This is a genomic window from Parafrankia sp. EUN1f, from assembly GCF_000177675.1.
Lineage (GTDB): Bacteria > Actinomycetota > Actinomycetes > Frankiales > Frankiaceae > Parafrankia.
In genome coordinates, this window is sequence record NZ_ADGX01000052.1 from 1 (window position 1) to 57,671 (window position 57,671).

The window sequence follows — 57,671 nt, forward strand, 5'->3', positions numbered from 1 at the left end:
GGCCGCTCGAGGCCGGGGGCCGCGCGGCGCGCCGCGGGCCGGGCTGCCCGAGGGCTCGCGACCGCGGTGGACGATGGGCATCGTCGTCGACGACAGCCCCACCTTCGCTGGGCTCTGGGGCGACGCGGTGGCGGGGCTTGTCCAGGTGCTACGGCGGCAACCCGCCTTCGGCGGCAACGTCATCACCCATCGCATCGCCCCTGACGGATGGTGGTCCGGCCGCCTCCGTAGACCACCGTCCCGGCTGGAGGGCCGAGGCCGGTGTGGGGTTGTCTGGCTGCTCACGGACGGGCTGGGCGAGGCGTGGCGTTCGGGCCGGGCGGCGTGGGTGCTCGCGGGGTGGGCCCGCTCGATGCCGGTGGTGGTGGTCGACGTTCTCGCGCCGAGCGTCTGGGAGCAGACCGATCTCGGCGTGGAGCGGATCCGGCTTCAGGGCGCCGGGTGGCGCCAGGCGGGGCGGGTGCTGTCCTGGGAGCACCTCGGCATACCGCTGCAGCACGACGCGTCGGACGACGGCTTGACCGGCGAGGCGGACCGCCAGCCGGACCTGTCCTCCGGGCCCGGCCCGATCGCTGGGACGCCCCCCACGGCGGTGACGCCGCTGCCGGTCATCGCCCTCGACCCCGAGTGGGTGTATCACTGGGCGCGGTATGTCAGTGCCGACGGTCCGACGTGGCGCGAGATGCCGGCCCTGCTTGCCTCATCCGATCGAGGCTTCGCCCGCCGCCGGCCCCGCCGGGTCGGTGCGGCGGGGCTGGCACTGTTCGCCGCGCGGGCGTCCCCGCGAGCCCAGCGGGTGGCGGGGCTGCTGGCGGCTGTCTCCGGCTACGAGCCCCCCCTCGATGGTCTGGGTCTGCGCACCATCGCCGGGATCGCGGGGGCCGACCGGCGAGACCTGTCCGAGCTTTTCGCGTTCGGCCTGCTCTCCGCCTCGACCGGCCCGGGACCGACGGTGTTTCAGGTGCCGGAGGACGTTCACTGGACGCTTTGTGAGCGGGTGAGCCGAGGGGAGGTCGTCCGGGCCGTCCGGGCGGTCGAGGCGACCACGGGGCGCCCCTTCCGAGCCGGCCTGTCACCGGATGGGACGCTTACTGATGATCCGGGGTCTTTCCTGCCCGCGGCGAATAGTCGGAGCTCGGTCGATGACGCGTCGGCCGATTCCGCCTCGGGCTCGCGGGAGCCGGCGTACGCGTCGATCCCGGGCGCCGACCCGACACCACGACCGCACAACACTGAGAGTGACTTCTCTGATACCATGAGTAGTATCGCTGGGTCAGGCCGACCAACGTCCAGCGCCGACGAGAGTTCGATGGACGCAAGCGGCGTCGAGACGAGCTCGCAAAGAGGAGGCGCCGCTGTGGCTCTCGGCACCGCCGGTCTGCTGCCGGTGCCCGCCGCCGGCCGCCTGCCGCGGATCTGGGGAACCGTGCCACCCCAGAATCCCCATTTCACCGGTCGGGAAGATCTTCTCGCCGAGCTGCATGCCAGGCTTGTCGAAGGGGCCACCACGGTACTTCCCGAGGCCCTGCACGGAACGGGGGGCGTCGGGAAGACCCAGCTGGTGACCGAGTACATCTATCGGCATCTGGGGGACTTCGACGTCATCTGGTGGATACCGGCGGAGCAGTCGGTCCAGATCGGAATAGCCCTCGCCGAGCTCGGGGAACAACTGAAGATCGATCTCGATGTCGAGCGGAGCATAGCCGTTCGACAGGTTGTCGAGGCGCTGCGGATCGGCGAGCCCTACGGACGGTGGCTCCTCGTCTTCGACAATGCGGACGACCCGGCGATCCGTACCGATTACTTTCCGGCAAGCCCTACCGGGCGCGTACTGGTCACCTCGCGGAACCCCGGGTGGGGAAATGTCAGCCATCCCCTTGAGGTGACCGTCTTCCGGCGGGAGGAGAGCATCAAGCTGCTCCGGAGCCGGGGCGGCCCGCTGGACGATGACAGCGCGGACCAGGTGGCCGATGTGCTCGGGGATCTGCCGCTCGCGGTGGAGCAGGCCGCCGCCTGGCGGGCCGACACCGGCATGTCGGCCCAGGAGTACCTGCGGCTGCTGGAGGAGCATCGGGGGGACCTGTTGGGCACTCCACCGGCGGACTATCCGGTTCCGGTGACAGCGGCCTGGAACATCTCCCTCGACCGGCTCGCCGTGAACAACCCTGCTGCCCTGGAGCTCCTGCAGGTGTGCGCCTTCTTCGCGCCGGAGCCGATTCCGCGGCAGATTCTGTCCCGCGCCCACAACGAGAAGATCTCACCGGCGCTCGACGAGGTGCTCCGCGACCCGGTGAAACTCAGCCGGGCGATCCGCGATATCAACCGTTTCTCGCTCACGAAGATAAACTACCGCGACAACTCGATAGACATGCACCGCCTGATCCAGCAGTCCCTGCTCGACCGGATGACGCCCGAGCAACGGCAGACGATGCGCCACGGTGCCCACGTCCTGCTCGCGGCAAGCGACCCGAACGCACCGCGGGATCCCGACTTCTGGAAGACCTACGCCGACCTCTATCCCCACATCCGGGCCTCCCGGGCCGAGAAGTCGGCGGACCCGCGGGTTCGCAAGCTCCTGCTTAACGAATGTGACTACCTCTGGGCGTGGGGGGACCAGGAGGTGAGCAACGGCTTCGCCCGCGCCGTACGCGCCGAGTGGCACGCCGCCTTCGGAGAGGAGGACTCCTACAGCCTGCAGATGGAGATGCGGTTCGGCTGGGGCCTCATCCTGACCGGCCGCTACGACGAGGCCGCCGAGGTGAACCAGCGGGCACTGGACCTGTGTACCCGGGTCAACGGCCCGGACGACGAGCTGACCATCGAGCTGATGGACAACGTGGGCATCGACCTGCGGTGGCGCGGTGAGTTCGAGGCGGCGCTGGAGCTCGCCCGGGACGCCCACCAGCGGGCACTGCGAACATTCGATCCCGACGACGCGGAGGCGCTCAGCGCCGCCCACGGGGTCGCGATCACACTGCGGCTGCTGGGCCGTTTCGCCGAATCCGCGAAGCTGGACGAGGACGTCTGGCAGCGCTCCGTCCGCCTCTACGGCGAGGACGCCAGAACGCTGAACTACCTCACCGCGCTGACCATCGACCGGCGCGAGCTGGGGGACTACGTCGGCGCCCGGGCCGCGCAGGAGACGATCCACGCCCGCTACCAGCACATGTTCCAGGCGTCGGCGGAGCATCCGGCGCGGCTGCAAGCCGGCCACACGCTGGCGGTCGCCTATCGCAAGGCCGGCGACCACGACAGGGCGCTGGCCCTGTCGAAGGACGTCCGGGAGCGGATCCTCAAGCGGTACGGGGCGGGTCACCCGGCGTCCATCGCGACCGCCCTCACCCACTCGATAGATCTGCGGCACGCCGGGCAGCTCCACGAAGCCCGTGAGCTGTGCGCCGAGGCTCTTCGTGGGCACACCGCGATGATGGGCGCGACACATCCGCACGCGCTGGCCGCGGCGCTCAACCTCGCCGTCATAGAACGGCTGTCCGGCGACGCGTCGGTGGCTCTCGACCGGGATGAACGGACACTGGCCGCGTTCGTGGAGCGGCTCGGGGAGCGCCACCCCTCGACGCTGGCGATCGCGGCGAACCTGGCCAGCGACCTGTACGCGCTGGGCCGGTTCACCGAGGCGCACGACCGGGACCGGGCCACCCTCGACACCGCGACCGCGGTCCTCGGTGAGACGCATCCGTCGACGCTGGCGATCGCGGCGAACCTCGCGCTGGACCTGCGTGCTCGGGATCGCGGGGAGGAGGCGCTGGCGCTGCAGGGGGTGACCGTCGGGCGGCTGGACGCCGTGCTCGGTCGCGATCATCCCGCCACCCGGCAGGTCGTCGCGGGCCTGCGAATGGATCTGGACGTCGACCCTATGCCGGTGTGACCGGGGCGGCGGGAGCCGCGGCCTCCTCGCCGTCGCCGGCGGTCCCCGCCACGGGCAGCAGCCACGCGGCGAGCTCCGCCGGCTCGGCCATCCCGCCCAGGCGGCTCACAGCCTCCGTCATGGCGTGGACGAGCTCGGGCCGCTCACGCAGCACCCGGCCGGCCGGGTCGTCGGCGTCAAGGGTCAGGCCGAGTCCGACCAGGGCTCGGCGATCCGCGTTCGATCGGGCCAGCTGCTCCATGTACAGCCGGCGGGCTTGCGACCGGTCGCCCCGCACGAGGGCGTAGTCCGCCGGGCTCGCGCCGCGATAGTCCGGATCGGCAGCGTCTCGCTCACCTGCCTGAAGGAACGCGGCCGGGGCGGACAGCCACAGCCGGCCGAGGCAGGCCCGGGTGTCGAAGGCCCGTGCGGTCGGGTCGGGCACGAGTCGGGTGCGGACAGCCGGCGCGCCTGCCAGTCCGGTGGGACCTGAGGGTCCGGTGGGACCGAGCGCATCGGCGGACGCGGGAACGCCCGCCGCCCAGGCCTCGGCAAGGCGGCGGACGGCGCCCGCCTCGGGCTCGACGTGGTGCGCACGCCACAGGGCCTGAGTGTCGGCCAGCATGAGCTCGGCGAGGCGCAGCGGCTCCGGCGGAACCGGCTCGGTGACCCATCCCTGGACGCTTGTGACGACCCCGGAAAGGAAACGCCGTCCCAGCGGAGTGAGTGGACCGGTGCGCGCGAAATCGGTCGCGGTGCCCAGCACCGCCCCTCGCCAGAGAGCGAACTCGAACTGCGCGAGCATCGCGTCCGTGCCCGCCGCGGCGCGTCGCCGCGTGCGCCAGAAGTCGGTGACGCCGAACAGCGCGTAGATGCCCTGTAACACGCCCTCCGGCGGGCGCGGGTCGGTCCGCCAGGGGACGTACCGCAGCCCGCCCGGCACCGAGGTGTCGACCAGGTCGGCGAGGTGCATGAGAGCGCCCAGCAGCACGTGCCGGACCTCGTGCGCCAGCGCGGCGGCGGCGTAGACCGGGTCATCGGGCTCGGAGAGTTCGATGCTGCCGAACGCGTCGCTGGAGGAGGCGCTGAAGGGACGGAAACGCCGGGACGCGGCCACCGGGACGACCGTCGAGACCACGGCGCCGACGCCCGCCGCGAGTCGTGGGTGCCCGGTGCGCAGCATCTGCCAGACCTCGGCCAGCCGTTCCTCCCAACGGAGGAGGTCGGCCTCGGGTAGCGGTACCGGCCGGGTGGCCTGCCCGGCGCGCCGGTAGGGGTCGACATCCTCGAGGGTGACACGGACGCCGGACGCGGTGCGGGTCGGCCGCCAGACCGTGTCACGAGCGGGTTCGGCGGCATCGTCCGGTCCGGCGGCTTGTTCCAGCGCGCGCCCGGACAGCGGCCCGCCGCCCGCGCGATGGCCGTGCACCCCGATCCGACCCGCGGAAGCGATCAGCCACGCGGCGTCGGGCTCGCTGCGGACTGTGATGCTTCCCCACGGCTTATCCTGCGGAAGGCGGACGTGGCCGAGTGTGGGAAGGTGCGCCACACCGAGGCGGGTAGGCACAGTGATGGCGGCGACCACACCGGCGCGAACGGCGGCCGCGGCGGCCATCGAGTGCAGGTAGCCGACTTCGACCCACAGCGGAATGTCGTCGTTGAGCCGCCCGCGCAGCCGGCGCAGCAGTCGACCGGCCCACGCCCCGGCAAGGGGCCGGTCGAGCACCGCGTCGACAGCCGCCGGATCGCCGCGTTCCACCTCCACGAGCAGGCTCCACGCCTCGTCCGCCGGACATAGCGGGCCGACCGCTTCCGGCCGTTGTCGGGTGGCGTCGAGAACCGCCCGGAAGGCAAGCCGCCGGAAGCTCACCTCGGCCTCGACGAGCCGGTCGATGACGTCGATCTCGAGCGCCCCCAGGGAAAGCGCGTCGATGTCACGAGCCGACAGTCGGTGGGATTCCTCCCTGAGCCCGGTGCCGGCCAGCCCCTCTGGCATGAGCTGTGTCAGCCCAGGCGCGGGGCCCCCAGCTTGCAGCTACCGCCGCCGCCGTTGCTCCATACGAACGAAGAGGTGTCGATCACGTGGAGTAGTTGCCGGACGCCTGCCCGAAGGGCCTCGTCTGTGCTGTCCCGGAGCTGGTCAAGCCGGATTCCGCGTACGTCAGCCAGCTCCAGCTCGATTGCAGCGTCGACCATGGCGCTCCGATCCCTCCGATGGTTTCCTCCGAGACGCCGGGCGGGGGACGGCGGCTCCTGACGGGAAGAAAAGCTGTGCCGTCAAAGAAATTGTCGCACATCCAGCCGCTCGCACACAGGAAGTGAGCGGAGGAGGGCATCCAGGGCACGGGACGGGGCCTGGTTCTGTCCATCCAGCCGAGTGCTTCGAAAAGGCGGGCTCCTGCGGTTCGAGGAAGAATTATTCCAGGGCGGTGACGCCTGTGCACCACCGAAACCGTCGAGTCGAAGCCCGACTCCCATCCTCCGGTGGCGTCGCCCATGGGCCCCCACCGCCCCCAGCTCCAAGCCGCACTCACCCGGGCATGCGCGGGGAAGTTCGACGTGTCGCTCGTCCACCGCCTCGCCGGGATTTACCGGGACCTGCAATGCGCGCGGGGCTGCCCCTTCGTCGGCGACTCTCCTTGTTCCTTTCACCCCGCATTCCGCGCGGTCAGGTCAGGTGCCTTCACCGGCCCGGAGCCGCAGCACGTCGTCGGTGGCGCTTCCCTTCCCTGCCGGACGCCGACGGTGTACCCGCACGACGCGTGCCGACGGAGGGTGAGGCTGATCGATCGCAATGAATCTGGCGCTGGTCGGCCCGGGCGCTGATCGCGGCGGTGTCGCCCGAGGTGGCATGGGTGCGGCTTCGCCTGGTGCCCGGGCTGCCGGTGGCGGCGGTGGGGGCTGCGAGGACGGCTTCTCCTGGACGCTGTCGGTCGGGGAACTCGCATGCGTGGGCGGTGACACTGGTGCCGGCCCGTCCCGGCGGGGATCCAGCCTGAGATGTCGCAGGTGCGGCTGGTGGGTGATTTCAGGGTGAACTTCAGGTGAAACGGCGCTTTCCTGTAGTCGGGTGGACGATTGCTGGCGGTTCCGCGGAACGACACCCGGCATCATCGGACTCGCCCCCGTGGCGAAGCATGATCCGATACCGGAATCCCATCTGAGCGTGCGCGGGAAGGGTTGGGAGGCGCGATATGAACGGGGCGCGCCGGGCGGTGGGCCTGGTGCTCGCGGCGGTGCTGTTGGCGGGAGTGGTGGTTGCCGTCGTCGTCTCCCGCGCGGGATCGGGAGCGGGCGACGGCGGTCGCGATCTGACCGTGCTCCGGGGGATCGCCGGATCCGAGAAGAAGCCCTTCTTCGACGACCCGGCTGTCGTGGAGGCGTTCCGCGAGGCCGGCTACCGCGTCGAGGTCGACTACGCGGGTTCCCGCGACATCGTGGCCCAGGTCAACAAGGATCCCAAGGCCTACGACTTCGCTTTCCCGTCCGGCGCCCCGCAGGGCGACCAGATCGCCCAGGACACGCGCGGCCGCAGCTACGTGCCGTTCTTCAGCCCGATGGCGATCGGGACCTTCCGGAAGCTCGCCGATCTGCTGGTCGCCAACAAGCTCGCGAAGAAAATCAGCGACAGCTATTACCAGCTCGACATGGCCAAGTATCTGGACCTGGTGGAACAGAACCGCCGGTGGTCGCAGCTGGACGGGAACACGGTGTTCCCGACCGACAAGTCGGTGCTCATCACGTCCACCGACCTGCGCACCTCGAACTCCGCCGCCATGTACCTCGCGCTCCTGTCGTACGTGGCGAACAAGAACGACATCGTCGCCGATCAGACCACGGCGGCGACGATCGCCGGGCAGTTGAAACCGGCCTTCACCAAGCAGGGCTACACCGAAAGCTCCACCGAGGGGCCGTTCGAGGACTACCTGCGCGGCGGCATGGGTGCCCGGCCGATGGTGATGATCTACGAGGCGCAGTTCCTGGCGGCGCAGGCGGCGAAGACGACGGCATCCGGCATGGTGCTGATGTACCCGACGCCGACGGCCTACTCGAAGCACACCCTGGTCGGGCTCAGCGCCGGCGGCCAGGCCCTCGGGGAGCTTCTGACCGGGAACGCCACCCTGCTGAAACTGGCCGCCCGCCACGGCTTCCGTACCGACGACCGGTCCTACGCCAGCGCCTTCGCCCGGGAGAACGGGATCCCGGAGCCGCCGGAACTGGTGGACGTCGTCGACCCGCCGACCTATGAGCTCATGGAGAAAATGATCACCGACATCGCCGGGCGGGCGGGGAGCTGAGGCCGATGAGCATCCGTGTCCGGCTGGGGGCCCTCGTTGTGGCCCTGACGGCCGCCGTCACGCTGCCCGCCTGCTCCGGCGGGGAGCCGCCGCTGGCCGACGGGGCAGGCCCGAAGACCACGCTGACCGTCCTGGCCGGGTCCGAGCTGAAGGACGTCGAGCCGATGCTCGCCGACCTGCGTCACGACACCGGCGTCAAGCTGGACGTCACCTACACCGGGACGCTGGACGGAGCCGACCGGATCTCCCGGCGCCAGGCCGGTACGGACCTGGCCTGGTTCTCCTCGGACCGCTACCTGCGGCTGTTGCCCGGCGGCGCGGACGCGGCCGTCACAAGCACGTCGATCATGCGCTCGCCGGTGGTCCTCGGTGTCCGCCAGTCGGTGGCCCGCAAGCTCGGCTGGTCCGGCAACCCGAACGTGACCTGGAAGGACGTCGCGGCCGCGGCCCGTGCCGGGAAGCTGCGCTACGGCATGACCAACCCGGCGTCGTCCAACTCCGGGTTCTCGGCCCTGGTCGGGGTGGCGGCGGCCCTGGCCGGTACCGCCGATGCCCTGACCTCGGCCGACATCAGGCCGGCGGAGCTGACCGACTTCTTCTCCGGGCAGAGGCTGACCGCTGGCAGCTCCGGCTATCTGAACGACGCCTACGTGGACAGGCAGGACAGCCTGGACGCGATGATCAACTACGAGTCGGTGCTGCTGTCCCTGAACGCCTCGAACCGGCTGCGGGAACCATTGGAGCTGATCTTCCCGAAGGATGGGATCATCACCGCCGACTACCCGCTGCTGCTGCTCGACCCGGCCAGGCGGGACGCCTACCGGCGGGTCGTCGACTGGCTGCGCAGCCCGGCCACACAGCAGCGGCTGCAGGAGCAGACCAGCCGCCGGCCGGCCACCCCCACGGTGCCGCTGGACACCCGGTTCACCGCCGGGGACACCCACGTCGAGCTGCCCTTCCCGGGCACGGCGGCCGTCGCCGACGAGCTGATCCTGGCCTACCTCAACCACTTCCGCGCCCCCACCCACGCGATCTTCGTGCTGGACCTGTCCGGCTCGATGGAGGGTGACCGCATCTCCGACCTGCGGTCGGCCCTGATCGGGCTGACCGGCGCCGACTCGTCGCTGACCGCGCGATTCACCAGCTTCCGGGCCCGGGAGAAGATCACCCTGGTGCCGTTCGACAGCGGCGTCAACCGGATCAGTGACTTCGCCGTCACCGATCCCTCGCCGGACTCGCCTGAGCTGAAGGAGCTCCGGCGGGCAGTCGAGGGGTTCAACGCCGGCGGCGACACCGCGATCTACTCGGCCCTGCGGGCCGCCTACGACCGGGCTGCCGCCGACCTGGCCCGAGACGGGTCGTACTACACCTCCGTGGTCCTGCTGACCGACGGCGAGAACACGACCGGCGCCTCCGCCGACGACTTCCTGGCGCACTACCGTTCGCTGTCGCCGGCGGCCCGGGCAGTGCCGACGTTCACCGTGCTGTTCGGTGACGCCGACCCGGACGCGCTGCGGCAGATCGCCGACGTGACCGGGGGAACGGTCTTCGACGCCGGCTCGACGTCGCTGCCGGACGTGTTCAAGGACATCCGTGGCTACCAGTAGGCGACGCGGCCGCGCCGCCGGGCCCAGCCGCTCGTTCTCCGAACGGGCCCTGGACTACGCCGGCTCGGCCAAGAACCTCGCCGGCTGCGCTGCCGCGGCCGGCGGGCTCGGCCTGTTCTTCGGCGGCGTCGTCGGCGTCCCGGAATGGCCGTTCGTGGTGGCCGCGCTGTACGCGATCGGAGCGCTGGTCGCACCCCCGCCCAGGCGCCCGACGGCCGCTCTGCCGCCGCCGCGCGACCCGCGGACGCTCCGGGCCGACCTGGCCGACCACGACCGGCGCTTTCTCGGCCAGCTGCCACCGGACGTCGAAACGGCCTACCGAAAGGTCACCCAGGACCTGCGGGACCTGCTCGACCGCCCGGCGCTGCTGCAGAGCGGGTCCCCCGACACGTTCGTGGTCGAGCGGATGGTGGTCGACTATCTGCCGACCTCGGTCGAGGCCTACCTGGAGCTGCCCCGGGCGTTCGCCGACAGCCATCTGGTCGACGGCCGGCTCACCGCCAGGGAGCTGCTGCTCGAGCAGCTCAGGCTGCTGGCCACCGCCGCCGAGGACGTCACGACGTCGGCCGCCCGGGACGCGTCCCAGCGGCTGGCCGTCCAGAGCCGCTTCCTGGCCGAACGGTTCGGCCAGACCTCGAGCGATCTGAACCTCGGCGACAGCTGACCAGCGACGCGAGTCAGGCCTGGGATGGTCCGACGCGGGTGAACGCGCTGCGGTAGGCGCTGGGGGTGAGCCCGTTGCGGCGCAGGAGGTGCAGGCGCAGCGACTCGGGGGTTCCCAGGCCGCTCTGCCGGGCGACGGCGGCGATCGGCAGATCCGTCGCCTCGAGGAGCTCACGAGCCCGGTCGATCCGCTGGTGCAGCAACCACTGCAACGGACTCAGACCGGTCTCCTCCCGAAACCGGCGGGTGAGCGTACGGGTACTGGTGTGGGCGTGGGCGGCGAGGCGGTTGAGCGTCAGCGACTCGGCGAGGCGTTCCGATGCCCAGGCACGGGTCTCGGCCAGTGATGTGCCGTTTTCCGGCGGCAGCGGCGTTTCGATGAACTGGGCCTGGCCACCGGGACGGATCGGCGCGACGACCGCGGCTCGGGCGACGGCGTTGGCGACCGCCGCCCCGTAGTCCCGCCGGATCAGGTGAATGCACAGGTCGAGGCCGGCGGCCAGACCGGCGGAGGTCAGGATCGCCCCGTCGTCGACGTACAGGACGTCAGGCCGCAGATCCACGGCTGGGAAGCGGCGACGCATCTCGTCGGAGTACTGCCAGTACGTGGTGGCCGGGCGACCGTCGAGCAGCCCGGCCTGGGCCAGCACGAAGGCACCCGTGCAGATCGAGGCGAGGCGACGGCCGTCGTCGGCGGCCCGCCGTAGCGCGTCCAGTACCTGCTCGCCTGCGTGCGCGCGAGCTCCGGTGCCCGTGACGATCACGGTGTCGGCGCTGTCGATCACGTCGAGGCCCTGGTCCACCACGACACTGGGCCCGGTGTACGCCGGCACGATCCCGGGCTCGGCTGTGCAGATCACGACCTCATAGCCCGGCTGGCCGTCGACCACCGCGGCTGGGAACACCGCCGCCGGAATGGAGAGATCAAGGGTGGTGACCGGCGGGACGGCGACGACGACGATCCGAAGCATGGCCTGATCCTTGGGCTACGTGGCATTCAGGCCACTACCGTATGTTTCTGGTGGGCAGCAAGGTGAGACGGCACCCGCGAACCCGCGCGGGCCCGCCGAGTGGAAGACGAACACCATGCCGCTGCATGTGATCACCGGTGCCGGTGGCACCGGAGCCCCTACCGCCGAACTGCTGGCCCGGCAGGGCGAACGCGTCCGACTGGTCAGCCGGCGCGGGGGTGGACCCGAGCACCCACTGATCGAGCGGATAGCCGCCGACGCGACCGACACCGACGCGCTGAGCCGCCTCGCCGAGGGCGCGACGACGCTGATCAACACCGCGGTGCCACCGTACGACCGGTGGCCGGAGGAGTTCCCACCGCTGGCGACGGCGCTGCTGGACGTGGCTGAACGCGCCGGTGCCGATTACGTGATGATGGGCAACACCTACGGCTACGGCATCGTCAGCGGTCGCTACACCGAAGACCTGCCGATGGCGCCGGTATCCGTCAAGGGCCGGGTACGGGCCCGGATGTGGACCGAGGCCCTCGAAGCACATCGCGCGGGTCGAGTCCGCGTGACCGAGGTCCGGGCCAGTGCGTTTCTGGGCGCGGGGGCCGGTTCGCTGTACAACTTCACGGTGGCGCCCCTTGTCCTGCGCGGCGAGCCGGCAGCCTTCCCCGGCGACCTGGACACCCCGAAAACGTGGTCCTACATCGGGGACGCCGCACGAACCCTGGCCGCCGTGGCCCTCGCCGGCGACGACCGCCCGTGGGGACGGGCCTGGCACGTGCCCTCCACCGCGGCCCTGTCCGTACGGGAGCTGACCACGCGGCTCACAATCGCCGCCGGGGCACCCGCACCTGTACTGACGGCGATCTCCACCGATCAGCTCGCCGCGATCGGAGCCGCGGATCCGATCATGCGTGAAGTGGTCGAGATGACGTACTCCCTGGATCGGCCCGATCTGCTCGACTCCACGCTCACCGAGCAGACGTTCGGCCTCGCCCCGACCCCCCTCGAGACCGTCCTGGCTGAAACCGTCAGTGCCTACGGCATCGGTACCTGACTGGCCCTGACAGCAGGCCTGTCGTGGTCGGTGGCCACGACAGGCCTCAGGTGCGGCGCATCCTCCGGCGGGCCCGTCGCGCTCTCGCCTTGACCTCGAGTGAACTTGATGAAGTGGACTCCGGGTCATGACACTCACCATCGCCCCGCGAGAGTCGTCCGTCGCTGATGCCCAGGAACTCGTGGCACGTGTCGCCGAGCTTGAACGCGCACAGCGAACCGAGGACGTCGAGGCCATGCTCGCTCTCTTCGACGAGAACGCGGTCTGGGTGACCGGCGGCGGCGTCCGCCTGATCGGGTACGACGCCATTGCCGCCTTCACCCGCCAGGTCCTCCCCGGCGCGTTCGCGGGTGACCTGTCGGTGCGTTACGACGTCGAGCACATCAGTTTCATCACGCCAGATGTCGTGCTTACCGGTGTCAACCAGGAATACCTCACGGCCGACGGTCGGCCGCTGTCGCCACCGCAGCTGGGACGTCTGAGCTATGTCTGGCGTCGCCGTGACGGCCAATGGCTTATCACCGTCGGCCAGAACACCACAGCGCCCGCCGATACCGCCGATACCGCCGATACCGTCGGTGCCACCGATGTCGGGGAAACCCGGTCTCCCGCCGAGATCGAATCCCCGCATGCCGATCAGGAGGAGGCTGCTGTCCGGAGCATCATGGCTGACATCGAGCATGGCTTCAACGTCAACGACCCCGAGCTGATGATGCGCCATATCGCGTCCGACGCGCTCGTCGTGAACGCCCTCGGCGCCGTCGGTCCGCTACCACCAACGCCAGGCCACCCGGCGCCGCCGACAATCGTGATCACCTGAAGCTGGTTCGGCTCCTGCCGCCCACCCGCACAATGTGCCCCAGCCCAGCACGGTCAGATTCAGCTGGGCTGGCCGGGCCCTGCGTCGACCGGCGGGATTCCCAGCTCGGCTCGGGCGGAGTCGAGGAAATCGCGCTCCGCCTGCCGGCAGGCCGCGATCAGGATGTCGGGAATCTGCCCGGGATCGTGCCCCGGCCGCGCCTTCGCGACCTGGCGGATGGCGTCGACGACCTCCGCGGCCCGGTCGACGGTCTCCCGGTGGCGGGCGACCAGCCTGATCTCGATCTGCAGCTTGAGCGTCTCCACCTGCGCGGGGCCGCCGTCCGCGTGCCGCCCGCGGGCGACGTTGCCACCCTCGCGGACAACGACCTGATCACTTTGAACGACGGCGCGCCACTCGCGAGCCGAGGAGATGAACCTGGCGTAGATCGACTGGCGGGTGTCCCTTTCGCGGCCGGCTTCCTGCCGCTGCCAGGTGACAGTCTGCGCCCGGTTGGCAAGGATCCCACCGGCGGCCACCCCGACGAGAGTTCCCAACGAGGCGATCAGCGGTTCGACAATCCCGCTCAACACCCCTCCCGTCGAGGATGGTCAGTGCCGGAATTACATCACGGTTGTCGCGTTCATGCCCTCTCATGGGATGGGCCCGATCGTTGTAGGGCCCAGGTGGCCAGGATCGGGACCCTGGCGGAATCTCGCCCACACGCCCCGCGGGCGACGGTGTTCGGACGCGACGCCGGCTGCGGCCGGAGGCCCCGGGGCCGAGCTCATCCAGCGGCGTTCGTGTTGGTCCTGGCCGCCGTCGAGGACATCGGCGACCAGTGCACGAGATTGGGGTTGCCCGCGCCCGGATCTCGGGCGGGCTCCTGTCGGATTCCGGTCCGCGCCGTTGCCTTCGGCCGCCCGATCTGAAAACCTCGAATTCAGCCGTAGTAGAGGGAAGGCTTGCCATGGGGCTCGTACTGATCGGTTTCCTGTTCCTCTTCGTTTTCGTGGCTCTCGTCCTGCGCGGACGAGCGGTCCGGCGGCTGCGGGCCACCCCACAGGACATGCTGAGGGCAGGAGTCGATTCCACATCGGTCGATTCGCATCAGGCCGCTCGGAACGCGTCGGGCCAAACTGCCTGGATGATGGGGCCGTTCTAGTCGCAACGACATTTGACGGCTTGTCTGCGCGATGTTCCTCTACCTGAGGAAGCCGTGCATCCGTGTGCGCCATTGCCAAAGAGCGGCCGAAACGGGATCGCCTGGTTCAGTAATCGTGCACAGATCGTCCAGTACTCCCTGGTGTACTCGCAGTGGCTGCTGGCGGCCCACATATCGGGTGGCCCACGGGGACTGAGCGAATCGAGACAGGCTGTCGGCTCCGAAGGACGCACCGCCGCCGCGGGACGACTTCCCGGTCGGGTGCATGACCTGCTGCGGGAACGCGCGGTGTGGGTGCTGCCGCTGATCCTGGCCTCGGTCGTCGTCTCGGCGATGACCGCGCTGTACCTCGCGTCGGCGGTCGACCCGCTGGGCCATGTGCGTGGCCTGCCGGTCGCGGTGGTGAACAACGACCGCGGCGCCACGCTGGGAGCAGAGCACCTCGACATCGGTGCGCGTATCGAGGCCGGTCTGCGGGCGAGCCCGGAGGTGTCCCGCCGGCTACGGCTTGAACCCGTCACCCTGCCGGAGGCCGAACAGGCCATGAGCCGGGGCCGGGCCTACGCGACCGTGGTGATCCCGCCCGGCTTCACCGCGTCGCTCCTGGCCCAGGCCGGTCTGCCCGCAGTTGGGGCGTCGGGGGAGGCGGCGGCCCAGGCAAGAGACCGATCGGTCCAACTGCTGACCAACCCGCGGGCCGGCACGCTGGGAGTGAGCCTGGCCAGCGGCGTCCTGCAGCCCGCCCCCGCCGCCGCTTCCCGGACGATCAGCGCTCAGCTCACCGCGGCGGCCGGCGCGACAGCCGGGGCCTCGACCGGCGCGGGAACCGGGTCGACTCACGGCGCGGCGACTACCGGAGCAGCGCCTGACGGCCCGGTAACTGACGGCCCGGTAACTGACGGCCCGGTAACTGACGGCCCGGTAACTGACGGCCCGGCAACTGAGGGCGCGGGCGCTGGCGGCGCGGCGACGCAGGCGTTCCTGGCGAACCCGGTGACGGTCACCATCAGCCAGTTCCACCCCCGCCCGCGAACAGCGCGCTCGGCCTGAGTGCCTTCTACCTGGCCCTGCTGACCCTCATGTGCGGATTCCTCGTCGGGACGCTCCTGCATTCCACGGTGGACGCGGCCCTCGGCTACGGCACCTCCGAGGTCGGCCCCCGCTGGACCCAGCTCCAGCCGAAAGCGATCAGCCGCTGGCGAACCCTGCTGATCAAATGGGTGATGGCCGCGGCGTTGACCGCGGTCGTCACTGGCCTGATGATCGCGGTCGGGGCCGGAGCAGTGGGCATGGACGCCCCTCATCCGCTGCTGTTGTGGGTCTTCTCCTGGCTGTGCGCGGCCAGCGTCGCAGCCGGGACGATCGTGCTCTTCGCGGCACTCGGCACCCCCGGGCAACTGGTCGCGCTCCTGCTGTTCGTCTACGCCGGTCTGGCCTCGGCCGGTGGGACCGTGCCCATCGAGGCGCTGCCCGGCTTCTTCCGGCTGCTCAGCGAGGCCGAGCCGCTGCGGCAGATCCTCGCCGGCGACCGGGCCATCCATCCTGTACTTCGACGCCCAGGCCGACGCAGGCCTGACCCGTGGCGCCCTGTCTGCCGCGATCGGGCTGCTCTGCTGGCTCGCCCTGGGCAAACTGATCGTCCGCTGGTACGACCGCCGAGCACTGCACCGGATGAACCCGGAACTCCTCAGCTACGTCAACCGCGCCGTCCAGGACTATCGGCCCAGGGCAAGACCGCAGAAGACCACGGACCATGAGCACCGTGATCGCTCGTCCCGGGCCCCACAGTGCGGGTGGTCACCGGCCGATGGCGGTCAGCGGCGACGGCCAACGCGAGCGATAGGTATGCGCCCTGCTGCCCACGCGAAGATCCGCCGGGCCGGATACAGCGACAACGCGGACCAGTCCGGTTCAACTATGCTCCCGGTCTCCCAAACCGAGCCGTGACACGCGAAGTACTGGCCGGGTAGTCTTCAATCAGGTTCAAGCGGAGTCCCTCCGCGGACCCGCACTACAGACTTCTCCTATTCGGATGCAGCCATCCCAAGGGCGGCCGCGATCTCCGGGGCGTCGCGGCGGATAATGGCGAGGATGGACTCCAGGGCCTCGTAATGACCTGCCTGGACTGCCGCTGACCGAAGAGCAAGACCCGCCAGTGCCAGATCCGTGCTCGACGCTGACGACCTCTGGTTTTTCTCGCGATGTAGAGGAGGATTCCCGTGGGGTGATGAACTGCGGTAGGCGGCGTTCGCCGCGGTGCACAGCTCGTTGATCGAAGCCTTCACCATCTGACGGAGCTGCGGTGGAATCGAGACTCTCATCTTGGAGACATTTATGTTGAATGCGGGGTCGAGCGAGGTGTCAAAGTCGAGTGACGCGCGGGCCAGTTTGGTGTGCTCGTCGATACCGCGGATTCCGGCCCAGCCGCCCCATTGGACCAGGCGGTTTGCGCGATAGACATAAAGTCCTTGCTGGCGGTTCCAGTTCAACGGCCCGGACAGGCGTTCGAACTCGTCTGGTGACGAGAAGCGAGTACGTGCGGGAAGCACAAAGCGTCGGAGGTGCACGAGACCGGAAGAGCTGCCGATGCTGATCTCGAACTGTTGCGCGGGCAGTTCGCGTCGATGCTCCTCGTCAGGCGCGTAGGGATTCCACGGACGGACCTTCTCTCCGTTGACCGAGATGGTCACCTTCCTGCCGTCAGGCAGGCCTTCCAGGAACCGGTGGAAGACGATGGCGAGGTGATCGGCGGTCTTTCGGGCGTAGCTGTCGAGTCGCCTGCGTGCCCAACCCCCGTCGGGGCGGCTTTCGGGCAGTACGCGGTCAAGATCGCGCCAGAGGACCACCGTGCCGCAGCCGGCGCCGAGGAGCTCGCGCGCGTCGTCGAGCTCGGCCGATCGTCTTGGGACGACGACGAGCCACTCGTCAAGCTCCTCCACGAGGCCGAGGTCCAGTTCACGGATGAAGACGCGGTCGGCGGAGGCCGATCGTCGGGTCACGACGGTGACCGACCTGCCCTGCGAGAGGGATGCGGTCTTCAGCCCAAGCCCGTATCGGCCGAGCTCGTTCTCCTGGTAGGAGCGCCGTGAGCCGAAACGCAGGGCCTCGACCAGCGCGTTTTCACTCATTCCGACCCCGTCGTCGGCTATGAGGACCCGGGAGTCAACACCGTCGAATCGGATTACGACCTGAACGTGGGTGGCTCCGGCCGACACGCTGTTGTCGACGAGGTCGGCTACGGCGGCGGGAAAGTCATAGCCGACATCTCGAAGGGACCGGGTGAGTCGGGCCGCCGATGGAGTGACCTCGTACGCTCGTCGGCCTGCCACCCTGTTTCTCCTTCGTCACCGCGATGTGGGCAGCCCCAGGGTCTCATGTACGCGTTCGCGCCGGGATGGCTGTGGAGGCGCCGAGCGTGGGCGTTGTTTCGCCTGCCGTTGGCTGGTTGGCATGCGTGGTGGTTGCTGTCTGGCGTACTGGCGTCCGCGGAGGTGGCCAGGCGGGGTGGTGCCTCTGGGTGGCCCTCGCTCGGACTGTCTCCGACTGTGGACAGAACGCGTGTTCGATAGTGGAGACTGTGGGTGGGTGGGAGCTTGATGTGATGGGGGGTTCGCTTCTGACGGAGTCGCCTCACCCGCGGTGGGGCGGATGTTGTTAACTACTACAACGCGTCGATGGCTGTCCGTGCGGCGGATTTGGTCCGAGTATCCGGGGGAGGGAGCGGGTGGCTACCTACGGCGTGCGGCTGGAGCGCAGTGATCTCCTGTGTCTGCCGCCATGTGCCGGGAGTCCCTCCGAGGAGGACTTTGCAGCCTGGTGTCGGGCCGAGCAGTCAGCTGGTCGGCGCCTCGCTGTCGACCTTTTCAGTGGCGCCGGTGGCCTTAGCCTGGGCTTGGAGCAGGCGGGTTGGACCGTGGTCACGGCTGTCGACGACAACCTGCGCGCCGTCGAGACCCATCGGGCCAACTTCCGGGGCAGGGCGGTGCAGCTCGACCTGAGCGAGCCTGCGGCACGGAACGAGCTGCTGGCATCACTGGCCGGTGTGAAGATCGATCTGGTGGCTGGTGGGCCGCCCTGTCAGCCGTATAGCCGCGCCGGGGCGAGCAAGATTCGCAGTCTGGTCGCGCAGGGAACGCGTTCACGGGTCGACCCGCGCCGCGAACTGTGGATGGCGTTTCTCTCCGTCGTCTTCGAGCTGAAGCCGCGCGCGGTGCTGATGGAGAACGTCCCGGACATGGGGCTGGGCGATGACTTCCAGACGGTGCGGCGGATCGTCGGAGACCTGGAGGAGTGCGGCTACGCCACCGAAGCGCGGATCATCGACACCTGGAAGTTCCGCGTTCCCCAGCACCGTCGGCGCCTGATCCTGCTCGCTCGCAGGGACGGCGACCGGTTCACCTGGCCGCCCGCGCACGAGGGTCCGCCGGTGACAGTCGCCGATGCCATCCGTGATCTCCCGACGCTGGGTCTCACCACCGGCTCTCGGGAGCTGGAGTACAAGGGCGCGGAGCTGAGCGAGTTCGCGAGGGCGATGCGGCATGGCGCACCGGAGGGGTGCATCCACGATCACTTCACTCGCCCGGTCCGGGATGACGACCGGAAGGCATTCGAACTCATGGACGAGGCGACGCTCTACTCGAAACTCCCGGAGGAGATGAAGAGGTATCGGTCGGACTCCTTCGACGACAAGTACAACCGCCTCGGCTGGAACGAACTCAGTCGGACGATCACCGCACACATTGCCAAGGACGGTTACTGGTACATCCATCCGGAGGAACTGCGGACTCTGACCGTTCGTGAGGCCGCCCGCATCCAGACCTTCCCTGACTGGTTTCGGTTTGCCGGGTACCGGAGCGATGCGTTCAGACAGATCGGAAACGCGGTTCCCCCGCTTGCCGGAGCGGCTGCGGCTCGGGCTCTGGCTCCCCTGATCGGCGGCGAGGCGTCGGGTAACGCGCCTGTGCCACGCTGGCCGGAAGTGCATGGGCGCCTCGCCGACTGGGCTGCCGACCTGGCCAGAAGCGAGGCCTGGACGGCCGTGCCTGGTGGGATGATGACGCCGCTGGTCGCGGTGGCCTGCGCGTTGCTGTCCCGTCCTCAGCCTGTTCCCGCCGAGGACATGCCCGCACTCGCCCTGTTGCAGAACAGGGACAGCCTCGACGAGGAGACCTTCACAGCCTGCCTGGACGCGGTGCCGCGCCGCACTCGGCGACGCCTGGAGAGGCTCCGCCCGCTGATCGGGGTTACCCTGCCCGCGGATGTGGACGCGGACGAGGTGATTCGGCTGCTGAACCTCCAGCCAGCCCAGGCGAAGATCTTCAGAATGCTTCGGGGTCACGACGTGCTCGTGGCGGGAACGAGCACGGTCAGGGTGGCTGCACGCTTCCGCGGAACAAACTCCCAGGAGCAGAACTCGCTGACCGACGGCCGGATCGACCTCGCTCGACTCGTCGGGACCGGGGAGAAGGCCCCGCTGAGGATGGCCGCCGTCCGACACCTGGGAATGACGGTGTGTGAGTCGGGGGTTCCGGACTGCACTGCCTGTCCGCTGAGGCAGGTCGGTTGTGCCTACGGCCGAGCGGAAGCCGAACGTGCGGTGGCCCGGCTTGGCGTCGCGCTGTCAGCGGATGGTCTCTGGGCCTCCTGAGCAGCCCTGAGCACCAGCAGCGAGCACTCCTCGACGTCACGGCGGACCTGGCACTCCCAGACCCGGAGGACGTTCCAGCCCGCCTCGGCGAGCGTTGCGTCGTTTCGGCGGTCCCGGTTGCGGTTCGTCTCCATCTTCTGCCGCCAGAGGTCGGCGTTCGGGCCGCGGTACTGCTTCATCCCGTGGGTGGGGCAACCGTGCCAGAAGCAGCCGTCCACGAAGACCGCGAGCTGCCAGCGGGGGAGCACGAAGTCGGGCGTGCAGCGCGGCACAACCGTCTGGTGGACGCGGAATCGCAGGCCAAGCGCGTGAACCGCCCTGCGCAGCGCGATCTCGGGCGTGGTGTTCCGTGCTCGGCGCCCCCGCAGGTGGCTGCCTTCCCGTGTCGCGGTCCACGTCCCTGTCTTCGCGGTGTCCCGGCCAGGACCTGTTTCGGTCACCTCTCGGTCCTTCCCTGCGAGGAAGGCACCAGCGACGTCTGGGCCTCGGCGGTATCTCCGTCCGTGCGCCGACACGTGGTGGACAGCGGGCATTCCGTGCATCTCGGGGCGGCTGGGCGGCACACGGAACTGGCGAGTGCCAGGAGCGCCAGGTGTGCGTGCCGCGCGGTGCCTGGACCTCCGATCAGGCGGGCTACGGCGAGCCGACCGTCGGACAGGCGGTTTCGATGGTCGACATCGCTTCCGTCGTGACGGGCGGCCAACCGCAGCACCCCCTTGCCGACAAGGACCGGCTCCGGGCTCGCGTCCCTGTCCGTCGATGGGACTGTCAGCACAGCAAGGTCGAAAACAGATCCCGTGACATGCGGGATCCGGCCGGTGGGATCCGGTGCGTCGAGGGCGGACGGATTCCTCGTCAGCCAGAGCGCCGCCTCCAGCAGCCGTTCGGCGCGGTGCTCACGGCCAATCCAACTGGAGGCCAGACGGAATTCGGCTTCGGCCTCGACGGTGGCGGCCGGGGTCTGCCAGCGTGCGAAAAGTGGCCAGAGGAGACGGATCCGGTCGGCGGTAACCCGGTCAAAGAGCGTCTCGCCCACCACGACCTGCCAGCGTGTCGTGGCAGCCAACCAGGGAACGGGCAGGTCGACGTTGCTTCGGCTGGCGAACCACGCAGCCAGGCGACCGGCGAGTTCATTCGTCGTCGGTTGGGGCTCGGCGGTTGTCGTCATGCTTCTGACCAGCGCCCGGCCGAGGTGCTCGCCCAGGCGAGGAGGCACGGCGTTACCGATCTGGCGGAAGGCGGCGGACGGCGGTCCCGCGAACCGGATGTGGTCGGGGAAGGTCTGGAGCCGAGCCGCCTCGCGGATGGTCAGCGTGCGGCTCTGCCGCGGATGGATGTACCAGTACCCGTCCTTTGCGATGTGTGCGGTGATCGTTCGCGAAAGATCGTTCTCGCCGAGCCGCTTGTACTTGTCGTCAAAGATGTCGTCCCGGTACCGCTTCACGTCCTCCGGAAGGTCCGAGTAGAGCGTCCGCTCATCCATCAGCTCGAATGCCCGAAGGTCATCCGGGCGGACGGGGCGGGTGATGTGGTCGTACACCCGGTCAGACTGAGTGGACGGGACCTTCGCCCGCATCTCCCGCTGAAAGCCCGACTGGTGGGTGGGGGAGTACTCCGACCAGCCGGAGGGACCGCCCGGCGGCCGCCAGCCGCCCTCGACCTCGGGCAGGTCACCGATGGCGTTCCAGACCGTGACTCGGCTGCCGGTGTCGTCCGGCCAGCGAAACCGCATCGGCGTACGCATTGCCGCGATGATCAGTCGCTGACGGGACTGCGGGACGCTGTAGCGGTAGGTGTCAACGAGGCGGGCCTCGACCGCGTAGCCGAGTTCCTCCAGCGTGTGGACAATCGTGCGGAAGATGAACATCTCCCGATCCAACGCCATGTCCGGCACGTTCTCCATGAGCACGCAGCCCGGTTCGGCCTGACGGACGATCGCGAGGAACGACTCCCAGAGGTCGCGCCGTCGGTCATGGGACTCCGCCAGACCGAGGCGCACCCTGTGCCGGATCTTCGATCGGCCCGCGCGGGAGAAGGGCTGGCAGGGCGGCCCGCCGACCACCACATCCAGGCGCAGCGAGCGGATCAGGCCCGCGATCTCGTCCACCCTGCCCGGGTCGGACAGGTCCTGGTCGAGGGTGAGGCCGGCGAAGTGATGCCGGTGCGTCTCGGTCGCCTCCGGGTCGTGATCGACGCCGAGCACGACCCGCAGCCCAGCCTGTTCCAACCCCAGACTCAGGCCGCCGGCGCCGGAGAACAGGTCCGCCACCAGTAACTGGTGCGGATCCTCCGCTCGCAGCCGCGTGACCAGCGCCTCCAGTTCCCGGACGTCGCCGCAGCTGTCGACATGTGGTTCCAGCCGCACGAACGGACCTCGAACCAGCCTGACCCCGTAGGTTCCGGTGGTCCCGCTGGGGCTTTGGGCCGGCCGCTCACCGCCGGACCCACTGCCAGACCGACCGCCGGGCCTAGGCAGCATCGGATGTCGGCACTGCCAGCGCGGCCACAAGATCGGCGGGCGGAGTCCACCTGATCGTCTGGGCTGCGTTCCAGCTGGCCTCCTTCTTGCACCATTCGGTGATGTTCCCGTTGCCGGGCGGATTGGTGATCGTCTCGCGTACCTGGGTGGCCAACTCGGGGACGACGCCTTCGAGGGCCTCCGGCACAGCCTGCGCCCGCCAGATGCGACCGAGGTCGATACTGCCGCCGAAGCGGTCCACGATCAGGGAGATCGTCACCGCGGTGATGTTGGCGAGGTAGCCGCTGTAGCCCTGCTGCTGAATGATCCTGCGGACGCGGTTGAACAGGATCGACTTGGCGACGAGGTCGCGGAAGGCGATGTCGGTCGGCATGTCGTTCGTGCTGGGCTCACCGTGCATGGACCATTCCTGGAAGCACTTCTGGCCACCGAGGCTCACCACGTGCGGCTGGCACCGGTAGGCGTACTCGTACTTCGCCGCGTCCGTCTTCGTGATCTTCTGGTTCTTCGGGTTGTCCAGGTCGAACTGCTTGCGCTCCGACTGCTTGGTGTACCGCGCGCGGTCGACGTCATACTGCCCGCGCACCCGTTCGTAATACCAGTGGGTCTGCCGTTCCGCGAGACCGGACGCCGGCGCCCAGATGGCCCGCGAGTGCTTCTCCATCTCGACGTGGTAGGCGCTGTTGCCCTCGAAGTCAGCGGCGGTGACCGCGTTCTGGGAGTTGGCGTACATCGAGATCCTCGGGACGAGCTCGTCGAGAAGAGCGTCGCCGACGACTGTGAACTTGGTGGCCACGTGCACGTCGGCCAGGCTGTCGACACCGGCCTTGAAGGCAACGTGCAGCGAGGCCGTCGTCTGGCCGCCGTTCACGATCTGGAGATCGCGGATCCTGGTGATGATCCTGCGGCCGTCGGTTCCCGAAGCGAACTCGATGGCCGTGGCCGTGGCCGAGATGCCGTTGTTGTAGGCGAGGAACCGGCCCGGGTTGTTCCTGATGGTCTCGGCAATGCCCTTGTTGACCTTTGTTCGCGCCTGCAGGAAGGCCCGCACGTTACGTTGCAGCAGCCTGCTGTGGTGGCGGTCGTACAGCTCGGCGATGAGCTGTGCCGGCAGCACGGCCAGAACGCACTCGTACTCGTCCGGCTGCCGTGGTGCCTCCAGGCACTGGATCTCGTAGCCCATCTCCAGAAGATCGATGGCGATCTCCTCCTGGCGGCGGCCGGAGGTCATCAGGCGGTGCAGCCGCGTGAGGTCCCAGAGCTGGGTCGTGACCGGCAGGTTGTCGACGCTGAGGTCGGTGGCCCAGACCCCGGCCCTTCCGACGGCACCGTCGGTCAGCGCGATGATCTGGACCTGCTCGAAGTCCGCCCAGCAGTCACGGATGCGCTCGGCCATGTCACGCCCGGCCGACTTCTCCAGCTCGTCGGGCATTCCGGCAAGGCAGGCGTCGGCAAAGTTGATCGCGCAGCGGACGAGCTGGTCTACCTGACTTTTCCTCACGGTCTGTTCGCCATGATGAACTGCCAGCAGTCGAAGTATCGAGCCGTCCGTGCTGATGTCGAAGCCGGCGACCTCGAGGGTGTGCCTCTTCCACGACTTCTGGAACGGGACGAACTCCGGGTTGTCGAGCGTGCCGTCCTCCGTCAGGGCCTCGCCGACGACCTGGACGAAGGCGTTCTTCAGCATGAGGTCGTCGGACGAGGCCTTCTCGTACACCCACTGCTGGAGCTCGACGACGAAGTCGGTTATCTCAGTGCTCATTGCCGTCCGATCTGGAGTTACGCGGGCGAGGCCTGATGACGCCGGAACACATCGGCCGACAGCCCTCTCGTCATTCTCGCAAGCCTGGACACATCCCTCTGCAGCGGAGCCGGGACGATGGGCGTCCCTCCTGCCTCGCTGTCGGTCCAGGCATCGAGCTGGGACGGTTCGATCTCGACCTCGATGCGAGCGAGATCCGAGTCCGGGTCGGAAACGAGGTCCGGCAGGCCCAGCCACCCGCCGAGTGACCAGAACCGGCCATCGCACACGAGGTACACGCCCTGTGCCCGCCGCCAGGTCGACGGCTCACCGGCCTCCGCGAAGTCCTCCTCCGCCAGCCTCGACGGATGCGGCAGGACATAGGGCCGGACGTGAGCCACCAGCCCGTCGGCGCGCACCGTCTCCGTGCCGTGGTCCTGTGTTGCCGGGTGAGTGAGAAGGAACGGATCCCGCGAAGCCACCGGCACAGGAAGGGCCGGCTCCGGCAGCTTTTCGGTGGCGGGCGTCGGAGTCCTCCCAGGCTCCCCGCCGGGAGAGAGCGTCGTCAGCGACGTCGACTCCCGGGAAGACGAGTCCCGGGCATCAGCGGGATCTGCGGTGGTCGTTCGTGCGGGTTCCGGCACCGGGACGGTTCTTCGGACAGGGGACGGGCGCTTTGCGGTTTCGGGCTTCGCAGGGTCGGGCCCCGGGCCAACGGCGTTGTCGGAACGAACCTGCCGGAGTGGTTCCCGCAGCTGCTCCAGAGCCTTCTTCTCGATCTGGCGGATGCGCTCCCTGGTCACGCCGAAGACCTGCCCGATCTGTTCCAGTGTCCGGGGCTCGCCGTCATCGAAACCGAAGCGCAGCCGGACGACCTCGGCGTTCCTCGGACTCAGCTCGGCAAGACTCCTGGCAACGGCCATCCGGAGCCATTTCCGGTCGAGAACCGTGTCCGGATCAGTGTCGGGCGGTGCGGGAAGGCCGACGAGCTCACCCAGGACGGTGTCCCCGCCGTCGCCGACCGGTGTGTCGAGCCCGACCACGCGCTGATGGAGCGCGAGGAGGCACCGCTCGACCTCCTGCTCGGACAGGCCGGCCGCAGCCGCGACGGTGACGACGTCAGCACCATCGACCGACATCCCCAGCTGACCGAGGACCCGCCGAACCTTGTTGACCTTCTCGACGAAGTGCGCGGGCAGTCGGATGAGTCGGCCCTCGTCGGCCAGTGCGCGGGTGATCGCCTGGCGTATCCACCACGTGGAATAGGTGGAGAACTTGTACCCCTTGGTCGCGTCGAACTTCTGGACGGCCCGCAGCAGCCCGATCATTCCGTGCTGGGATAGATCCTCCAGTTCGAGGCCCTGCCCCTCGTACTTCAGCGCGATGGAGTGGACCAGCCTCTGGTTGTGCAGTACCAGCGCGTCATGTGCTCGCGCCCGCTCGTCCGTCGGCCCCAGCTGCCTGCGGAAATCTCTTCCCAGCTCCTCGTGGAGCGGCCGGCCGGGACGCATGAGCATCGCCAGGCCGACCTCCTCGGTGGCGGTCAGGATGTACCTGTCAGGGCGTCGGCGCACTGTGTCGTCGTCCAGGACGCGCAGCGCCGCTGTGACGGCATCCGCTGGGAGATCCGCCAGTGCGGTCTCCGCGTGCTCCGGGGCGAACTCCTCGGCGGGGGGCTCCTCCGCAAGGGGGTCGTGAGGGTCGGCGTCGGTTTCGACGTCCGAGACCGGGCTCTCGGGCTCAGGCACATCGGCAGTGTCGAGAAGCCTGCCCCGCTGGTCGTCGAGGAGGAGCAGCGGAAGGTCACGGACCACCCGCGGCTCGCCTTCGCCGGAGTAGGCGAGAACGACTGATCGGCGTGCCCGGGTCACCAGGTACTCCAACAGTGCCGCCAGCATCGGGGATGACGCGTCGAGTGTGATGTCCTGCAGCTCCGCTATGACGACGGTGTCGAACTCGATCCCTCGCGCGGACGCCCAGGTCGTCACCTTCAGCCCCGGGCTGGCCAGGTCGATCCCCTGGCCGGGCTGTCGGGGGTGGCCGCTGTGCTGGAACTGGACCCCGTCGGCGGTGTGCTGGGCCAGCGCGCCGCGGACGGCGTCCACCTGTGCCTTCTGCTGGACAAGGACGCCGATCCGTGCACGGGGATGCTGCCTGCGGTAGTCGTGCAGCCGCTTGGCCAGGCCTGCCAGGTCCGAGGTGTGCCAGAGCGCAGGTGTGGCGCCGTCCCTGGTTGGTGGCGCCGCCTCCGCGTAACCGGCCTGAACGCGGAAGTGACTGGCCAACCGGGCGACGGGAACTGTGTTCCTCCGGTTGGCGGGCAGCGCAACCGCTGGCGGGTCTCCCAGCGCCGACCGGATCCTTCGGTCGGAGGTCTCGCCAAGTCCGGAGTCGGCCTCCACCAGGACCGTCGTGGACACTCCCAGAGCCCGCAGAAGGAGGTAGAACTCGCGGGGAAGCCGAGTGCCGTCGACGACGATGACATGCCGACCGACGCGAGGAAGGGCCGCCCTGTCGAAGACCCGGTCGAGGCAGGCGCGGAAGTCGTAGGTCAAGCGCTCGGAGCTGGGGGGCTGCTCACGGAACAGCTCGCGCCAGAACCGGGGGAAGAAGGAGTGGAAGGTCCTGACCTCGATGCCACGTTCCGTGGGTGGCAGCAGGTGCCGCAGGTGGCCGACGAGCAGCGAGGTTTCGGCGACGACCGTCACCCGATGCTGCGCCAGGGAGAGTGCCCTGGCGCCCCGAACGGCCGACGCGGCCATTCCCGAGCCCAGCGTGGCGATGACCAGACGGGAACCCGGCGTGAACGCCTGGTCCTCGCCGGGGGCGAGCACAGCGGTCGCCGTCACGGGGTTCCGGTGCCGTAGGCGTCCTCGATCGTGGTGAGCACGTGACGAAAGAAGCCGAACTCCTCGTCCATGACCATGCTGCGGTCGAGCAGCCGGTTCGAGGCCTCACAGCTGGTCTCCGGCGCCAGCGAGCACGCGTGACAGGCGGCGAGGGACAGACCGTGCGGTCCCTGGCCGGTGGACTCGCCGCACACCGGGTCGAACGAGCACCAGCGGGAGGCAGCCAACGCGCCGGCGATCAGTCGGACGAGCCGTTCCGGCTCCCCGAGCCGGACGAGCCCGCCCAAGGTGCCCTCGGAGTCGCCGGCCGCTGTGTAGATCAGCACACCGGCCATCCGTGGGCCGCCCCCCTTCGGATTGGTGACGTACAGGCGTTCCCGTAGAGATGAGGTCGAGTAGCCGGCCTCGAAGGCCGTCTGCCGCAGCAGAAGGTGCGCAAAGGTATGCAGGAGCAGGTATCTGGGGGTCGGTTCGGACAGCCAGTCGAGCTCGGGCCGAGCCACCTTGCGCAGGGCGAGTCTGTGCGCGCGGGCGAACACATCGGATCGCTGCTCCCAGGCGGCCAGCGCCTCCTCGTTGAAACGTAGGAAGAACCCCTCGCCGAGGACCTCGATCCCGGGCAGGAACCCGGTGCGGGAGCGGAGGTTCGCACGGACCTCCTGCTGCAGGGTGTGTCGTTGGAAGCCGCGCAGCACCCGCACCTCACGAAGCCGCTCGACCTGGGTCACCCCGGTGACCTGAAACCGGAGCTGATCCGCTACGGCGTTCAGCTCGCCGGTGATTGCGGCCGCGTCGATCGTCGTCGCCGTGGCCTGGAAGTAGTCACGGGGATCGGTGGTCGCCGGCGGTTCGGTGAGTGCATCCCACTCGCCGGGCGCGATGTCGTCCTCAGTGCGGACGACCGGCGCGACATCCTCCTGCGCCTCGACCTGGTCCAGCAGCTTCCTGATGTCCTGTTTCGGAAGTGCCGTGTCCTGGGACAGCAGGTCGAGGCGCACCGCCCAGTGCGGATGACCGGGATGCTCCACCAGCCACCGGAAGTCGCCGTTCTCGCGCAGCCAGTTCGCCGGATCATTCCGCGTGTTCCAGTCGGAATCCGGAGGGATGTCGATCGCCGACACCGTGCGCGGGAAGTAGACGCTCGATGCTCCGCGCTGCACGGCGAGCAGGTGCTGGTCGCAGTTCTCGGATTCGGAGGCGATCTGCCAGGGCTGGCGGCCCGAGCACTGCTGTCCAACGCGCCGCAGCGCGTCCTTGGTCGGGAGGTCCTCCAACGAACGGGCCGCGCCGCAGCTGAGACAGCGTACCTGGGTGGAACGCAGGCCACCCCCGACGCCGGAGCTCGTCTCGAAGGCCAACCGGCTGCCCCGGCAGGCGCCACCGCCAGTACCGAACCTGCTGGAGTGCGCCCAGCGCCACCAGTTGACATCACTGAGATGACCATTGCCGCAGATCGCCACGAACCGCATGGGGACCAGTCGCCGCTTCGGGCAGTAGGCGCAGTCCGGAACAGTGTTCTTCTTCTCCCGCGAGGGGCTCCACTCCTCCATCCGGCGGCATCCCGGGCAGAAGAGCCACCGGGGAAAGCGGTAGTAGGAGACCCGGCCGTCCGCCGGTGCGACCCCGATCTCCGTGATCCCGAGGATCTCGGCGAGGCGGGGCATCGGGATCACGTCGTGCCACGGCCACTGGCTGGCGTCCTCCGCGACGAAGGACTCCCCGAGCACGTCGATGATCGCCCCGACGCCGAACGGGCTGACGGTCTGGGACCGGCGGACCCTGCGAACCGTCACTTCTCCCCCCTGATCCGAAGGTTCACCATGACATCGACATTGCGCATGGAATCGAGAGTCGGCCAGGCCTCGGCCTTCTGGTCGTAGTGACGCAGCAGGGCCGGCCCCGGGTTCTTCGAGCCTCTGGGCGCGTAGGTCAGTCCGGGCTGCGCGGTCGCCAGCCCCAGAGCTCTGGTCGTCCACTCGCCCGCGAGCCGCCGGAGGTCCTCGCGTACCTTCTCGTACTCGCTGGCGTCCGCTGCCCGGGCGCGTTCCGTCAGCTGGTCGATGAGCTGCGTCATGTCGGCGTCGTCTCCGTCGAAGGCAGCCGCGTCGAGCTCACCACTCCAGCCGCGGGCGTGCCGGGCCAGGATCACCAGGCCGGCGTGCAGCGCCCTGGTCCGCGCCGGCAGGGAGAAAGGCGTCACCGAGGTCGGCTCGACGGAACGGTAGAGCTTCGTGTGATCGGCCATGAAGGCCTCGTAGTGGGAACGGTCGCGCGGCTTGGACGGCGAGTACAACGTGACCACCAGCCCGGGGTGGGTACGACCGACCCGGCTGCTCGCCTGGATGTACTCCGCTGTCGTCTTCGGCTGCCCCACGATGACCATCAGCCCGAGGCGGGGGACGTCGACGCCGACGGACAGCATGTTCGTGCTCGCCGCCAGCGAGACCGGATCGGGCTCGTCGTGCGACCTGCCCAGTCGCTCCAGCACCTTCGGGATGTCGCGCGCCGGGACGTTGCTGGTCAGCTCGACGACGTCGTCGTCGGTCAGCGGCCGGAGACGGTTCTCGTCGACGGCGATCACCTTCACCCGGGCGGGGATGTCGTCGTGGGCGAGGGTGACCGTCTTGCCCAGCTCGCGAAGACTGTTGTGGTAGACGACCAGGGTCCGATACGGGTCTGCACCGTCGGGCGTCAGCTCCACGTCGACCGGGCTCTGCAGGAGCGCCGCGGCCAGGTGGACGAGTGCCGTCAGCGGGGTGTGCCCCTGCGGCATCATGCCGAGGTAAAGCCGGCCTGGCGCCTCGCGGTCCGTGCGCACGAAGTAGGAGTCGTCGGCCTCCAGACCGGCGGGCGGGAACAGTGCGACCTCCCGTCCGAAGACGCCCTTGGTCTGCTCCTGCGCACGTCGGACCGTCGCGGTCGAGGCCACGAACTTCGGCCGGGCCCCGTTGTGCGACATCAGGACGTCGAAGGCGGCCTCGTAGATGCCGACCATCGTGCCGAGCGGGCCGGAGATGAGGTGGAACTCGTCCTGAATGACCAGGGACGGCCCGGGGTGGTCACCCGATCCGAAGAAGGCACCCGACCGCGGATCCCACACCGTGCGGGCGAACTTGTCGACGGTGCCGACGAGGAACGTGGGCGGGTGCTCGTAGAGATCCTCGTCCACGGAGGAGATGGGCAGCCGGTCGTGGAAGGAGCAGCCTTCGTTCGGGCAGCGCACGAGGAAGGCGCTGTTGGTCGCCACGACACCCCACCGGTGGTCCACGGAGCGTTCCCCGGGAACGATCCTCGTGCCGCACCAGGGGCAGAGCTCGATCTGGAAGCTGGTGTCGACGGTCTCGGACGCCTGGAGCCGTTCCAGCAGCTGTCGAGCCTCCCGGTAGTCCTTCGGGGTGTTGTCGTTGCCGACCCACAGCCCGATCGAGATCGGTTCGTGGCCCAGCGCCGCGGGGTCCTCCCTGCGGAGCAGCTCGCAGGAGCAGATCAACGTCGCCGCCCGCTGGAACTGCTGCGTCGTCAGTAGCCGCAGTGTGTACCGGGTGATCACTGTGGTGCCGGCGGCCTCGTCGCGGTCGCGAAGTCGTCGCAGCATGATGATGAAGGCCGTCAGACCGAGGTACGCCTCCGTCTTCCCACCGCCGGTGGGGAACCAGATCAGGTCGACGATCTCTCGGTCCGGGCTGTCATCAATAGCCGCCCCGTGCAGCGTGAGCAGCAGGAAGCCGAGCTGGAACGGGCGCCAGAAGTGCGTGTTCTCGGGGTAGTCCGGGTTGACCACGGGCGGGTCGGAGGTCTCGTGTGGCTCACCGGCGAGATCCTTCCCGCGGTGGACGATCTGTCGGTGCATCGCCCGGTTCGCGAGTGCGAACGCGCGGCGCACGGTCCGGTCCGACTCGAGAAGGCGCACTCCCGACCGCATGCGTCGGCGGGCCTCGTCCACGTCGTGGAGGAGACGGCCGGCCGCGGGGTGCAGGTGGCTCGGCACGTCGCCGGTATCCAGCCGGGAACGAAGCTGTTCGGCCCAGCCGTCGTAGCTGTCGACGAACGCGTCGAGCGCGCCGACCAGCTCCATCGCCTCGGCGCTCTCGAACCTCGCGAGCATGGCCAGATCCAGGATCTTCTCGTGACCGGGCACGCTGAACGAGATCCCGGGAACGACATGCGCCGGAACGTAGGACGTGTGCACCCACTCCGGAGTCTCGCGCCCGTCACCCGACCAGGCCGCGGCGACACCGTGACCGACGGCGTAGGTCGGGGCGGTGCGGTAGAGGAGTTCCAGCTCCTGGGCCTCGTCGTCGCCGTACAGATGCGGTGCGTTCGGATACGCCCGGATCGTGCCCGTCCCGGGCCGTGCCCGCAGAACCACCTGCAGCAGGCAGCCGGCGGCGTCCTCCGCCCTGGTCGAGGCCCTGGAGCGGTTGACGAGTGACACCGTGACGATGGCGCCCCCGTTCTCCCGAGGCCGCCAGACCGCGTCGATGCTGGCCCGGCCGTCGAGGAACGGGAGATGAAGAGTGCGCCGGCGATCGGCCGGACCGGGTGGGACCAGTCGCAGTGCGTCATCGCCGACGAGGCGAACCGGTCGGCGGGCCCAGCGTCTCGGTGTACCGCCGTCCGCGACATAGCGGGCGAACTCCACCTCGACAACGATCGGTGCCCAGTCGCTGATCATGAAACTCAGGCCTGCGGAGCTGGGCTTGTGCTGGCCTGCCAGCGTCAGGGGGTCCTCGTCGACCTCCTCGCCGATCTGACCACCCTGCTCGTCACTCTCCTCCGAGGGATCAACTGCCGACCTCGATTCCTCGCCGGGAGAGGGCTCCTGCTCCTGGGGGTACAGAATGGCGGTCAGATAGCGCCCGGCGGGCTCTTCCAGCAGCACCTCGTCGTCGCCGCCGACCGGCCCGACAAGCTGCCGCCCGAGATACTCGACGATCTTCCGTCGATCATCCGCCCTGGAACCCACCGACTCCCCCGTGTCTCGTCTGTGCTGTGCCTGGCCCGGGCAGCCTTGTCCCCTGTCCGCCGTGCGAGCGTCCTGCGGAAACAGGGCGCCACCGCCACCTGGCGATCTTCCTCTGCGAACGAATGGCGTGGCGGTTCGGACATCCCCCTTTTACACACCTTAGTCATCGTCTGTGCATGAAGTGAAGCGGATGGCGACGGCACGGGGCGGTGGTGTGTCGTGCTGTCGAGTGCTGTGCCGCCGATCGTTGTGATCTGTGAGTGCAGGTTGCCGAACGGACGCAGACCGGGTATCTCGGACTACTATGTGCGCCGTCGCGCGTCGGTGTGCGTCGGGTGCGGAGTGCAACGGTTCCTCGGGCGCGCTGGTGCAGGTTGTCCGCGCTCGGTCTCGAGGCGTCGGATCGAGTACTCGGGAGTGCCCATGGCCTCGCTCGGCTTTGCGCAGAGCTTCTTCAAACGCCTTCCGGACCTACCGAAGGAGGTTCAGAAGCGAATCCCCGACCTGCTCGGCAAGTTCCAGGAGAGCACGATCGCCGGGCTTCACCTCGAGAAGCCGCACGCGATCGCGGACGACCGCGGACGGACGATCCGGGTCACGAAGTTCTGGCGGGGTGTTGTGATGGCTCCGGTGGAGGGAGACCACTACATACTGTTCGACGTCCTCGAGCACGACAAGGCGTACACCTGGTTGGCGAACCACACGTTCGCGATCAACTCTGCGACGCGCGAGGTGGAGATCGTGGACCTTGCCGCTGTGCGGAAGGCCTCGTCGTCGCTACCCCCCGCAGCCGGAAATCCCCAGCCAGGCGTGTACGACGTCTACGACGATGCCGTGCTTCTGGAACTCGGCATCGACGCCGGCAGCATGCCCCTCGTGCGCCGGGTACGAACCGATGCGGACCTCGACCTGCTGTCCAGGGCAATCCCGCTCAGCCAGCACGAGGTGCTTGAGATGCTCGCCGCCGGCTACTCCGTCCGCGAGGTGCGGGCCGAGTTGGGCATCGGGAACGGGGCCGCCAGCAGCGAGGCGACGGGCGTCCCACACTCACCGCTCGCCTCGCCGACGGTCTTCGTGCCGCAGAGTGCCCGGGAGCTGCAGGATGCACTGGAGCACCCACTGGAGCTCTGGCGGATCTTTCTGCACCCGACCCAGCGCAGGATCGCCTACCGGGAGAAGTTCGCCGGACCGGTTCGGGTGACCGGTGGGGCGGGAACGGGCAAGACGGTCGTCGCATTGCACCGTGCCCACCACCTCGCACGCAGGCTGCCCGCCAGCCACAGCCGGCCTGTTCTCGTCACGACATTCGTACGGACCCTCGCCGACGACCTCCGGGCCGCCTTGGCCTCGCTCGACGCGGCCACTGGTGCTGACACCCGCTCCTCGATCGAGGTCACCACCGTCGACGCGCTTGCGCACCGAATCGTGAGCGACGTCGAGGGCACGCCGCCCGTGGTTGCTCGCGACGACGAAGTCCTGACACAGCACTGGACCGCCGCTGCCGCAGCCACGGGCACACAGTTCAGCCCGGCCATGCTCCGCACGGAATGGGAGAACGTCGTACTGGCCCGGGGGGCGCGGACGGCTGCCGACTACCTCTCGGTCCCGCGAACCGGAAGGACGCAGCCGCTGGGTAGACAGCAGCGTCTCCGGGTCTGGAACACCGTCGAGCACTTCCTGGGCCTGCTTGGCGAGTCAGGCGCACGAACCTTCTACCAGCTCGCGGACGACGCGGTCCGATACGTGCGGAGCGGCGCTGCCGGCGACCTGTTTCCCCACGTCGTTGTTGACGAGGCGCAGGACCTGCATCCCGTGCAGTGGCGGCTCCTTCGCGCCCTGGTTCCCGACCGCCCCAACGATCTGTTCATCGTTGGTGATGCGCATCAGCGGATCTACGACCGTAGTGTCGCGCTGACCACCGTCGGCATCAACGTCCGCGGTCGGTCATATCGCCTACGGCTCAACTACCGGACCAGCGAGCGCATTCTCACCTGGGCCGTGGCTCTGCTGGACGGCCGGGCGGTGGACGATCTCGACGGCGGATCCGACAGCCTGGAGGGCTACCGCTCGGCGTTCCGCGGCGTGCAGGACCCTGCCGCGCACGGCTATCCGACGACAGCAGCCGAGCTTGACGGCCTTGTGTCGACGGTCCGTGGCTGGATTGACGGGGGCGTACGGCCAGCCGAGATCGGCGTCGCGGCTCGCACCCGCAGGATGACCGACGACGTCGCCAGCGCACTCCGCGAGGCTGGAATCGAGCCAAGTCCACTTGACCGGCAGCGGCGTGGGGGTGTCGAGATCGGCACCATGCACCGGATGAAAGGGCTGGAGTATCGTGCCATGGCCGTCATCGACGTCTCGGCCCGCACGGTTCCACTTTTGCGGGCTGTCACTCCGGAAGCCTCCGATCCGACGGCGTACACCGAGGACATACTGCGTGAACTCTGTCTCCTTCACGTGGCCTGTACCCGTGCCCGCGAGTTCCTCGCAGTCTCCTGGTCTGGTACCCCGAGCCCATTCCTGAACAGGATTGCGGAGGGATGAAGGTGCGTGTGGACCCACGAATCCGGAAAATTGTGCTACGAACACCGCGAGGGAGGTGAAGATCGGCGGCTGGGCCGCGAGGGGCGTGATCGCGAAACCGCAGGGGAGCATCGCCGTCACGGAGCAGACCGTGTTCGCGGACATGAACTGCGACGACCGCGCCGACTACGTCCCGCGCGACCCCGGGCAGAACAACCTGCTCCTCGGCTGGTTCAACCTCGGCGGCTTCGACAACTCGTGGTCCGCGAAGAAGCTTGTCGCCTACGGCGTCGCGATGAGCTTCCCGGTGGAGGTCCACCTCGCCGACATCTCCGGCGACGGCCTCGACGACTACCTCGTCGTCGACCCGACGAACGGCGCCGTCCGCGCCTGGCTCAACAGGGGCGGCAACCAGTGCACGCCTGACCGAGGCCCGGCGAAGGTGGAGATCCTCTCCAGAAGGAAACGCCCGGGTTTCAGCCCTCGCCGCAACGCTTCGCACCGACCAGCACCGCGACGTCCACCCAGGCGGCCGCGGTCGGGCGACGCGCAGGGATGACAAGCGAGCTTGACTAGATGGAAAGCGAGCTTTACGTTCGGGTCATGGTTGACGAGACTCGCCAGGACAACATGACGCGCGACGCCCGCAGGGCGATCATGATCGACGGCATCCCGGTCTCTCTCCTCGGGATGATCGCGCTTGCGCTGGGCAGCTCGCCTGACCAGAGCGCCGCCGACAAGGGCTGGTGGCTTGGTGCGACCGCCGCCTTCACCCTCGCCATCGTGTGGGTACTGGTGCGGGCCTTCCGCCGGGCCGACGAGTATCAGCGCAAGATCCAGCTCGAGAGCATGGCGATCGCCTTCGCCGCCGTCCTCGTGGGTCTGCAGGCCGCCGTCCTGCTCGACGCCACCGACATCGTCGGGCTGCGCCCACTCAGCGAGGCGATCGTCATCGGTGGCGTGGGGATCTGGTTCGCCGTCGCGGACGTGCGCACCCGCCTGCATCGGTGAGGAACCGGCTGCGCACTCTGCGGGCCGAGCGTCGCTGGAGCCAGGCGGACCTGGCCGACCGATGCCAGGTATCGCGGCAGACCATCAACGCGATCGAGACCGAACGGTACGACCCCGGCCTGCCCTTGGCGTTCACCCTCGCGGACATCTTCGAGCTGACCATCGAGGAGATCTTCTTCCCCGACCGCCCCGACCGCCCCGACCGCCCCGACCGCACCGACCGCACCGCCGCGTCCGACACGCGTCGATGAAGCGACGTCACCCGGTCATCCCGGCGTGCTTGTGCGGCAGAACCTGGAGGATGCGCGATGCGTGAAGGCTCGGACGAGACCAACTGGGCCGGGAACATCGTCTACCGGGCAGATCGGTGGGTCGCGCCGACGTCCGTCGAGGAGCTGTGTGAGGTCGTGGCCGCCTGTGATCAGGCCCGGCCGGTCGGTACGCGCCACTCGTTCAACACGATCGCGGACACGGCGGGGACGCTGATCTCGACCACCCGGCTGCCCGCCATGTTCCGGCTCGATGCCGACGCGCGTGAAGTCACCGTGAGCGCCGGGACCCGCTACGGAGATCTCGCCCGTGAGCTGGACACGCGGGGCTGGGCGCTGCGGAACCTCGGCTCGCTGCCCCACATCTGTGTCGCCGGTGCGTGTGCGACGGCGACGCATGGCTCCGGTGACCGCAACGGGAATCTGGCGACTTCCGTCGTCGCGCTTGATCTGGTCACCGCGTCGGGCGACATCGTCACGGTTCGCCGGGGTGTGGACCGCGACTTCGCCGGTCATGTCGTCGCACTCGGTGCGTTGGGGGTGGTTGTGGCGGTGACGCTCGCGATCGTGCCGACATTCCGTGTTCGTCAGAACGTCTACCAGGGCCTGGCGCGCGCCGCGTTGCTGGACCATCTCGACGAGATCTTCGCCATGGCCTACAGCGTCAGCGTCTTCACGACCTGGCGCTCCGATTCATCCCTGCTGTGGGTGAAGCAACGGGTCGAAGCGGTCGACGAGGTCGCTCCGGCGCCGGTGGAGATGTTCGGGGCCGGGGCACTGCTCCATCCGGTCCACCCGATAGGCGGCCTCGACCCGATCCATACCACGCGACAGCTTGGCGTTGCCGGCCCTTGGCATGAACGACTGCCGCATTTCCGGGCGGGCTTCACGCCCAGCGCCGGGAACGAGCTGCAGTCGGAATACTTTGTCTCCCGTGAACGCGCCGCCGCGGCGGTTGAGGCGATCTACCAGATCGGCGAGCAGATCCGGCCAGCCCTACATGTCAGCGAACTGCGCTCGATCGCCTCCGACGACCTGTGGCTCAGCCCCACCTACGGCCGCGCGGCGATCAGCCTGCATTTCACCTGGCGGCCAGCCGAAGCCGCCGTCACCCGTGCGGTCGCCGCGGTGGAACGCCAACTGGCCCCCTTCGAGCCGCGCCCGCACTGGGGGAAGATCTTCACTCTGCCGGCGGAGACGATCCGCACCGCCTACCCGCGAGCCGCTGATTTCACCGCGCTGGCCGAACGCCGCGACCCGACCGGTGTCTTCCGAAACACCTTCCTGGCGAACACGGTGGGCCTGACCTGATCAGGGTGACGGTCAGCCACGGCAGAAGCGGGTCCCGTCGAGCGCAGCCTGCGAGTGCGGGCACCGAACCTTCGTCGGATGTCGCCAGAAAGGGACAAGACCCGGACAAGACCTCACGTGGCAGAGATCACCACACCAGGAGCGAATACTGGAGTTCGCGGCGTGGACCGATCAGAGAGCATGCAAGCTCTGTCCGTTTCCACGCACGTCGGAGCAGGAGGCCGCCCAGTGTCCACAATCGAGGAGCGGGTAAAGAGCGTCGTCGTGGATCAGCTGGAGGTCAAACCGGAGCAGGTGACGAACAACGCGTCATTCGTCGATGACCTGGGAGCGGACTCCCTGGACCTTGTCGAGCTGGGCGTGGCCCTGGAAGAGGAGTTCGGCATCGGTATATCCGACGAGGATGCCGAGGGGATCAACACCGTGCAGGACGCGATCGACTGGATAAGCGCACACCGGCGGTAGGTGGGGTTGCCGGGCTTCGGGTTCGCGCCGCTGCGGCTGCCCCCCGACCTCGATTTCACTGCCCTGTTCCATGGCGTCGACGAACGGGTTCCGGTCGACGCGCTCGAGTTCGGCACCCGCGTCCTGTACCGCTTCCTGCTGTCATGCTGGCGGTTCATGATCTTGCCGTCGTGGACGGCCTCGCCGACCGCGCCGGCGTCCTGCGCCACGACCGCCTCGTCGAATACGGAGACCAACAGACTGTGATGACCGCGCCCAGCGAGGACTGCGCCCGGGAGCTCTTCCTCGCCACGTCACCGGTGCCGGACCCCGTCAAGCGTGCGGAGCGTCAGGCGGAGCGTCCGGCCGGGCGGCGCGCCGAGGCGGGGACGCTGTGACGGCCCCGGCGCCCGACCTGGCGGGGCTGCTGGTCTTCGACGGCCACAACGACCTCCCGATCGCGCTGCGGTTCCTGCACGGCGGCAGCGTCGAGGACGTCGGGTCGGGCCTGCCGGACCTCGCCACCGACATCCCGCGCCTGCGGGCCGGCCAGGTCGGCGGGCAGTTCTGGTCGATCTTCGTCCCTACCGGCCTCGATCCCGCGGCGGCGGTCCAGATGGTCCTGGAGCAGATCGACCTCGTGCACCGTCTCGTCGACCGCTACCCGGACACGTTCCGGTTGTGCCGGACCGCCGCCGAGGCCGCGGCCGCCCGCCGTGAGGGGCGGATCGCCTCGCTGCTCGGCGCCGAGGGCGGCCACTCGATCGGCGACTCCCTCGGTGTGCTGCGGGTCCTGGCCCGCCTCGGCGTCCGGTACCTGACGCTGACCCACAATGTCGGGCCGACCTGGGCCCAGTCGTGCTTCGAGGACCCCGGGACGCACGGCCTCACCGATTTCGGCCGCGAGGTCGTCGCCGAGATGAACCGGCTCGGCATGCTCGTCGACCTCTCCCACACCGCGACGGCGACGATGCACGCCGCCCTCGACGTCTCCCGCGCCCCGGTGATCTTCAGTCATTCCAGCTGCCGAGCGGTGACCGATCACGTCCGCAATGTTGACGACCGAGTGCTTGCCCGCCTCGCCGACGCCGGTGGCGTGCTGATGGTGACATTCGTGCCGGCGTTCCTGTCCCGCCAGTACGCCGAATGGGAGGCGGCCGAGAACGCGCGCAAGGCCGAGCTGGGCCTGGCCAACCCGATCATCCTGTTCGAGGCCCGTGGCGCCGGCACATCGGCGTGGCGGGACCTCACACGCTGGTATGACGCCCACCCGGCGCCGGACGTCACGATCGAGCAGGTCGTCGCCCATCTCGAGCACGCCCGCGACCGCGTCGGGATCGACCACCTCGGTCTGGGCGGTGACTATGACGGTGTCCCCGCCATGCCCGCTGCTCTGCGCGACGTGTCCACCTATCCCGCCCTGCTGACGGCGCTCCAGGACGCGGGTTGGTCCAGGCGCGACCTCGACGCGCTGACCTGGGCCAACACGGCCCGTGTTCTCGCCGAGGCCGAAGAGGTCGCCGCTTCCCTGACCCGCTGACGGGAACCCGGCGGAGGTACCGCGCACCGGAGTAGCTGCCTTACAGGTGCTTTACAGGTCGAGCTTTTGCGTTACAGGCCAAGCTTTATCTACCAGTCTGGTAGACATGATGGGGAACGTAGGTCTGTGCGTGTGCGTGAGCTCGCGCGGGGGCATGCGGCCAGCGCGCGGTCCTGCCACGCCGCGGGTTCTCCCAACACTGACGGGACTGCATAGATGACCTTCTCCCGCGACGCGGAGCCGACCAGCATCCCGCCGGTGGACATCTCCGATGACGCCCTTGAAGCGGTGCGCAGTCAGCTGGCCGGCACCGCCGAGGAGAACGACCGGACGGCCCAGTTCCCCTGGAAGGGCCTCCAGGTGGTGCATGACGCGGGCCTGCTGCGCCTGGGCATCGCCCCGCGCTATGGCGGCGCCGACCTGAGCGCCGTCGACAGCATCCGGGTCTTCTCCGCGCTCGGCCAGGGAGACCCATCCGTCGCCCTGATCACCGCGATGACCGTGTTCCAGCACGCCCTGCAGAGCAAGAGCCCGTGGTGGCCCGAGGAGCTCTACCGGAAGTTCGTGCGCGACTCCCTCGAACGTCCGGTGCTGGCCAACGCGATCCGCGCCGAGCATGAGCTGGGTGCTCCTGTCCGCGGTGGGCTTCCGGCGACGACGATCCGGCGGACCGCGTCCGGCTGGGTTCTCAACGGGCACAAGGGCTACGCGACGGGCTCGGAGGGGCTGAGCTACCACCTGGTGTGGGCGGCGACCGAGGAGGCCGAGCCGCGGGTGGGCCACGCCATCGTCCCCGGGGATTCCCCCGGGATCAGGATCGTGCGCACCTGGGATCACTTCGGGCTGCGGGCCAGCAGCACCCATGACGCGATCTACACCGACGTGGAGATCCCGGCCGAGAACTTCGAGCCGGCCCTGGCGTCGGAGCAGCGGGGCGATGCGGCGTTCGCCGGCGTGGCGCTGGGCGGTGCCGCCCTGTACCTCGGAGTAGCCCGGGCCGCCCGGGACTTCTTCGTACGCTTCGCCCAGGAGCGCGTTCCGACCGGGCTGGGGCGCCCGATCGCCACCACCGAGCGCATCCAGTCCGTCGCGGGGGAGATCGAGGCTCAGCTCCTTCTGGCGGAGGAGCTCGCCTTCGGGCTGGGCCGCCGCATCGACGCCGGTGAGTCGATCCCGCCGCAGCGCCTCGTGCTTGCCAAGCCGCTCATCGCGCGGGCTGTTGTCACAGTGGTTCAGACGGCCGTCGCCGCAATCGGCAATCCAGGGCTGACCAGGAACAACCCGCTCGAACGCCATCTTCGGGACGTGCTGTGCGTCCGGGTCCACCCACCGCAGGAGGACACCGCGCTGCTGGTAGCCGGCCGGCGCGCACTCGGCGTCTGAGCGACGTCGCTGTCTGCTGTTGAGAACGGTGTCTCCGCCAGCCGCGAGCCTGAATGATCTCAACTACCCGAGTTCGGCCGGAGATCCCGTCGGGCTATGTTCCGGCCGAGGGCAGTTGTCTGTGCAGACTCGCGGCATACCGAACGACCCGGATCGAAGGCGGGTTGGGCACTGCGGCGGTGACCACCACCTTCAGGGTCGAAAGGCGTTACACGTTCTCGCGGTTCAGCAGGTGGCGGCCGGTGACGAACGGCAGGTCGGCGTGGTTGACGATGCCCGGGGCGGCCGCGACGACATGGGGAATCGCGTTGATCGCGGGCATCGCGGTCGGCCCGGCCGAGGCGAAGTGGGCGCTGCCGATCGGCGCGAGCCGTACCTGGACGCCGGGGTCGCCCTCGATCTCCAGGACGTAGCCGTCCTCGACCGGCCAGTTCGGCGTCATCTGGTCGCCGACCTTCCAGACGAAGCGACACTCGATCACCGATCGGCCACCCGAGATGCCAGCGATGACGCCCTTGAAGCCGGAGATCTGGCCCTTCTCCAGCTTCATGAAGCCGAAGTCGACGTCGTCGGTCGCGGCGGCGAACTCGGCGGTGAACCGGACCTCGTCGAGCTCGATCGCGAGGGCCTGCGCGAGGACGCGGATCTGCTCCTTGAAGGACCCGCAGTTGACCTCGATCATGCCGGGTGCGGCCGGGTCGTCGGGGTCCAGCCCGATGCTCATCGCGCGGAACATCCGCTCATTGGCATAGCCGCTCATGTCGAGTGACTCCAGCAGCGAGATCCGGTCGATCCGGGTGCACATCGCGCTCGCCGCCAGCACGGTCATTCCCATGTGCCCGGGGTAGACGCCGGTCGTGTAGAGCGACGACCGGCCGCGTTCGCAGGCCGCCGCGAGCCGGTCCCGGACGTCCTCGCCGTAACCGGCGCCGGCGAGCATGTACATCGTGGACACGATGTTCACCCCGGCCGACAGGATCCGGTCGAGCTGGTCGAAATCCGGCCGGTAGGCCATGTAGGCGACGCAGTCCGGCTTCAGCGCCAGCAGCGCCTCGACGTCGTCGGTCGCCGTGACGCCGATCGGCGCGATCCCGGCCAGCTCGCCGACGTCCCTGCCGACCTTCTCCGGCGAGTAGGCGTAGCAGCCGACCAGCTCCAACGCCGGATGCCCGACCAGCCCGCGGACAGCGGCGGTCCCCGTCTTTCCCGTCGTCCACTGAACGACACGCAGCTTGCTCATCGAAATCTCCGTCCCATCGAAATCTCCGTCCCATCGAAATCTCCGTCCCATCGAAATCTCCGTCTCCTCGATTTCTCCGTCTCCGGCTCCGTGGGTCCGGTCCTACCGGGCCTGCCGCTCGGGCGGGCGGGTCGAGGTCTCCATGAGCGCACGCCAGGTCAGGGTGACCTCACCGCGCGGCATGGCCAGCGACCGGGTGGTGATCCACTCGTCGAGGGGCTTGGACCAGGTCACCGGGCCGTTCGGCAGCCCGTCGTACAGCGACGTGGCTACCGTCTCCGGCTCGGCCGGGTTGAACAGGCCGTTGCGCATCCGGTCGAGCAGATCCTCCGAGTCGGCCCGGTTGCACAGTTCGGGGTCGAGGGTGTCCTTGAAGGCGTTGAAGTTCGGCGACGCGGTCGGACCGACGAGCATCGCGGTGACATCCACACCATGGTCGCCGAGCTCGCCCCACAGCGACTCGGCGAGGATCCACTCGAAGGCCTTGCCCGCGTTGTAGGTGGCGCTGGTGACGGCGCCCTGAGTGCCGCCGGTGGAGCTGACCAGGGAGATCCCACCCCGGCCGCGCGCCACCATCTTCGGCGCGAACAGGTTGAGCAGGATGAGCGGCGTCGCGCAGTTCGCCTGCACCGACCGCAGCTGCAGCTCGAGCGGATGGGTGAGGAACAGCCCGATCGGCGCCACCGCCGCGTTGTACACGAACAGTCCGATCTCCAGATCGTCCGTCGCCGCGGCCACGATCTCGCCGATCTTCGGATCGGTCAGGTCCGCGGCTAACTCGCGCACCTCCACGCCGTGCGTCGCCCGCACCTCCGCGGCGGTCGCGGCAAGCGTCTCGGCACCGCGGGCGTTCATCACGACGTTCAGCCCACGGGCCGCCGCCTCCAGGGAAAGCGCCCGGCCGATGCCCATCGACGCGCCGGCGATGAAGGCCCACGGCCCGTACTTGTCCTTGAACATGCTTCTCCCACCATTCGGTCGGCGCCGACGAGCGGCACGCTGATGCACTGCAGGCTGGTGCGGTCCACGTTGATGCTCTGCAGGCCGGAATGAGGACGCGGCGGGGTCAGGACCGCACGACAGTGGCCGGCTCGGGCCGGACGAGGGGCCCGCGGCGGGGAGGACGGTTTCTAAGGGCTCACGACGACGGCTGTCACCAGGGGAAGCGTCGCGACGGTGGCGATTCCCGGTGGCGCGGCGCAGACCGCGGGGATGGCGTTCACGGCGGGCATCGCAGTTGGATCACGCGAAGCGGTGCGGTCGATGGCGGCGTCATGAGGCATCTCTCGTCAGGCGTTCGCCCGCGGGAGTAACGCCCGCGGGAGTCACGCCCGCGGGGCCGGGCTCCAGGTGTGCGACGAGCAGGTCGACCAGCGCGGCGCGCTCGCGGGAGGTGTCGAGCGGCTCGCGGGTGGCCAGCTGGGCGAAGACGAGCCCGCGCAGCGCCGCCCAGAGCAGGTGACCGACGGCTCTCGCGTCGCCGTGATGCTGTCGTTCGGCGATCAGCTCCTCGCCGAGGCGCGTCAGCTCGGCCGCGACCAGGGCGAAATGCTCCCCCGTCTCCGCGTCGCGCTGGCTGCGCGTCGCGACGGCGATCTCCAGACTGGCGCGCGACGCCGGTGTACAGAACGCGGCCCAGGCGGCCTCGACGAGCGCGCTGACCTGGTCGCGGACGGAGCCCACCGGGACCCCGAGCGCGGCCATGCGCCGGCGCAGCTCGTCGAAGCTCGCGTCGACGACGGCGGTCAGCAGGCCGTCACGGTCTCCGAAGTGGTATTGGATCACGCCCCAGGTGACGCCCGCCCGCTCGGCGATGTGCTTGGCGCTGGCGGCGGCGAAGCCCTCCTCGACGACACAGCGCACGGTCTCTTCCATGATCAGGGCGCGGGTCCGCTCGGCGCGCTCCTGCGCGCCGCTCGCCGGCCGGGTCGGCGCGATCGACCCGACGCGCCGCGTGCCGCGCGACGTCACGGCATGAGGCCGTGGGCTTGGGCGACCGGCAGGTCGGACAGATGGGTGAGCCCCGGGGGTGCCGCGCAGACCGCGGGGATCGCGTTCACGGCCTTGGCCGCCGTCGCGATGACGCCGGCCGTGTTGTGATCGGTGCGCTCGTCACCGACATGGGTGTTGATCTCGACGCCGGGCACGCCCTTGATCACGACCCGGTGGACGCCCGGGCGCCCGTCGGGCGGGAACGGCCACTCGGGCGCGGCCTGGGGGGTCAGCCGGTTCACGTGCTCCATGACGATCGCGGGACGTCCGCGCACGATGCCCTCGACGGCGAAGCGGGCGGCGGCGACCTGGCCCGGCTCGACGGTCATCATCGTGCAGGTGATGGTCTGGGTCGCCGTCCAGGTCTCGTGGCGCTCGCGGAGCTCCTCGACCTGCACCCCGAGGCGGTCGGCCAGCAGCCGGATCGGGCCGCCCCAGATCGACGCGAGCACGCCGGGCAGGAACAGGGTGGGCACGGTGTCGGGCGTGGCGCCGAACCCGAAGCTCGCTCCGGTGAACGCGGCGTCGTCATACGTGCCGTAGTCGAAGATCTCCTGCACCAGGATCTCATCGGCCCGTTCGGTCAGGCTCAGCGCCGCGAGCGGCAGGAGATCACCGGAGAAACCAGGGTCGATGCCGTTCACGAACATGGTGGTGCCCCCGGCCGCGCAGGCCGCCTCGATCGGCTCGCGCAGCCAGGCATCGGCGTGGGGCGGATAGACAAGCCACACCAGGGACGTCCCGACGACGTTGGTGCCCGCGGCGAGGAAGGCCGTGATGTCCGCGAGGGCGGCCTGCGGGCGCGTCTCCGCCTGTGACGTGTAGACGACGCAGTCGGCCTTCAACGCCAGCAGCGCTTCCAGGTCGTCCGTCGCGGTGATGCCCGTGGCGGTGCCGAGGCCGCAGAGCTCGGCCGCGTCCCGGCCGACCTTGTCGGGGCTGCTGGCGTGCACTCCCACCAGTTCCAGCCCAGGCCGGTTGATTATCGAACGTAATGAGTGACGCCCAACGTTCCCGGTGGAGAACTGAATCACGCGCAGCGACATGGAAGCTCCCGACTGTGCGAGCCGACGACCTCCGAGTGAGCCGACGACCTCCGACCCGAGGCATCATAAACGACTTAATGGTTTCGCTGTCCAGTGGTCGCAGGCGGACCGCACGGCGTCCGCCGTCAGCGTTGAAGATCCCTCGGCTCGGCTGTCGCTGCCCTCGTGCTCACCTCCGGCCTGGTTACTGGCGTGGTCTTCATCCCGGGCTCAGAGGTTGATCCGAGCCTTCCCTATGCGTCCGAGCTGGTCGACTGGGGGCTGGCGGGTACGGCGACCGCGGGGACCGGGCGGGGCCTGCGCTTGAAGACGAGGACGGTGACTGCCAGGGCGACGGCGATGAAGGCCACCAGTACGACGAACGAGGCGGCGATCCCCTTGCCCAGGTCGTGGTGGAGCTGCTCCTGCGGGCTCAGGGCGGGGTTTGGGTGATGCGCGGAGTCGCGTAGCGAGGTGCTGTACACCGTGGTGAGAACGGCGATCCCGACGGCGAGCCCGATCTGTTGGAGGCACTGCAGCAGGCCGGAGGCCGACCCGGTGTCGCGTGGCGGCAGCTCGGCGAGGATGACCATGTTCAGTGGCATGAAGGCCAGCCCGATCCCGAGCCCGACCAGGATGAGTGGGCCGACCAGGCCACCCGGGTAGGTGGTGGTGCCGTCCAGCTGGGTCAGCCAGAGAGCGGCGACCATTGCGACCAGCGTGCCCGCCATGATGACGGCCTTCGGGCCGAGCCTTGCGACCAGCTTCGGCGCCGTCCGTGCGCTGCCGAACTGCACGGCGGCCATGGGAAGGAACGCCAGGCCGGTCTGGAGCGGGCTGAGGTCCAGCACCCGCTGGATGAACAGCGAAAGGAAGAAGAAAGTGCTTCCCATTGCTGCCGACAGGAACAGCATGTTGATGTAGGCACCGGCCCGCGACCGCGCCCCGAACAGTCGCAACGGCATGATCGGCTGCCCGACGTTGGCCTCGATGGCCAGGAATCCGAGCAGAAGCACGACGCCGGCAGCCAGCATCGCCACGGCCAGCCCGTCAGACCAGCCGTCGGAGGCAGCCCGGATGAATCCGTATACCAGGGACACCATTCCGGCTGTGGACACGGCCGCACCGGCCACATCGAACCGGGCCGGATGACGAGGGGTGTCCTGAAGGAACGGTCGGGCCAGCGCGATCACCCCGATCCCGAAAGGGACGTTGATGACGAACACCCATCGCCAGGAGGCCGTCGACAACAGCCCGCCGAGGATCAGCCCGAGCGTCAGCCCGAGACCAGCGATCATGGAGAAGACACCCAGGGCGCGTTGCCGCTCGGTGCCGTCCTTGAAGGTGGTGGCGAGCAGGGCGAGGGAGGCCGGCGCCGCGAATGCGGCACCGACTCCCTGCGCGGCCCGGGCCGTTATCAGGGCTCCGGCGGAGGGGGCGAGGCCGGCGGCGAGCGAGGCGAGGGTGAACAGTGCCAGCCCACCGATGAACAGCCGTAGCCGGCCGAACACGTCACCGGCTCGGCCGCCCAGCAGGAGGAGCCCCCCGAACGCCAGTGAATAGGCGCTTTGTATCCACGCAAGACTGGAGGGGGAGAAGTCCAGGTCCTTCTGGATCTTCGCCAAGGCGACGTTCACGATCGTGCCATCGATGATCACCATCAGTTGGCAGATCACGATGACGCCGAGCGCGATCCGCAGGCGGTTGTCGCGTCGCGCCGGCGCCGCGGAAGCAACGTCGCCAACCTGCCCGGCACTCTCGGCGGCGACCGTGTCCAGCTCCTGAGCACTCATCCTCGTCCTTTGGTCGGGAGACGCCTGACCAGAAGGTCTCTCCGGCGCGCGAGCAGAGATCCAGAGGTCGGGCACGACTGTCATACGCACGATTCGGAAGATCTTTCCGTTTTCACTGGCGTACGATACGGAAGATCTTTCCGTTTTTCAAGCGTCAGTGGCCGTCGTCGGTTCGATACGTCCACCAGAGCGGCTCGGCGGTGCGGTACGCACGGTGTGGCGGCGCGGTACGACGGAGCGGTGCGGGAAGCGGTGCGCCGCACAGGCTTCCGCCGTCGGCGACCGGCGTGACGTTATCGGCGTCGCAGACCGTCGAGCAGGTAGCCGAGCAGATGGCCGGCGGAGTGACCGGCGGTCTGCTCGGCGGTCAGCGCGATCGCGTTGACCAGCTTCAGGAGAGTCGACATGTCGAGGTCGGCCCGCATCGTGCCCGACTGCTGCGCCCGACAGAGCAGGTCGGCACCCGCGGCCCGCATCTCCTGGCAGGACAGGGACAAGGGCGAGACGCCGTCGTGCATGACCGACATGACCTCCGTGGCCAGCCCGCGGTACTCGGTGAGGTGCACGATGAACTGGCGCAGCCACTCGGCCAGCGCGTCGTCGGGTGAAAGGGAAGGAGTAGCGGAAGCATCGGCCAGGCTGACCGCGGCCACTCTCAGCGCCTCGAAGTGATCAAGAAGAATCGCCTCGAGCAGCGCCTCACGGGTCGGGAAATGCCGGTAGACGGTGCCGGTACCCAGCCCGGCCTGCTTGGCCACGTCGTAGAGCGAGGCGTCGGCACCCTTCTCGGCGAAAACGGCGCGCGCCGCGGCAAGTAGCCACTCGCGGTTGCGCCGCGCGTCCGTCCGAACGGCTCGGCCGGTGGACGTGGACACCGAGTTAGCCATCATCGCAGCCTCCCAGGCATCGCCCGCTCGGCGGACAGTGCCGCCGAGGCCCTCGCCGGCCTTGCCATACGCCCAGAACGATCCCCGAAACGGAAAGATCTTCCGAATCTTATCATGTGGACCGTCGCATCCCCGTGTTGCCCCCGCATCGCCTCCGCTCCTGGTGGCGGCGGTCGCGATCGTGCGGATGGCCCCGGACGGGCACCCGCTGGGAACGGTATCCGGATCATCAACGACGCTGCCACCTTCGCTGGCGAGATCAGCCGTGCGGGTGAGCATCCCGACGCGGTGCTGGAAGCCACCTATGGCTGGTGCTGGGCAGTCGACGTGCTGGCCGCTCCTGGTGCTCAGGTGTCCTCCGCTCCCGGTTCCGAACACCGTCGGCCTCGGCCTCGGCCTCGGTAGGCGGACGCCGCCGCCGGGTGACCGGTTCTCGCAGCTCCAGCTGAGCGTGCGCGCCGGGCTGGACGATGATGCAAGCCGAATGCGCGACAGTGGTCGTCATCGTGAACAGCCCCTGGAAACTCCTGTCCGGAAGTGGTGGCGGTGTCCGAATATCAGATCATCTCGTTTCTGACTGACTACGGCCTCAGTGATGGTTTTGTGGCGACGTGCCATGGGGTGCTGCTCGGCATCTCGCCCGGCGTCCGGCTGATCGACATCAGCCATGTCGTGCCACCGCAGGACATCCGAACCGGTGCGCGGCTTCTCGCCAGGGTCACGCCGTACCTGCCGAAGGCGATTCATGTCGCCGTCGTCGATCCGGGTGTCGGCGGGCAGCGCCGGCCGGTCGCCGTGGACACCGCCCGTGGCCTCTTCATCGGCCCGGACAACGGCCTTCTCTCCTGGGCTGTGGAGGCGGCAGGCGGCGCGCTGGCGGCGTACGAGCTCACGAACGGGAAGCTGTTCCGGGAACCGGTCTCGCGTACGTTCCACGGGCGCGACATCTTCATGCCCGTCGCCGGTCATCTCGCCCGCGGTACGGCTCTGGCCGAAGTCGGGCCGGAGATCTCGACAGGGTCGCTGGTAGCCCTGCCCGCGCCGGTCGAGCGACTCGAAGGCGGTGAGCTCCACTCGGAGGTGATCCTGGCGGACCATTTCGGCAACCTCCACCTTGCCAGCGCCGTCGACCGGCTCGACTCCTTCTCGCTTTCGGTCGGTGATCCGGTGGTCTGTGTCACGCCGGCCGGCGAACACAGGGCGACCTACGTCGAGGTCTTCGAGGAGGTCCCGCTGGGGGAGCTGGCCTTCTACGGCGACGCGGTGGGGCAGTTGACCATCGCGGTGAACTCCGGGAACGCGGCGGAACGGCTCGGTGTCACCACCGGCGAGGTACTCCGGATCCGGATCGCACCCTGATCTGCGGCGCCGGAAGCCCGGCGACCGCGAAGCAGGTGTCACCAGGCCTGCCCCGAAGCCGGCCGCAATGCCGACGCCACGGGTGTGCCCGCCAAGCTGGTTACGCCGGCAATACGAGGACCAGGAAAACCGGCTGGGGGCAGGCTACGGCGGCAGAGTGAAAGCGGGGACGTGGTTTGGACGGACCACGCTGAAATGCCGGCGGTCCAACGTGCGTCGGGTCAGATGAGGAGGTCGTGCACCCGTACCGGGGTGAGGCCGGCTGTGCGTAGGTTCGCGACGATTCTGGGAAACGCGCTGACGGTGCCCGGGTATCCGAAGTGCATGCTCACGATCGAGCCCGGCCGCGTGTTGGCGCGGATGCGGGCGACGACGGCGTCGGCTCCCGGGGAGGTGTAGTCGAGCGGGTCGACGTCGAAGTCGACGACCGTGCGGTAACCGGCGGCGCCGGCCTCGGTGAGGATCAGCGGGGTGGCGGTGCTCGTGCCGGAAGGCCGGAAATAGCGGCCCTGGGTCGGGGCGAGCCGGGCGAGGACGTCCCGGCAGCCGGCGATCTCGGCGGCGACCTGATCGGCGGGCAGCGCGGTCAGCGTCGGGTGGGTGTGGGTGTGGTTCGCCAGTTCGTTACCGGCTGCCAGGATCGTCGGGACGAGATCGCGATGGTCGTCCAGCCACTGGCCGACTGCGAACACCGTGATCGGCACGGAGAGCTGGGCGGCGTCGGCGAGGAGCTGGTGGGCCAGTGAGAGATCCTGGCCGGCTTCGTGCGGACCGAGATGGAAGGTGAGCGCGACCCGGGGCCGGTCCCGCGGGCCGTGGGTGATCGCAGCCGCGGGCCCTCCTGGCACCAGCCCCGGGCCGGTCAGGTCCGACGCTGCGGAGGGTGCCGTCGTGCCGGTCTGCGCGGTGCCGAGGGCCGCGGCCGAAGGCTGCGGGGCGGACGACGGTGGGGCTGACGCCGCCGGTTGCGGCCCTCCGCCGGCACAGGCCGCGAGGCCGCCGGCGGCTGCGGCCGCCGCGGCGCCGGTCGCGGTCAGGAAGCGGCGGCGGGAAAGGTCGTGGTCGCACATCTCGGTCATGGCGGAGGCTACTCGACGTGGCTGGCGGTCATCGGGTGCGACGGTAGCCGGGAGAATCCCGTCCGGTTCCTGGCCACAGTCGGTGTTTCCTTCCGTAGATCCCGAAGGCGTCGAGTGACGCCACTGGCTTGACCAGCGATGACGGCGACGGCGACGGCCACGGAAGGCGGCTAGGCGCAGGCCATCGACTGCCGACCGCCGCCTGGCAATCGGGTTCCGTGGCCTTCGGCTCCTCTCGCTGGATCCGTCCCCAGTATTCCGTGGCGGGATGTGAGAGCTATGAGACGGGCGAGGAATCGAGGCGCATCCACCTCCACGGCCCGGCCAAAATGGGAGTGCCTGAGCCCAGCGCATCCGGCGTGGCTAGGCTGACCCCGTGCCAGACCGAGCATCCTCCCATCGTCGGCGAGCAACGAACAGATTCCGCCGTTGGGATCCGAGGGTGCTGGTGGTGGCGGTGACGCTGGTCGTCGCTGTACTCGCCCTTGGTCTCTACCTGGCCACCGACATCGGGCGTGGCTCCGATGCGCAGGCCACCGCCGTCAGAGCCACCGTCAGTGCCACTGCCGGCGCCTCGCACCCGGGAAGGTCGCACCCGGGGACGGGCGGTCCGGCGAGTCCCTCCGGCGCCGCCGGTGGTGGCGTCCCGGCTGTCGACGTCTACTCCCAGGCCCGTGCGGGGATGCTGAGCCCGGCGGTGCGCGACGACCCGCCGCTGGTCTACGTGCCCAACCTGCGCGACGGCACGGTCACCGTGATCGACCAGCGCACCCTGCGGGTGGTGGAGAGCTACCGTACCGGCCGTGCGCCACAGCACGTCGTCCCCTCCTGGGATCTGCGGACCCTGTGGGTGAACAACAACGAGGGCAACAGCCTGTCGCCGATCGACCCGCGCACCGGGCGGCTGGCCGGGCCCGCGGTGCCCGTCGCTGACCCGTACAACCTGTACTTCACGCCCGACGGGGCCAACGCGATGGTCATCGCGGAGGCGAACCACGAAATCGACTTCCGTGATCCGCACACGTTCGCGCTGCGGCACAGCCTCGACGTGGGCAGCGAATGCGCGGGCGTGAACCACGTCGACTTCTCCGTCGACGGCTCCTACGCGATCGCCACCTGTGAGTTCGCCGGCCGGCTCGTCAAGGTCGACCTCGCCCACCAGAGCGTCCTCGGCTACCTCGACCTCGGCCGGGAGGCGGCACCGCAGGACATCAAGATCGACCCGGCCGGCCGGGTCTGGTACGTCGCCGACATGAACTCCGACGGAGTCCACCTCATCGACGGCGACAACTTCACCAAGGTCGGTTTCGTGCACACCGGGCCGGAGACCCACGGGCTCTACCCGAGCCGCGACGGCCGGTTCCTCTACGTCGCCAACCGCGGCGGGCAGATGCAGTCGATGAAACCGCCGTTCCCGCACGCCGGAACGCAGGGCTCGGTCTCGGTCATCTCCTTCGCCACCCGCGCGGTGGTGGCCAACTGGCCGATCCCCGGCGGGGGAACCCCGGACATGGGCAACGTCAACGCCGACGGCACCCGCCTGTGGCTCGCCGGCCGGCGCAGCGACGTCGTCTACGTGTTCGACACCGGCGGCGGGAACGGCGCGGATCCGACCACCGGCAGGCTCCTCACCGAGATCCCCGTCGGGCACGAACCGCACGGCCTCACGGTCTGGCCGCAACCCGGGCGCTATTCCCTGGGCCACACCGGAATCATGCGCTGATCCTGCACCCCACCGGGCAGCCTGTCCCGGCCCTCTCGTGTCACGCCCGCCGCCCGCCGCCCGCCGCCTGCGACCAGCCCGGCGATGGCGCCGGTCGGCGGCTGCGTCCTCCGGACCAGCATGGAGAATGCACTGGACTCTGCCACCGTCCAGGGCGGCCCGCCGGCTTCCACTGCGTCAGCCTTCGGCGAGACACCCGCTGGGTTGAAAGAGTCTATCGGTGTCCAGAAGGCAGGCTGTCTCGGTGGTGCGACCGGACGTCGCGGAGAGGTGCCGGGTCCGCCATCTCTGCTGCCGTGGCACGATGGCGTGCCACGGCAGCCGTGTTCGCGCATCTGACGGAGCAGTAGCTGCGCCGGCCGTTGCGAGACACGTCAACGAACGCCACCTCGCACCTCGCGCGTTCGCATCGCCCGAGCCGGTCCGCGCCACCACCGCAGATCACCTGAGCCAACCCCGAGCTCGTGATCGCCTTGATCCGCGCGACAACGCCAGAATCGGGCAGGCGGTAATGCAGGTGCGGACGTCCGTCATGCGCGGATATATACGGCGAACCGGTTGATTCAGCCAGCAGGGCATTGACCAGGCCGTAGAGCCGGTCGTCCGCCGGCAGGCCGAAACACGCGTCCAGCCGGTCGGCCCAGCGCAGCAGGTCCGTCCGTGCGGCGTCGTTGTCCAGCTCCGTCTCGACCACCGCATGGCCACGCAGAACCGCCCGCACCAGATGTGCGGGCGTATTCCTCTCGAGATTTGCCAGGTCAGCCGCCAGATGGGCCCCGTGCATACTGTAATGGTTGAATTGCACCTTGCCATTCCAGCACTCTCGGAGGTGCCGTGCAAGACGCGCCTACCGCCAGAGGAGCTGAGTCCATGACAGTGATGCACACGACGGCTGTGAGTACCCTGAGGGAAGAGATCGAGAAGATGGCCAGCTCCGTCTTCCGGCACGAGGCACTGCAGAACGACTTCTACGAGAGGTGGACGACCCGTTCCCTCCCGGCGGAAGAAGTCAGGGTGTTCGCCGTGGAATACCTGACCAGAACCATCAGGACAAGCGAGATGGTAGCGCTGTCCGTGGTGAACACGGCGGACCGTGCTGCGCGGGTAGAATGCGTGAAAAATCTGTTCTCCGAATATGGAGGAGGCGATCCCGGGAAAGTGCATCTCACCCTTCTCGAGGAGTTTCTCGCGGATCTTCTAGGGCGGGTCTCGGGGTATCCCGTGACGATCGAAGAGCTGTACCACGAATCGCCCCTGCCTGGCACCCTGGAATTCAGCTCCGGGCAGCGCGAGCTCTTCACATCGGCGGACCAGCGGGTTGTCCAGGGTGCCCTGTTGGCGCAGGAATGGCTGGCGTACTCGATGATGGTGAGGCTGTACGAGGGCGTTCGCAACTACAAGAGCTACTACAGCTCCGAAGAGGAGTTTCACGAGCACTGCGAGTACTTCTACGTCCACATAGGGGAGGCGGAGAAGGATCACCGGATCCAGGCTGTCGAGTCCGCCGTCAAGGTGTGCGCCGACCCCACCGACCTTGCCCGGGTCCAGGCCGGATTCGACGGCTTCCTCGACCTGACCGTGGAGTACTGGCGGGGCGTGGAAGCGCGGATGCGCGCGGCGGGGGGCTGGAGTTCCGAGCCCATGCGAACGCGGTACCTGCTGCTCGGGCCCGCTAGCGACGCCGACCCGCGGGACCCGAGCCGTGACCCGGAACACCGCCACCAGGCCGGTGCCCGGGGCCGGTGGGTGCCCGCAGGCCTCGTGCTCGCCCAGGTCCTGAGCCTGCAGTGCGGCGCCGCGGCGGCCAAGAACCTGTTCCCCGCCGTGGGCACCACCGCGACCGTCCTGATGCGCCTGTGGTTCGCCGCGCTGCTCCTGCTCGCCCTGGCGCGGCCCAACCTTCGGGTCACCTGTGCCAGAGACATACGCCCGATAGCCGCACTGGGGTGCGTTCTCGCGGCCATGAACATGGCGTACTTCCAGGCCGTCGCGCACCTCCCCCTCGGCATCGCGGCCGTCCTGGAACTGCTCGGACCACTCGCGGTGGCGACCGTCATGTCGCGGAGTCGGGCAGACGCCCTCGCGGCGGTACTGGCCTTCGGGGGAATCACACTGATCGCCCTTCCCCGCGGAGCTGGGGTCACCGCCGCCGGCCTGACACTGGGCCTGCTCGCGGCGATCCTGCGTGCCTCCTACGTCCTGCTGACCGGGCACATCGGACGCACGACCGCGGACCTGTCAGGTCTCGCCGTCGCCCTCCTCATCGGCGCTTCCGTCTTCACCCCGTTCGCCCTGGCCTTCGGGCACGTCCACCGCCTCGGTGACCCGAGGAACCTGGCCCTGGGCCTGCTGGTCGCGGTCCTCTCCTCGGCACTGCCCTACACACTCGACGTCCACACGCTGCGGAGAACCAGCGCCAGGGTCTTCGGTGTCCTGCTCTGTCTGGGGCCCGCGGTCGGCGCCGTCGTCGGCTATCTCTTGCTGGGAGAGCAGCTCAGCCTGCGGCAGGTGATGGCGGTTCTGCTCATCACCACGGCCACCCTTGTGGTCTCCCGCCCAAAGGACGCCACTCACCGCACTCCGTCACCGTGAAGACCAAACAGAGATCCGGTCGTTCTGGGCTGTGTAGCGGACCGAGTCGGTGTTCGTCACCGTACCGTGGTCGGGGTGCGATGAGGTGGAGGCCCTGCGCCTGCTCCTGCACTCGCTTGCCCGCAACCATGCCCTCGTCGACGGGAACAGGAGGCTCGCGTCTTCGTGCCCCGCCATGCCGGCGTCCCCGAGGATCCGGTGCTGGTGACCGACCTGGTGCACGACGCCAGGGACGTCTTTCCGTTTCCTCGGACCGTCACTGCGAGCACGATCGGGGCATGGGTAGTTTTGGCGGTCGGGCCCGCGGCGGCGCGGGCAACCTCGCGGGCGCGGGAAACGTCAGTCCAACCATGACACGCAGCGGTTCCGCGGCCGCCCTGTGCACGCTGGTGTGCCTTGTCGTCGTGCTCGCGGGGTGCGGCGGTGGCGGCGCGTCGTCAGCCGGCCCGGCGGCGGGCCCGACGACCGGTGTCACCACGGACACGCCAGCGCCGACCGGCACCGGCCTCCCCGGCACGACGGTCTCGCCGCCCACCTCGGCGCCCAGCACCTCCGCGAGCCAGCCGCCGCGCGCGACCGGCACGCCGCCCGGGCCGACATCGCGGCCCACCACTGTCGCGCCACCGTCGACGCCGGGCACAGCCCTGCCCGCCGGGCTGGCGGGAAAGGACTGGGAGCGGCTGCCAACGACCCGCAAGGTCGTCGCGCTGACGTTCGACGCCGGCGCCAACGCGGACGGCGTCGCCCCGATCCTCGCGACGCTGCGGCGGGAGAATGTTCCGGCCACGTTCTTCCTCACCGGCCAGTTCGCGAAGAACTTCCCGTCGAAGGTTCAGGACATCGCGGCCGCGGGCGGGCGGATCGGGAACCATTCCGCAACGCATCCGTATTTCACCAAGCTCACCGACTCCGAGACCCGTAGCCAGGTGCAAAGCGCCGAAGGCGACATCCGGACGGCCACCGGCCAGGACCCGCGGCCGTTCTTCCGTTTCCCGTACGGGGACCGGAACGCGCATGACATCGCTCTGCTCAACGAGCTTGGCTACGTCCCGGTCCGGTGGACCGTCGACACCGTCGGCTGGAAGGGCACATCCGGCGGAGCCAGCGTCGAGTCCGTCACGACAAGGGTTCTGAACGCGCTGACACCCGGCGAGATCGTGCTCATGCACCTGGGCTCTCACCCGGAGGACCATTCGACGCTCGACGCCGACGCGTTGCCCGGCATCATCAAGGCGCTGCGTGACCAGGGCTACGGCTTCGTCACCCTCGACGTCCTTCTCGGATAACCCGCCGTTCGGCCGCGTCGGGTCATCGACCCGCCGACGAAGGTGAAGCTGCCCCGTTTTCGTCCCCAGACGGCCCAGCGCCTCGACGCACAGCTGCCGCGCCCCGGCCTCGTCACCGAGGTAGCGGTAAACGTCGGCGAGTCGGTCGAGGGCTTTTACCGCCCAGTAGTCGTCCCCGAGCTGACGGTCCAGGCCGAGCGACTGTTCGTAGTGGGCGCGGGCATGGGTGAGCTGACCGAGCCGGTACTCGGCCAGCCCGATGGTCATCGCACCGTCAGCGCTGACGATGACCACGAGTTGCTGCTGAGCGTCTCTGGCTGACCGCGGAGACGATCAGCATGGTCCGTACCGTAGCGTACCTTGCGTGGCAGGGCGAACCTTTTGCGTAGTGAACGCCCCGCCCGGGTTTGAGGCGATCGGAACCGTGGTCGATGCGCGCGCGGTGTAGGGCTGTGGGTTTCGGCGGCGGCGGATGGCGCCGCGACGCGGGCCCTGCGCCGCCGAGGCCAAACCGGTCTACCGGCGAGGGGCGAGTAGATCCCGAGGACGCTGCACGATCGACGGCCGGCGGGCGCGGTAGACCACGAAATCCCGCGACTTTTCTGGAACTGCCACCGCAGCACGAGCGCGCCGGTAGCGTAGCGGTTGTGAAACCCTTCGGGTTCATCTGGGCCTGCGCACCCTGATCTCGACTACCCCGTGCTCCGTTCCCTGTTCTCGTGTCTCTCGTCTCCCGGTCTGAGGCTTGATTCCGGCGCAGCCCGGTCAGCCCACCGGGCTCTTGCTGGCTTTACGGTCGCGACTGATGGTTCCTCTGGCGGCTTGGGCGGTCCGACTGCCGTCGGCACGGAACCGGTTGATTTTCTGGCCGCCTTTTCGTGGGCCGAAGCGACACTTTCCTCCAGATTCGCGTGGCGACGAAAAACCTTGCCGTGGGTGGATCGGTGCAGGTCGCTTTCCCCGGGTCACGCTTCTTTCGCACTGTCTATGGGCCTTTCGCGGCGCTTTTCGCGCGCCGGATGGCTGAGCCTTCCCGAACTCACACGATAAGGGGTCCTGACCATGACCACCTTGCTGGCCTACACACTCGTCACCGACCCGGCTCCGCTGGAGACGTCGAGGGCCGGTTCGACGGCGCCGTCCGGGGGAGCGGTGTATCTGCTCGTCGCCAACGTAGATCATCCGCAGCCGGTGAACTGGCGCACCATCGATGTGGGCGTACCCGTCGGAACCGGAGCCACCGACCTCACGACGGATCCCAATTCGATCACGGCGAGGATCGACAATGTGGCCGGGCAGGGCGGGAACCCTCCGACCTTCATCTGGCAGAACGCACAGCGCGTGTTCCGGGCCGAGGCCCGCAGCGACGGCGGCCCCCGTCCCCTGGCAAGAGGCGAGTCCATGGTGCTGGTGCTCGAGGACATCCCGGTCAACACTGCCGCGGGCGTCGTGGCCCTGACGATACGAGAGAACGCCGCTCTCGGTAACGGGCAGGCGGCGAACCGCAACACCCTGCAGGGCCTGTTGAAGAAGACGCCGAAGAAGCTCCCCGTCCCGGACCTCCCACGCAACTTCCGTCCGCAGAGATCGCTGGTTCAGACCGGCTCGAACGTCGTGCTGCTCTGGGACGGGCGGGACGATCTCGACTACCGGATCGTCCTGCCGGACGGTTCCGAACAAGCCGCGAGCAACGGTCAGTGGTCACCGGCCGCGGGTACCGCCCCGCAGCGCGGCACCACCTACACCCTCGTCGCCTCCGACGGCGCGCAGAAGTACTACCTCACCACCACCGTTGACGTCGCCAGTCCCGCATTCGACACGCTCACCGTGACCGGTCAGCTCACCGCCATCGGCGGAATCGAGGCGCCCTGGGTGCGGGGGAGCGCGGCCGGGTGGAAGAGCACCGTCACCTTCACCGCGGACGGTGTGAACATCGGTAATGACGCCGGTCAGCCGGGAACTGTCCATGCCGACAAGGCTGACGTCACGGGCGTCAATGCCAAGTGGGTGCAGGGGAGGAGCTCCGCTGACGGGTACATCAGTTTTGTCGAGGACGGCGTGAACATCAATACTGGAAGTGCTCAGTGGGGGATTGTCCATGCCGACAAGGCTGACG

The 57,671-nt window shown here is 68.9% G+C and carries 43 protein-coding genes (1 of these 43 running past the window's edge); 24 read left to right on the forward strand and 19 right to left on the reverse strand.

All coding sequences use genetic code 11. The features are described from left to right. Positions 1 to 73: 73 nt before the first annotated feature. On the forward strand, positions 74 to 3,886 hold the full coding sequence (fxsT, locus tag FREUN1FDRAFT_RS17035; RefSeq protein WP_006541355.1) for an FxSxx-COOH system tetratricopeptide repeat protein: 3,813 nt from the start codon (positions 74 to 76) through the stop codon (positions 3,884 to 3,886). Here fxsT and FREUN1FDRAFT_RS17040 read toward each other — a convergent pair. Together FREUN1FDRAFT_RS17040 and FREUN1FDRAFT_RS17045 are read right to left on the reverse strand one after the other, a co-directional pair. Then, positions 3,873 to 5,861: an HEXXH motif domain-containing protein gene (locus tag FREUN1FDRAFT_RS17040; protein WP_006541356.1), complete on the reverse strand. Its 1,989-nt coding sequence runs from the start codon at positions 5,859 to 5,861 to the stop codon at positions 3,873 to 3,875. The two genes, fxsT and FREUN1FDRAFT_RS17040, sit on opposite strands and share 14 nt — an antisense overlap. A gap of 8 nt (positions 5,862 to 5,869) precedes the next feature. Next, on the reverse strand, positions 5,870 to 6,061 hold the full coding sequence (locus tag FREUN1FDRAFT_RS17045) for a hypothetical protein (RefSeq protein WP_006541357.1): 192 nt from the start codon (positions 6,059 to 6,061) through the stop codon (positions 5,870 to 5,872). A gap of 998 nt (positions 6,062 to 7,059) precedes the next feature. Between FREUN1FDRAFT_RS17045 and FREUN1FDRAFT_RS17050 the strand changes: the two genes are divergently transcribed. From FREUN1FDRAFT_RS17050 to FREUN1FDRAFT_RS17060, 3 genes are read left to right on the forward strand one after another with little or no spacing between them, the layout of a single operon-like run. Continuing rightward, positions 7,060 to 8,163, forward strand: coding sequence for a hypothetical protein (locus FREUN1FDRAFT_RS17050; RefSeq protein ID WP_006541358.1), 1,104 nt, complete (start codon positions 7,060 to 7,062; stop codon positions 8,161 to 8,163). 5 nt (positions 8,164 to 8,168) lie between these two features. Then, positions 8,169 to 9,770 carry a VWA domain-containing protein gene (locus tag FREUN1FDRAFT_RS17055; RefSeq protein ID WP_006541359.1) on the forward strand — a complete coding sequence of 534 codons (1,602 nt, stop codon included), beginning with the start codon at positions 8,169 to 8,171 and terminating at the stop codon, positions 9,768 to 9,770. Next, the gene (locus FREUN1FDRAFT_RS17060; protein WP_006541360.1) at positions 9,757 to 10,434 is read left to right on the forward strand and encodes a hypothetical protein; all 678 of its coding nucleotides are present in this window, start codon (positions 9,757 to 9,759) and stop codon (positions 10,432 to 10,434) included. The genes FREUN1FDRAFT_RS17055 and FREUN1FDRAFT_RS17060 overlap by 14 nt, the downstream gene beginning before the upstream one ends. Before the next feature lie 13 nt (positions 10,435 to 10,447). Here FREUN1FDRAFT_RS17060 and FREUN1FDRAFT_RS17065 read toward each other — a convergent pair whose 3' ends face one another. Next, positions 10,448 to 11,404 carry a GlxA family transcriptional regulator gene (locus tag FREUN1FDRAFT_RS17065; protein WP_006541361.1) on the reverse strand — a complete coding sequence of 319 codons (957 nt, stop codon included), beginning with the start codon at positions 11,402 to 11,404 and terminating at the stop codon, positions 10,448 to 10,450. A gap of 115 nt (positions 11,405 to 11,519) precedes the next feature. Between FREUN1FDRAFT_RS17065 and FREUN1FDRAFT_RS17070 the strand changes: the two genes are divergently transcribed. Beyond that, positions 11,520 to 12,452: an NAD-dependent epimerase/dehydratase family protein gene (locus FREUN1FDRAFT_RS17070; RefSeq protein WP_006541362.1), complete on the forward strand. Its 933-nt coding sequence runs from the start codon at positions 11,520 to 11,522 to the stop codon at positions 12,450 to 12,452. Between the two features lie 127 nt (positions 12,453 to 12,579). After that, positions 12,580 to 13,272 carry an SgcJ/EcaC family oxidoreductase gene (locus tag FREUN1FDRAFT_RS40670; protein WP_006541363.1) on the forward strand — a complete coding sequence of 231 codons (693 nt, stop codon included), beginning with the start codon at positions 12,580 to 12,582 and terminating at the stop codon, positions 13,270 to 13,272. 59 nt (positions 13,273 to 13,331) lie between these two features. On the opposite strand, the gene FREUN1FDRAFT_RS17080 is transcribed toward FREUN1FDRAFT_RS40670, so the two are convergent. Then, positions 13,332 to 13,841, reverse strand: coding sequence for a hypothetical protein (locus FREUN1FDRAFT_RS17080; RefSeq protein WP_006541364.1), 510 nt, complete (start codon positions 13,839 to 13,841; stop codon positions 13,332 to 13,334). An 836-nt stretch (positions 13,842 to 14,677) separates the two neighbouring features. Here FREUN1FDRAFT_RS17080 and FREUN1FDRAFT_RS43920 point away from each other — a divergent pair. Next, the gene (locus FREUN1FDRAFT_RS43920; protein WP_232295230.1) at positions 14,678 to 15,466 is read left to right on the forward strand and encodes a YhgE/Pip domain-containing protein; all 789 of its coding nucleotides are present in this window, start codon (positions 14,678 to 14,680) and stop codon (positions 15,464 to 15,466) included. Positions 15,467 to 15,495: 29 nt separating this feature from the next. Beyond that, positions 15,496 to 16,173, forward strand: a complete 678-nt coding sequence (locus tag FREUN1FDRAFT_RS43925; protein ID WP_006541367.1) for a DUF3533 domain-containing protein — start codon at positions 15,496 to 15,498, stop codon at positions 16,171 to 16,173. Between the two features lie 267 nt (positions 16,174 to 16,440). On the opposite strand, the gene FREUN1FDRAFT_RS17100 is transcribed toward FREUN1FDRAFT_RS43925, so the two are convergent. After that, the gene (locus FREUN1FDRAFT_RS17100) at positions 16,441 to 17,745 is read right to left on the reverse strand and encodes an ATP-binding protein (protein WP_006541368.1); all 1,305 of its coding nucleotides are present in this window, start codon (positions 17,743 to 17,745) and stop codon (positions 16,441 to 16,443) included. A 410-nt stretch (positions 17,746 to 18,155) separates the two neighbouring features. Between FREUN1FDRAFT_RS17100 and FREUN1FDRAFT_RS17105 the strand changes: the two genes are divergently transcribed. Further along, positions 18,156 to 20,063, forward strand: coding sequence for a DNA cytosine methyltransferase (locus FREUN1FDRAFT_RS17105; RefSeq protein WP_157474896.1), 1,908 nt, complete (start codon positions 18,156 to 18,158; stop codon positions 20,061 to 20,063). On the opposite strand, the gene FREUN1FDRAFT_RS41600 is transcribed toward FREUN1FDRAFT_RS17105, so the two are convergent. The 6 genes from FREUN1FDRAFT_RS41600 to FREUN1FDRAFT_RS17130 all read right to left on the reverse strand — a co-directional run bounded on the left by FREUN1FDRAFT_RS41600 (position 19,985) and on the right by FREUN1FDRAFT_RS17130 (position 32,098). After that, positions 19,985 to 20,503, reverse strand: coding sequence for a very short patch repair endonuclease (locus FREUN1FDRAFT_RS41600; RefSeq protein ID WP_006541370.1), 519 nt, complete (start codon positions 20,501 to 20,503; stop codon positions 19,985 to 19,987). The two genes, FREUN1FDRAFT_RS17105 and FREUN1FDRAFT_RS41600, sit on opposite strands and share 79 nt — an antisense overlap. Further along, a complete protein-coding gene (locus FREUN1FDRAFT_RS17110; RefSeq protein ID WP_006541371.1) occupies positions 20,500 to 22,428 on the reverse strand; it encodes a DNA cytosine methyltransferase in 1,929 nt (642 codons plus the stop codon). Before FREUN1FDRAFT_RS17110 ends, FREUN1FDRAFT_RS41600 begins: the two co-directional genes overlap by 4 nt. A gap of 103 nt (positions 22,429 to 22,531) precedes the next feature. Then, positions 22,532 to 24,304: an AIPR family protein gene (locus FREUN1FDRAFT_RS17115; protein WP_006541372.1), complete on the reverse strand. Its 1,773-nt coding sequence runs from the start codon at positions 24,302 to 24,304 to the stop codon at positions 22,532 to 22,534. Positions 24,305 to 24,321: 17 nt separating this feature from the next. Then, on the reverse strand, positions 24,322 to 27,132 hold the full coding sequence (locus tag FREUN1FDRAFT_RS17120) for a sigma-70 family RNA polymerase sigma factor (RefSeq protein ID WP_006541373.1): 2,811 nt from the start codon (positions 27,130 to 27,132) through the stop codon (positions 24,322 to 24,324). Then, positions 27,129 to 28,925: a DUF1998 domain-containing protein gene (drmB, locus tag FREUN1FDRAFT_RS17125; protein ID WP_006541374.1), complete on the reverse strand. Its 1,797-nt coding sequence runs from the start codon at positions 28,923 to 28,925 to the stop codon at positions 27,129 to 27,131. The genes FREUN1FDRAFT_RS17120 and drmB overlap by 4 nt, the downstream gene beginning before the upstream one ends. After that, positions 28,922 to 32,098: a helicase-related protein gene (locus tag FREUN1FDRAFT_RS17130; protein WP_006541375.1), complete on the reverse strand. Its 3,177-nt coding sequence runs from the start codon at positions 32,096 to 32,098 to the stop codon at positions 28,922 to 28,924. The genes drmB and FREUN1FDRAFT_RS17130 overlap by 4 nt, the downstream gene beginning before the upstream one ends. 423 nt (positions 32,099 to 32,521) lie before the next feature. Between FREUN1FDRAFT_RS17130 and FREUN1FDRAFT_RS17135 the strand changes: the two genes are divergently transcribed. The 9 genes from FREUN1FDRAFT_RS17135 (at position 32,522) to FREUN1FDRAFT_RS17175 (ending at position 40,579) form a co-directional block, all read left to right on the forward strand. Then, complete coding sequence (locus tag FREUN1FDRAFT_RS17135) at positions 32,522 to 34,642, forward strand: UvrD-helicase domain-containing protein (protein WP_006541376.1); 2,121 nt, start codon at positions 32,522 to 32,524, stop codon at positions 34,640 to 34,642. Between the two features lie 55 nt (positions 34,643 to 34,697). Further along, on the forward strand, positions 34,698 to 35,180 hold the full coding sequence (locus tag FREUN1FDRAFT_RS17140; protein WP_006541377.1) for a hypothetical protein: 483 nt from the start codon (positions 34,698 to 34,700) through the stop codon (positions 35,178 to 35,180). A gap of 44 nt (positions 35,181 to 35,224) precedes the next feature. After that, positions 35,225 to 35,632: a hypothetical protein gene (locus FREUN1FDRAFT_RS17145; RefSeq protein WP_232295232.1), complete on the forward strand. Its 408-nt coding sequence runs from the start codon at positions 35,225 to 35,227 to the stop codon at positions 35,630 to 35,632. Then, a complete protein-coding gene (locus tag FREUN1FDRAFT_RS17150) occupies positions 35,629 to 35,883 on the forward strand; it encodes a helix-turn-helix transcriptional regulator (RefSeq protein ID WP_006541379.1) in 255 nt (84 codons plus the stop codon). The genes FREUN1FDRAFT_RS17145 and FREUN1FDRAFT_RS17150 overlap by 4 nt, the downstream gene beginning before the upstream one ends. Positions 35,884 to 35,940: 57 nt before the next feature. After that, the gene (locus tag FREUN1FDRAFT_RS17155) at positions 35,941 to 37,212 is read left to right on the forward strand and encodes an FAD-binding protein (RefSeq protein WP_006541380.1); all 1,272 of its coding nucleotides are present in this window, start codon (positions 35,941 to 35,943) and stop codon (positions 37,210 to 37,212) included. A 228-nt stretch (positions 37,213 to 37,440) separates the two neighbouring features. After that, complete coding sequence (acpP, locus tag FREUN1FDRAFT_RS17160) at positions 37,441 to 37,677, forward strand: acyl carrier protein (RefSeq protein WP_006541381.1); 237 nt, start codon at positions 37,441 to 37,443, stop codon at positions 37,675 to 37,677. A gap of 143 nt (positions 37,678 to 37,820) precedes the next feature. After that, complete coding sequence (locus FREUN1FDRAFT_RS45185) at positions 37,821 to 38,054, forward strand: hypothetical protein (protein WP_006541382.1); 234 nt, start codon at positions 37,821 to 37,823, stop codon at positions 38,052 to 38,054. Further along, positions 38,051 to 39,196 carry a dipeptidase gene (locus FREUN1FDRAFT_RS17170; RefSeq protein WP_006541383.1) on the forward strand — a complete coding sequence of 382 codons (1,146 nt, stop codon included), beginning with the start codon at positions 38,051 to 38,053 and terminating at the stop codon, positions 39,194 to 39,196. The genes FREUN1FDRAFT_RS45185 and FREUN1FDRAFT_RS17170 overlap by 4 nt, the downstream gene beginning before the upstream one ends. Before the next feature lie 216 nt (positions 39,197 to 39,412). Beyond that, a complete protein-coding gene (locus FREUN1FDRAFT_RS17175; RefSeq protein WP_006541384.1) occupies positions 39,413 to 40,579 on the forward strand; it encodes an acyl-CoA dehydrogenase family protein in 1,167 nt (388 codons plus the stop codon). A gap of 208 nt (positions 40,580 to 40,787) precedes the next feature. Here the strand turns inward: FREUN1FDRAFT_RS17175 and FREUN1FDRAFT_RS17180 are convergent, their stop codons facing one another. From FREUN1FDRAFT_RS17180 to FREUN1FDRAFT_RS17205, 6 genes are all read right to left on the reverse strand, one after another. Next, on the reverse strand, positions 40,788 to 41,819 hold the full coding sequence (locus FREUN1FDRAFT_RS17180) for a dihydrodipicolinate reductase (RefSeq protein WP_006541385.1): 1,032 nt from the start codon (positions 41,817 to 41,819) through the stop codon (positions 40,788 to 40,790). 102 nt (positions 41,820 to 41,921) lie between these two features. Then, positions 41,922 to 42,779: an SDR family oxidoreductase gene (locus FREUN1FDRAFT_RS17185; protein WP_006541386.1), complete on the reverse strand. Its 858-nt coding sequence runs from the start codon at positions 42,777 to 42,779 to the stop codon at positions 41,922 to 41,924. Between the two features lie 312 nt (positions 42,780 to 43,091). Next, positions 43,092 to 43,790, reverse strand: a complete 699-nt coding sequence (locus FREUN1FDRAFT_RS17190; RefSeq protein ID WP_006541388.1) for a TetR/AcrR family transcriptional regulator — start codon at positions 43,788 to 43,790, stop codon at positions 43,092 to 43,094. Further along, positions 43,787 to 44,857: a dihydrodipicolinate reductase gene (locus tag FREUN1FDRAFT_RS17195; RefSeq protein ID WP_006541389.1), complete on the reverse strand. Its 1,071-nt coding sequence runs from the start codon at positions 44,855 to 44,857 to the stop codon at positions 43,787 to 43,789. The genes FREUN1FDRAFT_RS17190 and FREUN1FDRAFT_RS17195 overlap by 4 nt, the downstream gene beginning before the upstream one ends. Before the next feature lie 233 nt (positions 44,858 to 45,090). Then, entirely contained in the window at positions 45,091 to 46,629 is a 1,539-nt protein-coding gene (locus FREUN1FDRAFT_RS17200; RefSeq protein WP_006541390.1) for an MFS transporter, read from the reverse strand. 293 nt (positions 46,630 to 46,922) lie between these two features. After that, positions 46,923 to 47,516 carry a TetR/AcrR family transcriptional regulator gene (locus FREUN1FDRAFT_RS17205; protein WP_035951989.1) on the reverse strand — a complete coding sequence of 198 codons (594 nt, stop codon included), beginning with the start codon at positions 47,514 to 47,516 and terminating at the stop codon, positions 46,923 to 46,925. Positions 47,517 to 48,062: 546 nt separating this feature from the next. Between FREUN1FDRAFT_RS17205 and FREUN1FDRAFT_RS17210 the strand changes: the two genes are divergently transcribed. Further along, positions 48,063 to 48,875, forward strand: a complete 813-nt coding sequence (locus FREUN1FDRAFT_RS17210; protein WP_006541392.1) for an S-adenosyl-l-methionine hydroxide adenosyltransferase family protein — start codon at positions 48,063 to 48,065, stop codon at positions 48,873 to 48,875. A gap of 221 nt (positions 48,876 to 49,096) precedes the next feature. Here the strand turns inward: FREUN1FDRAFT_RS17210 and FREUN1FDRAFT_RS17215 are convergent, their stop codons facing one another. Then, positions 49,097 to 49,954, reverse strand: a complete 858-nt coding sequence (locus FREUN1FDRAFT_RS17215) for a polysaccharide deacetylase family protein (RefSeq protein WP_006541393.1) — start codon at positions 49,952 to 49,954, stop codon at positions 49,097 to 49,099. 448 nt (positions 49,955 to 50,402) lie between these two features. Between FREUN1FDRAFT_RS17215 and FREUN1FDRAFT_RS17220 the strand changes: the two genes are divergently transcribed. Continuing rightward, positions 50,403 to 51,677: a YncE family protein gene (locus tag FREUN1FDRAFT_RS17220; RefSeq protein ID WP_006541394.1), complete on the forward strand. Its 1,275-nt coding sequence runs from the start codon at positions 50,403 to 50,405 to the stop codon at positions 51,675 to 51,677. A 214-nt stretch (positions 51,678 to 51,891) separates the two neighbouring features. Here FREUN1FDRAFT_RS17220 and FREUN1FDRAFT_RS17225 read toward each other — a convergent pair whose 3' ends face one another. Next, positions 51,892 to 52,461: a CGNR zinc finger domain-containing protein gene (locus tag FREUN1FDRAFT_RS17225; protein WP_232295234.1), complete on the reverse strand. Its 570-nt coding sequence runs from the start codon at positions 52,459 to 52,461 to the stop codon at positions 51,892 to 51,894. Positions 52,462 to 52,547: 86 nt separating this feature from the next. Here FREUN1FDRAFT_RS17225 and FREUN1FDRAFT_RS41605 point away from each other — a divergent pair, with 86 nt between their 5' ends. From FREUN1FDRAFT_RS41605 to FREUN1FDRAFT_RS17255, 4 genes are all read left to right on the forward strand, one after another. Beyond that, positions 52,548 to 54,269, forward strand: coding sequence for an EamA family transporter (locus tag FREUN1FDRAFT_RS41605; RefSeq protein ID WP_006541396.1), 1,722 nt, complete (start codon positions 52,548 to 52,550; stop codon positions 54,267 to 54,269). A 350-nt stretch (positions 54,270 to 54,619) separates the two neighbouring features. Then, positions 54,620 to 55,555: a polysaccharide deacetylase family protein gene (locus tag FREUN1FDRAFT_RS17245; RefSeq protein ID WP_157474894.1), complete on the forward strand. Its 936-nt coding sequence runs from the start codon at positions 54,620 to 54,622 to the stop codon at positions 55,553 to 55,555. Positions 55,556 to 55,597: 42 nt separating this feature from the next. Beyond that, on the forward strand, positions 55,598 to 55,876 hold the full coding sequence (locus FREUN1FDRAFT_RS46420) for a hypothetical protein (RefSeq protein WP_006541398.1): 279 nt from the start codon (positions 55,598 to 55,600) through the stop codon (positions 55,874 to 55,876). 741 nt (positions 55,877 to 56,617) lie between these two features. Next, positions 56,618 to 57,671, forward strand: part of the annotated coding region (locus tag FREUN1FDRAFT_RS17255) for a hypothetical protein (protein WP_006541399.1) (this coding region is incomplete at its 3' end). The annotated region continues 171 nt past the right edge of the window; 1,054 of its 1,225 annotated nt are in view.

Excerpts from the sequence above, each read along its gene's own strand:
- fxsT (WP_006541355.1), top strand. The coding sequence starts at position 74 with ATGGGCATCGTCGTCGACGACAGCCCCACCTTCGCTGGGCTCTGGGGC.
- FREUN1FDRAFT_RS17115 (WP_006541372.1), bottom strand. The coding sequence starts at position 24,304 with ATGAGCACTGAGATAACCGACTTCGTCGTCGAGCTCCAGCAGTGGGTG.
- FREUN1FDRAFT_RS17155 (WP_006541380.1), top strand. The coding sequence starts at position 35,941 with ATGCGTGAAGGCTCGGACGAGACCAACTGGGCCGGGAACATCGTCTAC.
- FREUN1FDRAFT_RS17045 (WP_006541357.1), bottom strand. The coding sequence starts at position 6,061 with ATGGTCGACGCTGCAATCGAGCTGGAGCTGGCTGACGTACGCGGAATC.
- FREUN1FDRAFT_RS17205 (WP_035951989.1), bottom strand. The coding sequence starts at position 47,516 with ATGGCTAACTCGGTGTCCACGTCCACCGGCCGAGCCGTTCGGACGGAC.
- FREUN1FDRAFT_RS17070 (WP_006541362.1), top strand. The coding sequence starts at position 11,520 with ATGCCGCTGCATGTGATCACCGGTGCCGGTGGCACCGGAGCCCCTACC.
- FREUN1FDRAFT_RS17175 (WP_006541384.1), top strand. The coding sequence starts at position 39,413 with ATGACCTTCTCCCGCGACGCGGAGCCGACCAGCATCCCGCCGGTGGAC.
- FREUN1FDRAFT_RS17180 (WP_006541385.1), bottom strand. The coding sequence starts at position 41,819 with ATGAGCAAGCTGCGTGTCGTTCAGTGGACGACGGGAAAGACGGGGACC.
- FREUN1FDRAFT_RS17040 (WP_006541356.1), bottom strand. The coding sequence starts at position 5,861 with ATGCCAGAGGGGCTGGCCGGCACCGGGCTCAGGGAGGAATCCCACCGA.
- FREUN1FDRAFT_RS17245 (WP_157474894.1), top strand. The coding sequence starts at position 54,620 with ATGACACGCAGCGGTTCCGCGGCCGCCCTGTGCACGCTGGTGTGCCTT.
- FREUN1FDRAFT_RS17055 (WP_006541359.1), top strand. The coding sequence starts at position 8,169 with ATGAGCATCCGTGTCCGGCTGGGGGCCCTCGTTGTGGCCCTGACGGCC.
- FREUN1FDRAFT_RS17135 (WP_006541376.1), top strand. The coding sequence starts at position 32,522 with ATGGCCTCGCTCGGCTTTGCGCAGAGCTTCTTCAAACGCCTTCCGGAC.
- FREUN1FDRAFT_RS45185 (WP_006541382.1), top strand. The coding sequence starts at position 37,821 with ATGCTGGCGGTTCATGATCTTGCCGTCGTGGACGGCCTCGCCGACCGC.
- FREUN1FDRAFT_RS17195 (WP_006541389.1), bottom strand. The coding sequence starts at position 44,857 with ATGTCGCTGCGCGTGATTCAGTTCTCCACCGGGAACGTTGGGCGTCAC.
- FREUN1FDRAFT_RS43925 (WP_006541367.1), top strand. The coding sequence starts at position 15,496 with ATGTGCGGATTCCTCGTCGGGACGCTCCTGCATTCCACGGTGGACGCG.
- FREUN1FDRAFT_RS17215 (WP_006541393.1), bottom strand. The coding sequence starts at position 49,954 with ATGACCGAGATGTGCGACCACGACCTTTCCCGCCGCCGCTTCCTGACC.
- FREUN1FDRAFT_RS17200 (WP_006541390.1), bottom strand. The coding sequence starts at position 46,629 with ATGAGTGCTCAGGAGCTGGACACGGTCGCCGCCGAGAGTGCCGGGCAG.
- FREUN1FDRAFT_RS17065 (WP_006541361.1), bottom strand. The coding sequence starts at position 11,404 with ATGCTTCGGATCGTCGTCGTCGCCGTCCCGCCGGTCACCACCCTTGAT.
- FREUN1FDRAFT_RS41605 (WP_006541396.1), top strand. The coding sequence starts at position 52,548 with ATGACAGTGATGCACACGACGGCTGTGAGTACCCTGAGGGAAGAGATC.
- FREUN1FDRAFT_RS17145 (WP_232295232.1), top strand. The coding sequence starts at position 35,225 with ATGGTTGACGAGACTCGCCAGGACAACATGACGCGCGACGCCCGCAGG.
- FREUN1FDRAFT_RS40670 (WP_006541363.1), top strand. The coding sequence starts at position 12,580 with ATGACACTCACCATCGCCCCGCGAGAGTCGTCCGTCGCTGATGCCCAG.
- FREUN1FDRAFT_RS17050 (WP_006541358.1), top strand. The coding sequence starts at position 7,060 with ATGAACGGGGCGCGCCGGGCGGTGGGCCTGGTGCTCGCGGCGGTGCTG.
- FREUN1FDRAFT_RS17225 (WP_232295234.1), bottom strand. The coding sequence starts at position 52,461 with ATGCACGGGGCCCATCTGGCGGCTGACCTGGCAAATCTCGAGAGGAAT.
- FREUN1FDRAFT_RS17185 (WP_006541386.1), bottom strand. The coding sequence starts at position 42,779 with ATGTTCAAGGACAAGTACGGGCCGTGGGCCTTCATCGCCGGCGCGTCG.